The organism is Flavobacterium amylolyticum, from assembly GCF_048284335.1.
Classification (GTDB): domain Bacteria; phylum Bacteroidota; class Bacteroidia; order Flavobacteriales; family Flavobacteriaceae; genus Flavobacterium.
In genome coordinates, this window is the sequence record NZ_JBLVPG010000004.1 from 230,685 (window position 1) to 285,595 (window position 54,911).

Here is a 54,911-nt window from a genome sequence, read left to right on the forward strand (position 1 = left end):
AAGAAGAAGCACATAAATTAATCGAAGATGCTAAATTACTGGAGAGATTGGGTTGTTTCGCATTAGTATTAGAAAAAATTCCCGCTCATTTAGCAGAGAAAGTAGCTCAAAGTATTTCAATTCCAGTAATTGGCATCGGTGCAGGTGGCGGTGTTGATGGTCAAGTTTTAGTAATTCATGACATGTTAGGAATGAATAATGAATTTAGTCCGCGTTTCTTGAGAAGATACATGAATTTATACGACGAAATGACAACTGCTATTGGTCAATATGTTGCTGATGTAAAATCAAGTGATTTTCCTAATACCAGCGAACAATACTAAATTAGACTTCTTAGCTTTTTAGATTAGTAAGATTCTTAGAGCCAATACCTAAATCATTAACTAGTCTAGAAACCAAACCATCTAAAAACCAAAATGAAAATAGTTTCTACTAAAAATAACCTTCAAGTTCTTCACGAAGACAACCACATTATTGTTGTAAACAAGCGAGTAGGTGATATTGTTCAGGGGGATAAAACAGGTGATAAACCACTTTCGGATGTGGTTAAAGAATACATCAAAGATAAATACAACAAACCCGGAGAGGTGTTTTTAGGAGTAGTGCATCGTTTGGACCGTCCTACAACCGGAATAGTCGTTTTTGCTCGCACCAGTAAAGCGTTGACAAGAATGAATGAACTATTCAGCAACCGCGAAACTCAAAAAACGTATTGGGCAATTGTCAAAAATAAACCTTTGAATACTACTGATAAATTAGTTCATTTCCTTAAAAGAAACGAAAAAAACAATACTTCAAAAGCACATGTAAAAGAAGTTCCTGATAGCAAATTAGCTAGCTTAGAGTATACAATAATCAAAGAACTCAATAATTATTTTGCGTTGGAGATCAATCTTCATACCGGCAGACACCATCAGATTCGAGCACAACTTTCAGTTATTGGTTCACCCATAAAAGGCGATTTAAAATATGGTTTTGACCGAAGCAATCCGGATGGAGGGATTCATTTACATGCCCGAAAATTAGTTTTTATCCATCCTGTTTCTAAAGAAAATATAGAAATCATCGCACCTACACCAGATGATGTGATATGGAATGCGGTATAACCCAAATGTACATTTTTACAAAAAGAACATCTAAAAATATCGTTTACCCATACATTTACCCTATAAAACAGGAGAATTTTTTTCCTGTTTTTTTATTAATTTTATTTAGCACAGAAAGTTGGATTCAATAATAATTATGTAATTTTAAATTTAAAATCATCCAATGAATTATAGAACCAATATAAAGTATCGAAAAGAATCCTTAAAAAAATTATTGCACGTCATCACCAAATATGAAGAAGCAATTATTAAGGCTTTATATGATGATTTTAAAAAACCGGCTTTTGAAGCTGTTTTAACCGAAACTAATTATGTCATCAGTGATTTAAAAGAAACCATAAAAAATATCGATTCATGGGCCAAGCCAAAAAGAGTTTTTGCCTCTTTTTTAAATTTCCCGTCATCTGATTTCATTTACAGTGAACCCTATGGAAATGTATTAATACTGTCGCCTTGGAATTATCCTTTTCAACTGGCCTTATGTCCGCTTATTGCTGCTGTTGCTGCCGGCAATAAAGTAACTCTAAAGCCATCCGAGCTTACCCCAAATACTTCGAATATTATAGCTAAAATTATAAATGAAACTTTCCCTGTAAAAGATGTTGTGGTCATTACAGGAGATGCAACTATTGCCCAGGAATTATTAAAAAAACGTTGGGATTATATTTTTTTTACAGGAAGTGTTGCCGTTGGAAAAATAGTCGCTAAAGCAGCTGCTGAAAATCTAACCCCAGTTACACTAGAGTTGGGCGGAAAAAGTCCATGTATTGTTGATGAAACTGCCAATTTAGAATTAAGTGCCCGACGCATTGTATGGGGAAAAATCATAAATGCCGGACAAACCTGTGTTGCACCTGATTATATTATGGTACACTATAAAATGAAGGATACTTTCGTGAAATTTTTAATTCAGGAAATTGAAAAAGCACTTGGAATTAATCCAGAAGAATCTCCAGATTATGCCCGAATCATCAATCTTAAAAACTGGCAACGACAATTGCGCTTATTAGAAAATCAGAAAATCCTTTTTGGAGGACAATCCAATAGCGAATCACTATACCTCGCCCCTACTTTATTAGATGAACCAAATATGGATAGCTTAGTAATGAAAGAGGAAATTTTTGGACCAATTCTGCCCATACTTTCATATAAATCAAAAACGGATATTGAAAAAATAATTTCAAGCTTCGAAAAACCATTGTCCTTCTACTTATTTTCTCAAAATAAATCCTTTATTGATGAAGTGTTGCAAAAATATTCATTTGGTGGCGGTTGCATTAATGATACGGTGATCCATTTGGTCAACAATCGCCTGCCTTTTGGCGGTGTTGGAAATTCAGGAATGGGAGCATATCACGGAAAATTAAGTTTTGATATTTTTTCCCATAAAAAAGCTATCGTAAAAAAAGGGACTTGGCTTGATTTGCCTTTGCGTTATGCTCCCTATAAAAACAAATTAAAAACCATTCAAAAAATATTAAAATGGTTGTAACCAATGAAAAAACGGTAAGCGAAGCCATAAAATACAGACGTTCCGTGAGGGTTTTTAAAAATATAAATATTGAGGAACAAAAAGTTAAGGAATGTATCGAGTTAGCAACTCTGGCACCTACAAGCAGCAACATGCAACTTTGGGAATTTTATCACATCGTTTCCCATGACTTGATCAAACAAATTGCTAAAGCCAGTTTTAATCAAAATGCAGCAAAAACAGCACAACAAATTGTAGTCGTTGTAGTAAGGAAAGATTTGTGGCGTAAAAGAGTACAATCGAATATCACTTACTTAAAAACGCAATATGGTAATAAGCCAAATGCTGACTATTCGAAAAGGGAAAAATTTGCGTTGAATTATTATCAAAAAATTATTCCAGCTCTTTATTTTGATTTCTTAGGAAGTATTGGAATGCTAAAATTTCTTGTATTTCAAGTCATTGGTTTATTCAAACCCATCTATAGACAAGCCAGACAAAGCGACATGCGCATTGTTGCTCACAAAAGCGCGGGACTTGCTGCTCAGAATTTTATGATTAGTATGGCTGCCATAGAGTACGATACCTGTCCAATGGAAGGTTTTGATTCGCTGAGAATTAAAAAAATATTACATTTGCCTCCTTCTGCAGCAATAAACATGATTTTAGGTTGTGGAATTAGAGACAATACTGGTATTTATGGAGAACGATTCCGTATACCGTTTGAAGAAATTTATTTTAAAAAATAATGAACCAATTTACAAACCAATGAAAAAAAATACACAAGACCGAATTGACGAAATAAAAAAAAATGGATATATCTTAGATTTCGGCGATGTTTTCAACCATGCCTTCGAAAATTATAAAAAGATTGCACTCTATGGTGGTTTAGTGATTTTTGTGTTTTTTGTTCTACTCAGTATTTTAGCATTTGGAGTACTGATTGCAATTTTTGGAGGTCCTGCAATTTTAGATTTTTTAAAACCTGAAAATTTGAAACCTGAAAATTTCGGCTTAAATACCTTATTAATTTTCTCAGGAATATCTGTTTTAACTTCTTGTTTGTTAAGTCCTTTTCCGGCGGGACTAATAAAAATGGCGTATTGTGCTGAAAGAGATCAAGAATTTCATGTATCGACTATGTTTGAGTACTATAGGTCAACTTATTTCAAAGAACTTTTCATAGCAACCTTTATCGTTACTGTAACTAGCTCCATACTTAGTGCAATAATTAATTACACCCAAATACCCCTTATTGAATTTGTTGTTACAATAACAATCACACTATTTAGTGTTTTGATGATACCCCTAATTATTTTTGGAAATTTAAAAGCTGTTGAAGCTATAGAAACTAGTATCTTGATTGTTTCAAAACAACCGCTGGTACTTCTAGGATTAATTGTTGTGGGATCAGTTGGCACATTAGTCGGATTAATAGGATGCTGCATCGGAATATTTTTTACCTTCCCTTTTATGTATTCTTTGTATTATTCCATCTACAGTGAAATACTTGGATTTGAAAATGAGCCTGAATTTGAAGAAAACACATAAAAAAAACAATTTTTTTTAAATAAAAACCATGATAGAAATACTAATCTCTTTTGGTTTTTATTTAATTTTTTTTCCTACATTGACCCTCAAAAGATAGCATCCCAAATCTACTCTTTACAAAACCTCCTAAAAATCGACTATGGTATTATACTATAGCTTATCAGCTGTAATACTCCAGAATTTTACTTTTTCTTGGATACAAATTATTTTGATTTTAAATAAATTATTGCTGCTTAGCTCTTCCCGAATAAACATTACCTCCTCCACTTGGCTATTAGTATCCATTTTGATCGCTTTAGGTACTGTATTAGTTTATAATTTTCTTAAAATTAAAACTATTATAAACAAAAACATTACGGCTAATTACAATGAATTAGATGCTATTCAAAAAGAATACCAACTGTATATGTTATTCTTAGGAATTTTAGTACCTTTTCTTGAAATTAGTTTTGAGATTTTTAAGATCAGATCCAAAAGTTTATTGCTATTGAATTGCAGTATTGGTTTTTTAATCTGGTGTTTGTATTTTATAAGTAAAAAGATAAAATTTATATATCGAAATATTCAAAATATATTTATTGTCATATTCGTACTCTATTTTGGTGTAATCTCTCGTAATGTAATTTTATATTCCACCGATACTATACCTCTAGTAGCCTTTATATCCTATTTTTTCTTTTCTTTTAATATTATTAAACCAATCAAGTTATACTGGATTTTTGTTTCAGTACTATTTATTTTTTTGAGCATTCTTTTTATTTTTAAATTAATGCCCTTAAAATCTAATATTATTCTATTCAATTATTCTTTAATAGTTCTAATTATTAATCACATAAGACACATGTCTTTAGTAAACATTAAAGATAAAATTAGATTTGCTAATGAAATTGTAAATAAAGGAAACTCATTGATTATTGCAACAAACCCTAAGGGAGAAATTGTGTTTTGTGGCGAAAATGTTGAATCAATTTTAGGATATACCGTCCATCAGGTAATGGGATTAGGCTATTGGAAGGTAACAGAAGATACCGAGTTTTTTAGTCAAGATTATGGAACTGAATTTAAAGATGATCGAGTTTTTGTCCGTAAGCTTAAATGTAAAAATGGAACATACAAACACATTCAATGGAATGATAAGAAATTTTCAGATGATTTAATAATTGGTATTGGACAAGACGTAACCAACGAAATTAAAATACAAAATCAATATAAAAATTTAATTGAAAATGCTATAGATTTAATTTTCGAAGTCAATAGTGACGGTGATTTTATATTCGTCAATGACTTTACTATTAAATGCTTGGGCTATAAATCCGAGGAAATCATAAATCGGAATTATTCCGAATTTGTACGGGAGGATTACCTTGTCAGTATCAAAGATTTATATCAAAATTTATTGCTTAATGAAAATTATTTTCCTACCATTGAGTTTCCATTAATAAAAAAAAATGGAGAAGAATTGTGGGTTTCCCAAAAAGTGATTATCCGGAGAAATGAACTTGGAGAAGTAGTAGCCTATTCAGGTATTGCTAGAGATATCACTAAGTTTAAAGATATCGAAACTGAAAGCAAAACACGCCAAGTAAAAGTAGAAGAATATAACGAAGCTATAAAAATACTATCAACAACCAACTTTAGCAATTATAAAAATTTAGATGTTAGTGTAATGCAAATCATTGAATTAGCAGCTAAAGTATCTAAATGCAATCGAGTAAGTTATTGGAAATACACCGAAGATACAATTACCTGTGAAAATTTATATGACTTAGACCATAATACATATTCTAAAGGATACATCTTAGAAAAGAAAAATTACCCCATCTATTTTGAGTCGATAAAAAACAAAACACAGATTAGTGCTCCTGACGTTTTTAATAAATGGGAAATATCTGAATTTGTTAAAGACTATTTCTTAAAAAACGATATCAAGTCACAACTTGACATTCCCATTTTTATAAATGGAGAGTTATCCGGAACCATCAGTTTTGAAACTGCAAAAACGCAACGAAACTGGGACAATGAGGATATAATTTTTGCCAGAACCATTTCGGATATTTTATCATTGACTATGATTTCTCACAGCCGCTATGAAACTGAAAAAAAATTAGAATACAAAAGTGACCTTTTATCTGCAATGGCTATTTGTACAGAGAAATTTTTGAGCAGCAGTGACATAAACGATATTTTCTCGGATGTGCTCATTATTATGGGTAAAACCACCAAATCCCACAGGGCATATTACTACGAAAATGACAGTAATACAGGATTAATAAGCCAAAAATACAGGTGGGTAATTAACAATATTAAAATTACGGAAAACAATATTAAACTTCAAAATCTGCCACATGAATTTTTTGAAGAGTTATTGACACCGCTTTTAAATAACAAAATTTATGAAGCAATAGTTCCAAAAATTGAGAATGCTTCTGTTCGAAATAAATTAGAAAATCTTGATGTTGTCTCCATAATCCTTTTTCCAATTTTCGTGAAAAATAAGTTTCATGGTTTTTTAGGATTTGATGATACTCAAAATGAAAGATACTGGTCCGAAGATGAGGTTAATATTTTACAAACATTAGCCAGAAATATAGCCTCATCAATAGAACGTATTACAAACGAGACGGCTATATATGAAAGTGAAGAAAAATTTAGATTATTAGCCAATAATATTCCTGGAACTGTTTATTTATCAAATTATGATGAAAACAATACAAAAATTTATATTAATGATGAGATTGAAAAGCTTACCGGATATCCAAAAAATGATTTTCTAACGAATCAATTATCATTCATTGATTTAATTCATCCCGAAGATAAATTAAAAACTATAGCTACTCAAAAAAAGGCAATCGACTCTAAAATTCCGATTCATATTATTTACAGGATTATACACAAAGACAAAACGGTTGTATGGGTGGAAGAATTTGGCGACACCATATACAAAGATGGAAAAATTGCATTCCTAGAAGGTATTTTTATTGACATAACAGAAAGAAAACAGTCGGAAACCGTAGTTCAAGAAAAGGAATTAGCAGAGGCCGCCAATAAAGCCAAATCAGAATTTCTAGCAAATATGAGTCACGAAATCAGAACCCCGCTAAATGGGATTATTGGCTTTACTGATTTATTAATGAAAACTAATCTTGGTACTACTCAGGAAAAATACATGACGACCATTAGTCAATCCGCCCATTCCTTACTTGACATTATCAATGATATTCTTGATTTCTCAAAAATTGAAGCTGGAAAATTAGACTTGTATATTGAAAAATATGATATTCATGAAATGCTTAAACAAGTCATCGATTTAATTTTATATGAATCCAATCAAAAAAAATTAAATCTAGAACTAAATATTGCATCCGATATTCCAAACTATTTTTGGCTAGACAGTGTTCGATTAAAACAAATTTTGATTAATCTATTAGCGAATGCTGTAAAATTCACAGAAAAGGGTTCCATCAAATTAAATGTTTCGGTAATTAAAAAAATAAATGATTCGCATGCTATAATTCGCTTTGCTGTAATTGATACGGGAATTGGAATATTAGAAGAGAATAAAAAGAAAATATTTAGGGCTTTTTCTCAAGAAGACAGCTCAACCACAAGAAAATTTGGAGGCACAGGTCTAGGCTTAACTATTTCAAACCAATTATTAGGTTTGATGAACAGTCATTTGCAACTGGATACCACCATCGAATTAGGCAGCACTTTCTTTTTTGATTTGAAGTTAAAAACCAGCAATGAAGCTTCGATTAATGTTAATCAGGCTAAAACTGATTTTGATTCTATTGACGATCGTAAAGCTAAAATGAATATTTCTACTAAAAAAATTACGGTTTTGATTGTTGAAGATAACAAAGTAAATATGCTATTGCTCAAAACCATTATTAAACACCTACCCATACATCCAACTATTTTTGAAGTTGTAAATGGAAAGCAGGCCGTAGAACAGTTTGAAGCAATAAATCCAGATATTATTTTTATGGATATCCAAATGCCAATCATGAATGGCTATGAAGCTACTGAACTTATTCGGAATTTAAAATCTGGGCAAAATGTTCCAATAATTGCAATAACAGCAGGTACAGAAAGAGAAGAAAAAGAAAAGTGTCTTAAAGCGGGCATGAGTGATTACATTTCAAAACCCATAATTAAAGGAATTATTGAAGAAACATTTATAAAATGGATAAAATAACATCTTCAGAAAAAACAATAATTATTCTTTTAAATTATGTAATTTTATAATATTAAATTAATCTATAATCTAAAAAAATACTGATTATGAAATGGTTAGGAAGACGTCAAAGTGATAATATGGAAGACCGAAGAGGAATGTCTTCGGGAGGAAAAACTATTGTTGGAGGTGGAATTATTGGTGTGATAATCTTACTACTGAATCTTTTTGGAGGCGAAAATGCGCAAATGCTTACGCCAATACTAGAACAAATGAATCAAGGAAATAGTGCTCCCACTGAACAAAGAGCCTTAACCGCACAAGAAATTGAAGAGCAACAATTTATAAAAACCATTCTTGCAGATAATGAAGATGTCTGGTCAAAAATTTTCCAGGAAAATAATATGCAATTTCAAAATCCTAAATTAGTATTGTTTACAGGAGGTGTAGAAACCGCTTGTGGTAATGCAACGTCTGCCTCAGGACCTTTCTATTGTCCAGCTGATCAAATAGTATACATGGACTTGGCTTTCTTTGAAGAGTTGAAAACAAGATTTGGCGCTCAAGGAGGCGATTTTGCCACCGCTTATGTTATTGCACATGAAATAGGGCACCATGTGCAAACCTTATTGGGAACTTCCAATAAAATGAGACAAATGCAAGAAGGGAAAAGTCAGGCAGACGCCAATAAATTATCTGTAGCACTTGAATTACAAGCTGATTTCTATGCAGGTGTTTGGACGCATTACAATCAAAAAATGAATAACTTCTTAGAAGTAGGAGACATTGATGAGGCTTTAAGTGCTGCACATGCGGTAGGAGATGATGCTATTCAAGCTAAAATACAAGGACATATTGTTCCAGAGTCTTTTACACACGGTACTTCTGCGCAACGCAAAGCTTGGTTTATGAAAGGGTATAAAACAGGTGATATCAAACTAGGTGATACATTTGCAGAAATTAACTAAAAGTATTTCTATTCCCATTTTTCAATATAGATGCTAGTACTATTTGAGCGTTGTTATTAATACGGATTAAAATAAACTAGTCTATTTATTTGAACAAAATGAAGCAATAAAAAGCACAACGAAAAAATTAGCAGTACCTTTGCGCCCACTTAAAGAAGTACACTAAAAACAGTGCTCACTTCATAAACACCATTTATGTCATTCAACTCATTAGGCTTATCTGATGCTTTACTAAAAGCGATCAGCAAAAAAGGATATTCAACACCTTCTCCAATACAACAAAAAGCAATTCCACCCATTTTAGAAGGTAAAGATGTGTTAGCATCTGCACAAACAGGAACAGGCAAAACAGCTGGTTTTACATTACCTATTTTACAAATATTATCACAAGGTCAACACTTGCGACAACGACCTATTCGTGCCTTAATATTGACTCCAACCAGAGAATTAGCAGCACAAATATTGGCTAATATAAAAGAGTACAGTGAATTTTTAGACCTAAAAAGTACTGTTATTTTTGGGGGCGTAAACCAGAATCCGCAAGTGACGCAATTGCGTCAAGGTGTCGATATTTTAGTCGCCACTCCAGGTCGATTAATCGATTTGCAAAACCAAGGATTAATATCGCTTGCAAAAGTTGAAATTTTGGTTTTAGATGAAGCAGACCGTATGCTAGACATGGGTTTCGTACGAGACATTGAGCGCATTATAAAAGTATTACCTGTAAAAAGGCAAAATTTGATGTTTTCGGCAACCTTTTCAACAGACATCAAGAAATTGGCCATGGGCATTTTGCACCATCCCGTTCATGTAGAAGCTACTCCGGAAAATACAACCGTGGATGCTATCATTCAAAAAGTATATCCTGTTGCCAAAGAGAAAAAAACAGAATTGATTATTAAATTGATTACGGAAGGGAACTGGAAACAGATTTTGGTGTTTACCCGTACCAAACAAGGTGCCAATAAACTGACGGAAAGCATGATTAGTGCCGGAATCAAAGCAGCTGCCATTCACGGCAATAAAGGGCAGGGCGCACGTACCAAAGCCTTAGCAGGTTTCAAAGACGGAAGCTTGACTGCTTTAGTGGCTACAGATATTGCAGCGCGTGGTTTAGACATCCCGTTATTACCGCATGTGGTCAATTTTGAATTGCCAAATATTCCTGAAGATTACGTTCACCGCATTGGTAGAACTGGTAGAGCCGGAGCAAGCGGAGAAGCTATTTCGTTATTTAGTCCAGACGAAACTGTCTTTTTACGTGATATAGAAAAATTGGTGGGTTTGAATTTGCCGAAAGAAAACATTAGAGGTTTTGAACCAGATCCTAACGCTTCCAAAGAACCAATTAAACAAGGACAAGGAAGACAACAACGCGATTCAACTCCGCGAAAACCAAAAACTGACACTACAAACCGTAGCAGCAACAACAGTTTTGGTCCAAGACGTCCCAGTCAAAATAATGACCGACGTTCTAATAGATAATTAATTTTTATTGATTTTTAGGAGCAGAACGAGTTCGTTTTTTAGAACGTATTTCCCGCTATACATTACAAACCTTCTTAGGGCTGAACACCAGCTCTAAGAAGGTTTTTCATTTCTATCGGGGCTATTTAGATGGTTTTTACTTTCATAATACCATTTTGTAAATTCATATCATGAATCAACAATAGCTAGATGATTTGTAAGAAAAAATGAATATATTTGGAATAAAATAATATCGCTGTTGTCATGCTTATCTACCCTAAATTGGGTGACTTTGTATGATTTTGTCCATGCATATAAACAAGTTGTATCCAATTTAAACACCAATCAATTATTAAGACATATGGCAAATACCTTACCTTACATGGTTTCTACAGGAACCTTACCGAAAATTCTAAATAAAATATGTGACGCCTCTATTCCTGAAAATTTTAATCATGACTTTTTAGGAACGAAGTTAGGTTTTAAAGGTGGCAATCAAAAAGCATTTATTCCATGGGCAAAAAAATGTGGCTTAATTGGTGAAGATGGAACTCCAACAAACCTATACAAAGATTTTAGAAATCCACAGTTTAGAGGAATAGCAATGGCAGAAGCACTTAAAAAGGGATATTCTGAACTTTATCTTCGAAATGAATATGCTCATGATTTAAGCAAAACTGACTTCACTAAACTTGTTACAGATGCAACTGGTTTAGCTCACGACAATGCAACTGTTAGAGCTGTTGTGAATACATTTTTTAATGCTAAAGAAGTTGCAGATTTTGAAACAAAAGCTCCTGCTAAACAAGAAGATAAATCAAATGAAATTGTTCATGAAAATAAAGAATTAAAAATAACTGATGAACCTTCATCAGCAACGACAAATAGAAGAAAAACTAGTTTAGGAATAAATTATACCATAAATTTGGTTTTACCTAAAACTGACGATCCCGCTATATATAACGCTATTTTTAAATCTTTAAAAGATAATTTACTAGATGAGTAATAATGATATATTCGCAAAAATAAAATTGTTTTCTCTTGCTAATTCGCTAACAGAAAATGAATTAGATAAGGTTGAAAAAGAACTTGATATTGATTTAGGAAGAATTGAAAAAAAGGAAATTCAATACAAAAGTTTTTATTTACAATTTGGTTCAGATTATAGAAAAGAAGCTAAAGAGATGGCAAAACATTACGAAGTCTTTTATTGCCTAGAAAAATCTATCCGAAGTCTTGTTGTGGAATTGATGGAAGAAAAATATGGTATTGAATGGTGGAATAATGTAAAAGAAGAAATTAAAAAGAATGTAGAAAGTAATATGAAAAGAGAAGAGGAATCAGGTTTTACAATTAGGTCTGAAGAGAAAATTGATTATACAACATTTGGTGAGTTAAGTCAAATTGTAATAGGAAATTGGGAAGCATTTGAAAATTTATTTAAAAGAGGACAACGAGCTTTTCAAAAAATTATGACAAATTTAAATCAATTGCGCGGTCCAATTGCTCATTGTTGTCCGCTTGCAGAGGATGAAGTTGTAAGATTAGAATTGACTGTAAAAGATTGGTTTAGATTAATGGAATAAAAATTGCCTACAACAGCTGTTTTGCGCAATAGCTAGTTTAGTTTTTCTTAGCCGAAAATTACTAAGTTGAAATTTTGTTTATCTTTAGAACAAATTATTAAAAATCCCGCTACTGACGCCAAGCGGCGGAACGTTGATAAAAAATCTGAAATCTGCTCCTCTCTTTTGTTGCCAAAAATAACGATAATTTTAAGCATTACTTTACAAATTAGTATGCTATTCATAGGTATTCAAATCTAGATTAAGAATAGTACCTACTCTTCTAAACTCTTCATTAATCTTTGCATTCAAGATAAGTGGTTCATTTGTTACTGGATGATTAAAAATTAACTGATGTGCATGAAGCATCATTCCTTTCAGTTCAAAATGCTCCAACCATAATTTATTTTGTTTGTTACAACCATGTGGCCGACTTCCTAAAATGGGATGAAAAATATGTTTGAAATGTTTTCGTAATTGATGCATACGTCCCGTTTCAGGAATCGCTTCTACCAAACAATATCGTGATGTTGGTTTATTGTTAAATTCTAACTCAATTTCGGTAGTTTGCAATCGATGAAAATAGGTTATTGCATTTTGTATAATGCCATCATCATTGGTTAAATCATAATCAATCGTTAGTTCTTCGGGTGACCAACCCCGTAAAATGGCTAAATACTTTTTTTCGACTTCGCGTGTGGCAAAACGATCATTCATAATTTTCAAAACCTCCTTGTCCAACGCAAATAACAAGACACCTGATGTTTTGCGATCTAACCGATGAATAGGATAAACGTGTTGCCCTCCTATTTGATTTCTCAATTCTTGAATCGCAAAAACTTTTGCATCGCGCGCATAAAATGATTTGTGAACTAATAAGCCACTTGGTTTATTAATGGCAATAATATATTCGTCTTGGTAAAGAATTTCTAACATTTGGCAAAAATAAAAGAGATTTCTATCGAAATCTCTTTTTTGACTTATTTATTTCTATACTTTTCTTTTTTCCCCGCTCGTGAACAGTAACAAAAGTAAATCACTATAAATTTTTAATAGGCACGAGCGGAACGCTCGCGCTAGCAATCGCATTAATTTTGCAGAGGTTAAATATCTGCAATCAAAAATCATTAATCAAAAATCTGAAATCTCAACCCAACCAACCATCACGATCCAAACTTCTATATTGAATCGCTTCAGCAATATGTCCAGAAACAACCTTTGGAGCGGCATCAAGATCAGCGATTGTGCGTGCTACTTTCAAAATACGATCGTAGGCTCGAGCCGAAAGATTCAGTCGTTCCATTGCGGTTTTTAGTAATTGTTTTGAAACATCATCAAGTGCACAATATTCTCTAATATGTTTAGTATTCATTTGTGCATTGTAATGGATGTTTTCCATTTGCTCAAAGCGTTCGGTTTGGATTTCTCGCGCAGCAGTAACTCTTTTGCGAATATCGACGCTGCTTTCGGCTTTCCTGTCATCCGATAATTTTTCGAAAGGAACTGGAGTAACTTCGATATGAATGTCTATTCGGTCTAATAAAGGACCTGATATTTTACTCAAATACCGTTGCATTTCGTGTGGCGAAGAAGTTTGTGGCGAATCGGGATCATTAAAAAAACCGCTTGGACTCGGATTCATACTGGCCACCAGCATAAATGACGATGGATACGTCACCGTAAATTTAGCTCTGGAAATTGTCACTTCCCTATCTTCCAGCGGTTGACGCATCACTTCCAAAACATCCCGCTTGAATTCCGGCAACTCATCCAGAAATAAAACGCCATTATGTGCCATAGAAATTTCACCGGGCTGTGGATAACTTCCTCCTCCGACTAATGCCACATTTGAAATCGTGTGATGCGGACTTCTAAACGGACGTTGATTCATCAACCCTACTTCCTTTAATTTTCCAGCAACACTATGAATTTTAGTAGTTTCTAAGGCTTCTCGCAACGTCATGGGCGGTAAAATACTCGGTAATCGTTTCGCTAACATCGTTTTTCCGGCTCCCGGTGGACCAATCAAAATAATATTATGTCCCCCTGCAGCAGCAATTTCCATGCACCGCTTGATACTTTCTTGTCCTTTCACATCACTAAAATCAAACTCTGGAAAATCTAAGGTTTTATAAAACTCGGCCCTAGTATCAATTGTAGTTGGTTCCAGCGTTCCTTTTCCTTCAAGAAAATCAATCACTTCCTGTACATTTTCGATACCATACACATCTAAACCAGCCACAATAGCGGCTTCTTTTACATTTTGCTTTGGCAGAAAAAAACCTTTAAAACCTTCCTCTTTAGCTTTAATCGCAATAGGTAATGCACCTCTTATGGGTTGAAGGCTCCCGTCAAGAGAAAGCTCTCCCATGATAATATATTTATCAACATCCGCAGCTTTTATTTGTCCTGAAGCTACCAAAATCCCAATTGTTAACGTCAAATCATAGGCTGATCCTTCTTTTCGTAAATCGGCAGGAGCCATATTAATCGTTATTTTTTTGCCGGGCATGGCATACCCATTATTTTTAAGTGCAGCAGCAATACGATAACTGCTCTCTTTGATAGCATTATCGGGTAAACCAACTAAATGATAACCAATTCCTTTATCAATATTTACCTCTACGGTTATTGTTGTAGCTTCTACTCCAAAAACAGCACTTCCAAAAACTTTAACTAGCATGTTTGTTTATTTAAATCTAAAATTAGATAAACATTTTTAATTATTAGTATTTATCGTTCAATATTTAAAGAATGATACAAAATCTCAATAATTAGGTCAAAAGAACCCTAAACAGATTAAATTAAGTTTACAATTCAATTAATTTAGCAAAAAACATATGTTAAAATTTAAAAAACGGAAGGCTTACCATATTCATTTTTTTACTTTTAGAAAATAATTATAAACTATACTATGAAAAAAATCCTACTTCTACTCTATTTATGCGTTTTATTACCAAAAACCTACGCACAGGAATACTTTCCTAATAATGAAAGTGTTCACAATACCAACACTAATTTTACCGCTTTTACAAACGTCAAAATTTATGTTACTCCTACACAAGTTATTGAAAAAGGCACTTTACTAATCCAAAACGGAAAAGTGGTTGGTACCGGAACTAACATTGCTATTCCCAAAAACTGTACAACAATCAATCTGGAGGGAAGATCAATTTATCCCTCTTTTATAGACATCTATACCAGTTTTGGAATCGAAAAGCCGAAAGGAAGCACCGAGAGAAATCCGTTGTATGATACCAAAAGAACTGGTTTTTATTGGAATGAAAGTATTCGTTCAGAAGTAAATGCTTACGAAACTTTCAAATACGACCAAGCCAAAGCGGAAGAATTATTGAAAGCTGGATTTGGTGTAGTCGGAACTCATGTTCCTGACGGAATTGCTCGTGGATCTGGAACCTTAATCGCTTTGAATAATTTTGAAAAAAAGAATCAATTGCTATCGGATAAAGTAACTAATCACTTTGCCTTTACAAAAAGTGCCACTACTAATCAATCCTATCCAAGTTCACTAATGGGAATGATGGCATTATTACGTCAAATGTATTTCGATCTGGATTGGTACAAAAAAGGAAATTCAGCAACTAAAGATTTATCATTGGAAGCCTTAGCAAATAATGAAAAACTGATCCAAATATTTGCTTCAGAAGATAAATTAAACAGTTTAAGAGCGGCCAAAATAGGTAAAGAATTTGGGCTAAATTATGTATTAAAAGGAAACGGAAACGAATTTGAAAGATTGGAAGAAATCAAAAAAACCAATTCTAAATTTATTATTCCAATCAATTTTCCAGAAGCGTATGATGTATCCGATCCAAATCAAGCCAATCAAATGGAATTGAAAGACTTGCGTTTTTGGAATCAAGCACCTACCAATCTTAAAGTTTTGTCCGATAATGGAATTGTTTTTGCACTGACCACGGACAAATTAAAGAAAATAGAAGATTTCAGAACCAATCTTTTAAGAGCCATTAAATATGGTTTCGATCAAACAAAGGCTTTAGAAGCATTAACTACTATTCCTGCTGCTATCTTGGGGAAAAGTAACGAAATGGGAACTTTGAAAACAGGAAGTTTGGCAAATTTTGTGATTACATCCGGAGCTATTTTCGAAGAGAAAACAATTCTTTATGAAAACTGGGTTCAAGGCAATAAATATGTTGTCAATGACATAACAATTAAGGATATCCGTGGAAATTATGATTTAACCATTAATAGCGAAAACTATAAATGGAAAATTGATGGTGAAATAACTGCCCCAAAATCAGAAATAACAACTGTTGATACAAAAAAAATAAAATCCAAGCTTACCATGGCTAATAACTGGATTTCTACAGTTATAAAACCTAATGACTCTACTAAAACCAGTTTTACAAGATTAATTGGATACATCGAAGACACGCAAAACTTATCTGGCAAAGCTGTTTTGTTCAATGGAACTGAAGTAAAATGGTCCGCTGTAAAAACATCTCCTTTTGTACAAGCAGTTGATTCATCCAAAATCGAAAAAAACAACATCATTATCCCAACAACATTTCCAAATGTTGCTTTCGGTAATTTAAAGAAACCTACCCCGCAAACGATACTTTTTAAAAATGCTACCGTTTGGACTAATGAAAAAGAAGGTATTTTAGAAGAAACTGACGTATTGGTTAAAAATGGAAAAATTGTATCCATTGGAAAAAATATTTCGGACGCTTCAGCAACAGCAATTGATGCTAAAGGAAAGCATTTAACCAGCGGAATTATTGATGAACATTCACACATAGCCATATCAAACGGGGTGAATGAGGGTGGACACAACTCCAGTGCAGAGGTAACCATACAGGACGTAGTAAATTCGGAGGATATAAATATCTATAGAGACTTAGCCGGTGGGGTAACCACCTCTCAATTATTACACGGGTCCGCAAATCCTATAGGCGGTCGATCTGCGATTGTGAAATGGAAATGGGGCGCTTCTGCCGAAGAGATGCTTTATAAAGACCAACCAGAATTTATCAAGTTTGCTTTAGGCGAAAATGTAAAACAAGCCAATTGGGGAATTACAAACCCAACTCGTTTTCCACAAACCAGAATGGGTGTGGAACAAGTTTTTACGGATTATTTCCAAAGAGCTAAAGAATATGACTTAGCTTGGAAAAATTACAAGGCTAAAGGTAAAAAAAATAAAGAAAACGCACCAAGAGTAGATTTAGAATTACAAACATTAGCCGAAATATTAAATAACAAACGTTTCATTTCCTGTCACTCCTATGTGCAATCTGAAATTTTGATGTTAATGAATGTAGCCGAAAAATTTAATTTTAAAGTGAATACGTTTACCCATATTCTTGAGGGCTATAAAGTTGCTGATAAAATGAAAGAACACGGAGTTGGAGCTTCCACTTTCTCGGATTGGTGGGCTTATAAATTTGAAGTAAATGATGCCATTCCTTTTAATGGCCCAATTATGCACAATGCTGGACTTGTAGTAGCCTACAACTCTGATGATGCTGAAATGTCAAGACGATTGAACCAAGAAGCAGCTAAAGCAGTGAAATATGGAAATATTTCTGAAGAAGAAGCTTGGAAATTTGTAACACTAAATCCAGCCAAACTATTGCATATTGATGATAAAGTAGGAAGCATCAAAGTAGGTAAAGATGCCGATATGGTATTATGGACTGCCAATCCTTTATCTATTTATGCAAAAGCTGAAAAAACGTTGATTGAAGGTGTCGTTTATTTTGACAGTAAGAAAGATGAAGACAGCAGAATAGCAATTGCTAGAGAGCGAAGTGAACTTATTGGTCAATTGTTACAAGAAAAAAATAAAGGCATGATAACTCAAGAAGCAAAAAAAACGGAAAAGAAAGAAGATCATTGTGATACTCTAGAGGAATAATAAAATGATTTTATATACCTAGACCCTACCTTTAACTAAAATCAAATCAAAAAACAGGATGAATACTAAAATATATCTTCTAATACTTGTGTTTAGTTTATCACTACATACAAAAGCACAACAAACACCCGTTGCCAAGCAAACAAAGTCTGTCTTGATCCTTAATGCTACAGCGCACTTGGGTACTGGTGAAATAATTGAGAACAGCGCTATAGGCTTTGTAGACGGGAAAATCACCTTGGTTGCCGATGCCAGAACTATACGCTTAGCCGAAGGCGCGTATGATGTTACAATAGATGCCAGTGGAAAACACGTTTATCCTGGATTTATTGCACCGAATTCCACATTAGGTCTTGTAGAAATTGATGCCGTAAAATCCTCTGATGATGAAGACGAAATTGGAGCTATGAAACCCCATGTAAGAAGTATTATCGCTTACACTGCGGACTCTAAAGTAATTGAAACTGTGAGACCTAATGGAATTTTGATGGCTCAGATCACACCACGTGGTGGTACAATTTCTGGCTCGTCTTCAATTGTACAACTCGATGCATGGAATTGGAAAGATGCGCTGATTAAAGAAAATGATGGAATCCATGTTAACTTTCCAACTACTTTTAGAAGAAGTGGCTCTAGGTTTGAACCTGGAAATGTTGAGACTAATAAGGATTACTCAAAACAAATTTTAGAATTATCCGCTTTTTTATCGAGTGCAAAAGCCTATTTAGGAGATCGCTCTAAAGAAAGAAATTTAGTTCTAGAATCTACTAAAGGAATATTCGATGGAAATCAAACCTTATTTATTCATGCCAATGAAGAAAAACAAATTATTGATGCAGTACAATTTGCCAAAGAAAACGGTATTCAGAAAATGGTGCTCGTAGGCGGATATGAGGCCTATAAAACAGCTGACTTATTACAAAAAAATAATGTTGCCGTATTGCTGAGACGTGTCCACGACATGCCAGAAAATGATGATCACGATATTGATTTGCCTTATAAATCAGCCAAATTACTAACAGACAAAGGTGTACTGGTAGGCTTAGAAAATAGCGGCTCCCACGAAAGAATGAATACCAGAAACTTACCTTTTTTAGCAGGAACATGTGCTGCTTATGGACTGGACAAAGAACAGGCTTTACAACTAATTACATCAAATACGGCTAAAATATTAGGAATTGATGATCAATGTGGTACCTTAGAGCAAGGAAAAGATGCTACTCTATTTATTTCTGAAGGAGATGCATTGGATATGCGAACAAACAAACTGACTAATGCTTTTATTCAAGGTAGAATGATCAGTCTGGAAACACATCAAACAAAACTGAATGAAAGATATAAAGCCAAATACAATCAAAAATAAATTTATATAATGGGACTATTTAATGCCATTTTAGGCAATGCGTCAGAGGTTAACATTGAAAATGTTTCGAATGAATTTGAGCCCATCTTAATTGATGGGGAAATTATCGAAAAAGCATATAAACTTATCCGAGATATGTTTATTTTTACAAACAGAAGACTTATTCTAGTTGAAAAACAATTAGTGGGTACCAAAGTAGAGTACATGTCAATTCCTTATTCGAGCATCAAAAAATTTTCTAAAGAAAGTGCAGGAATATTAGATATGGATGCCGAATTAAAAATCTGGTTGAATCATGACAATAATCCAATTATAAAGCAATTCGGAAAAGGCGGGAATAATATCAATGAAGTCTATAAAATTTTAGGCCAACATACTTTAAAATAGGTACATTAACTAACAGATTATAAATAACGACACCAATTGTATTAATTACAGTTGGTGTTTTTTTTTAAACTAAACTTTAATTTTTCGTTTTGCAATTTAAATTAAGTTCCATGAAATTGATCTTTAGAAATATAAACCCACTAATGCGTTAAAATGCCACTGCAACACAATCCGAATTAACAAATTGCAATTTTTAACTTTAAATTATAGTATACCCGTAAAAAAATAGGGGTAAGATTATAAAAATGATAAAAATTAAACATTGAATAGTTTTTATAAAGGGGTTTGTAAATCAATTTTATATTTTTATCAAAATTTAAAACTAAAAACAATGCGAAAAATCATTTTAAGTGTACTATTAATCTCAATTTTGATATTAACTCTTTTTTCAAATTATTTCTTTATTGATAGCCCTGCTCCAACTAATGTTGTCAAATTTGACACCGGCGATACAGCTTGGATGATTGTGGCAACTGCACTTGTACTAATCATGACTCCGGGTTTAGGTTTTTTTTACGGAGGAATGGTAGGTAAAAAAAATGTTATCAGTACAATGTTACAAAGTTTTATGGCTATGATAATTGTTACCGTATTATGGATTGTTATCGCTTTCGGATTATCGTTTGGTCCTACAATAGGTGGTATAATAGGTAATCCTCTTCCAAATTTATTTTTTCAAGGCGTTGGTACAAATACCGCTTGGAGCCTTGCTCCTACAATCCCTTTTATGCTGTTTGCTTTGTTTCAAGCAAAATTTGCTATAATTACACCTGCATTAATAACAGGAGCTTTTGCAGAAAGAATACGTTTTTGGGCTTATTTATTATTTATGGTATTGTTCATATTATTAGTCTATACACCACTAGCACACATGACTTGGCATCCAGATGGTATTTTCTTTAAAATGGGAGTATTGGATTTTGCAGGAGGAACAGTCGTTCATATGAGTGCCGGATGGGCAGCACTAGCAGGGGCTATTTTCCTTGGCAAAAGAAAAACACAAAAAGGAAATCCTGCACGTATAACGTATGTATTATTAGGTACTGGTTTACTATGGTTCGGATGGTTTGGTTTTAATGCTGGATCAGCATTAGGATCTAATGGCTTGGCTGTACAGGCGCTCGGTACTACAACAATTGCTGCTGCTGCTGCAGGAATGGCATGGGTCTTTCTCGATAAAATTCTTGGGCACAAATTATCTGCAATGGGAGCCTGTATTGGTGTTGTAGTCGGTTTAGTAGCCATTACTCCAGCCGCAGGTTTTGTTAGCATTCCTCATTCAATGTTCATTGGTGTTTTTGCAAGTATGGTAAGCAATATTGTGGTCAGTAAATTTCCTAAAGGGAAAATTGATGATGCGTTAGATGTTTTTGCTTGTCACGGAGTAGGCGGGATGGTGGGTATGCTTTTAACAGGCGTATTTGCTTCAAAATCTATTAATCCTGTTGTTGGGGACAATCAAGGACTTATCTTTGGTGATGCAACTTTATTTATAACCCAGCTTTCTGCCATGATTATCGTTTCAATATTTGCCTTTTCAGCTTCTTATTTCCTTTTCTATATTGTAAATAAAATAACTCCGCTAAGAGTAAGTGAAGAAAAAGAAGAACTAGGCTTAGACATTTCACAACATGGTGAATTTTTATAAATCACTCTTATAAAATTAACATAAAGTGCTCTGTAACAAATCCAGAGTGCTTTATCTTAATAAAAACTGCTGTATATGATTTGTATAGAGAATCTAACATATTACAAAAAAAGCCATTTATTCTGAATAGCTTTTTTTATAAATAAATTGGTCATTATTTCTAACGCTTGTGTTTCCAACGTTTATGGGTCCAAAAATAATATTCTGGAGCTTCCAGAATTTGTTTTTCAACTTCTTTTAAATACATATCGGTGATTCCAAAATCAGGAATTGATTTGGGCTGATCTGTTATTGGAATAAAAGTAGCTTCATAAAACCCTCTTTTGACTTTGATCACTTTAACAAAAAGCACCGTTAAATCGTACTTTTTCGCGAGCATTTCAGCACCAGTGTGCACTGGAACTTCTACACCCATAAATTTATCCCAATGAAATGCACGATCCAATTTTGGAGATTGATCACTGGCTAATCCATACATACAGATAATTCCGTTTTTTTGATTTTTGGCGATCAATGGAATTACATTTTTTGTCTCTACTAATTGTGCATCATATTTAGAGCGAATATCTCGAATTAATTTATCAAAATATCTATTGGCAATTTTTTTATAAACCCCAATTCCTTTAAATTTTATTTTTTCGTTGATAGACAATAACCACTCCCAACTCGCATAATGAGAAGCCAACAAAATGGTACTTCTACCTTTACTTTCATATTCTTTTACCAATTCTATATTGGTAACTACGAATCTTCTGTTCATTTCATCAGATGAAATAGTCATCGTTTTTATCATTTCTAAAAACATATCACATAAATGGTGATACGATTTTTTTTCAATTACAAGACGTTCTTGGTCAGTAAGATGAGGCAAGGCCAGTACTAAATTCTCCTTAACTATTTTTTTACGGTACCCAATGAGATAATAAACTATTAAATAAATGAAATCAGAAAACCAATAGAAAATCCTAAAGGGTAAAATGGAAATAATCCATAAAAAAGGGAAGGTTAATATAAAAATAAGGAATTGCATGCAGTCTTTTTTCTTGCAAATATAAGTCAAAAATGTAGAGTGATATAATTTACAGGTGTTCCTGTGACTGTATTTGAGAATCACTATATTTACAATTCAAAATTAACAGATCGTATGAATATCGTTTTAATAGCAATAATTGTTTTAAATGTTTTAATTAGTTACAAGGGATTCAATGACCTTTCCTTCTTTAGAAAATACGAATTCCACGTGGGGAGCATTCGTGCTGGAGAACAACTTAGAATGTTATCCTCCGGGTTTCTTCATGTTGACATGACCCACTTGATTTTTAATATGTTGACTCTTTGGTTTTTTGCTCCTGTAGTGAGTGCCCTTTTAGGAAATTTTTCTTTTGTTCTAATCTATTTTGGGAGTTTAATCTTTGGGAGTTTGTTGACAATGGTTTTTCATAAAGAGGACTATGGATATAGAGCCGTTGGTGCATCTGGTGCCGTAACGGGAGTATTATATTCTGCTATTTTATTACAGCCGGATATGATGTTAGGCATCTTTTTTATCATCCCAATGCCTGCTTATATTTTTGGAATCCTTTATTTATTGTATTCCATTTACGGTATGAAAGCTAAAAATGATTCTATTGGCCACACCGCTCATTTTGGTGGAGCAATGGGTGGATATTTAATTACATTAATAATGCAACCCAGTTTATTCATTGACCATACTTTAATGGTAGTTTTATTAGCCATTCCAATTATTATACTTTTTGTAATGGAAAAGATGGGTAAATTATAATGGCACAACTTTTGAAAAGGAATTATTACAAATATTTAAATTAAATAAAATGAAAAAAGCACTATTATTTCTATCGGTTTTATTTATTACAATGTCCTATGGACAAGAAATGAAACAAATTCCTCAAATAACCGTAAACGGTGAAGGTAAAGTAAAAGTTATTCCTGACCAAGTTACTATAGCAGTGACCGTTGAAACAAAAGGAAATAATGCCAAAGATGTTAAAAAGCAAAATGACGAAAAAATTGAAGCTGTTTTAAAATTTATTAAGAAGATGAATTTAGCTCCGGCAGATTATAAAACGCAACGTGTTTCACTTAATCCACAGTATGATTATGAAAAAAAGAAACACAGCTATAATGCAACGCAAACCATAGAAATTCTATTGAAAGATTTATCTAAATACGATGAATTGATGGAAGGACTAGTAGATGAAGGTATTAACAGAATTGATGCCGTGACTTTTCAATCTTCAAAATTAGTACAGCACCAATCCGAAGCTAGAAAACTAGCGATGAAAGAAGCTAAATTAAAGGCTGAGGATTACGTATCGGTTTTGGGACAAAAAGTGGGACGCGCAATAACAATTTCAGATACTTCACAAACCCATTATCCACAGCCGATGTATGCAGCAATGAAAACGATGGAAATGAGTGATACCAATGCTCCTAGAGAAACTTTAGCGATAGGAGAAATTAATATTACAGCAACTGTAAGTGTGAGTTTTATTTTGGAATAGAATAATCGAATTTAGCAAAACAAATAGCTAAGTCAGCAACCTCCTAACCTAAAAAAGACTGTCCCAAAATAATTTGGACAGTCTTTTTTATTACAAAATGAATGGAGGAAAATCAAATGAAGGCTTTTAAAGGGTTTTCGCAGTTATTTTTGCTGAATCAGGATTTACTAACAGTCCTATTATTAAATATAAATTAATCTCAGACTGTCATGAAATCATTAAGCAACGTTTTCATCACTTATTTTTACCTTTAATTACCTGTAAAGTAATCATTTACGAAACCATATGTATAATGAGATCTGATTGAAAAACCTTTTACTCGATGGCAAGCCAACACAGCAATTAGAAGATTTTTTATTGACTGATACGGTTTAAGAGTTCTAGAAAACTATATTGATCACTTTTTCTTCTTCTAAGAATACATAACCGAACTCGTATTTTATTTTCATTAAAAAACGTTTATAATTTTGTAAAGTAAACCCATATATTATCATTCATTTCAACCACTTCAATTGGGATTATGCATACCCATCAAAAATAAATCACTTAGAAATGAAGCAATACTGAGAATATAGAAAACCACTACCATGAATGATTAGATCACACTAGGATGCACTTTAATTCAAAACTCTGTCCTTGTAATATACTACGAATATTGGGCTACGAGTACTTTGGCCATTTGATAAATATCTAGAGCCTCATAATTAGGTAAATCAGATAATAAATACACCGATTGTCCAGCTCTTGCAACAAAACCAGTTTGCAATCCAGCTAACATTGCACCAGTTAAATCCCATCCATGTGCAGCAATCATAACTATATTTTCAGGATCAACTTGCAATTGTTTTGAAGCCCATAGATACGCTTCTGGAGCTGGCTTGTACTTTTTTATTGCATCAATACTCAGGGTCTGTTCAAAATAATGAATTAAATTAGAATTTTTTAATTGCTGAATTAAGGTACTTTCAGGTGTGTTCGTTAAAGTAGCTAATCTAAAACCGTTCTCTTTCAATAAGTTTAGACCTACCGCAACGTCTGGATAAGTTCTTAATTCCTTAATTATACTGAGCGTTTTGTTTATTTCTTCCTCATTAAGTATTATTTTTAAAGATTGTCCCGCCATTTGCAATGTTGCCTTTGCAATAGTTGTAAAATCATGATACTGATTAGTACAATTATCAACTAGGGAATAATGCAAAAGCATCCCAAACCAAATTCGGAATCCTTGTTCATCATTAAGTAAAATATTGACCTTTTTTTTTAGCGGTGTCATATCCAGCAATGTTTCGTTTACATCGAAGAGAATGACTGGTTTGACATTTATTTGTAGCATACATTTAAAGTTTAATTATTTAATTAGAATAACTCAATCCATTCCTAATTGCTTCTATGATATAGTTCGTTTTTCATTTTGCATTAAAAAGGAAACCTACAATTAACCCTATTAATAAGATAATCCTATTTAATTTTCACAATTTAGTTTTTTTCTAATAAAAGGACCAACAATAAGTAACGAAGGTGTAGCTAAAAAGAAAGCTATTAACCAACTACGCAACCAAATAAAAACAAAACCATCAGTAAAACCAACATTTACAGCAACTAAGGTAAATGAAATATAACTGGTAACTATAAAAGTTGTAAGTAATGATGCTTTTATATGTATAACTTTCATTGATCTGTTTTTAGGCTAAGACTACTGCCAATAAAAAGACCAATAAAGAAATTAATCTTTATTGGTTTTAATAGTTGCAAAAATATAAAATTACTTTATTTATTTTTTCCAAACTCTATCTGCAAATGTTGCATCAACCTCAGCATTAGTAATGTGATTGGAGTAATTACTCATTAATTTTACTGCAATTCCTGCAATAATACCCAACACATGCACTTCGTCATATCCAGCTGCTAAAAAAGAATCTACGTCGGATTGTGCAGCGTTACCACGCGTAGAAGTAAGAATTCGTGTTAATGTAGACAATGCTGCTAATTTTGCATCCGGAACTTGTTTTCCATCACGAATAGCATCCGTTATTTCCGTTGGAACTTTTGACATTTTATCTGCAATAAAACTATGAGCTGCAACACAATACTCACAATTATTCTCGAAGGCTACTGATAAAAAAATAACTTCTTGTTCCACAGCATTAAAACCGGAATTAGCTCTAAAACTATTGTAAGCATAAATATAGGAATCCAGTAAAGCAGGATTTTGTCCCATTTTTGTATACATATTAGGAATAAAACCTAACCCTTTTTGTGTTTTAGCAAAAATTTCCTGTGAAATTGGAGAAATTGAATTATTTTCTAATTTTAAATGTGCCATTTTTTATTTGTTTAAGCTAAATAACTGTTGTGTTATCTAACATTACAAAGTTGGCTTTAATAAGTCGAAAAAACTTTTGTAATTAGTTCAACAATTTGCCTATTTGGTCCAATCTATAAGTTGAAGGAGCACAATTAAATTTATCATGAAATAGAGTGGAAAAATTAGCTAGATCATTAAAACCGCAATCAAAAGCAATATCCGTAATTCTCTCTTCAGAAATCAATAATAATTCTGCTGCTTTTTCTAACTTTTTATTTCGAATATAATTAGCGGGACTATCATTATAATTTTTTTTGAACTCTCTTTTAAAAGAGGAAAGACTAAGATTTGTCATTAGAGCAAATTCATCGGTGGTAAAATGAGAATATAAATTGTTCTCAATAACTTGTTTGAAAGAATAACTTGTAGGAGAAAAAAGTTGGGATAAAATTTGCTGAATCACAGGAGCATTTTTTGTCTGACACAATAACAAAACGATCTCTTTTAACTTTATGACCAAAATATCGTCATTTACAAGCGTTGGATTGTCAAAATAAAACAACATGCCTTCAATGTATTTTTGAATAAGAAAATCATTATTGATTTTTCCTAAATTCAAACTTAAATCTCTTTTTACAGGCTGTTGAAAAATCTTTGGTAAATCAGTATCGTAAATTTTTTTTAGGATTTCAGGGTGAAAATGAACAATAACAATCTGATGATTTTTTGATGATTCGCTATTTCTAATTTGGCTAAAATAATTACCACACTTTAACATTACAGCATCATTAACGGGTATAGTAATGCTTTCATTTTCAATTTCATACTTAATTTTGCCTTCTACCATATAGATAAAACAGGCTTCCTCCGGCATTGGATTTGGTATTTTAAAAGGGGCTTCAATAATCACTTTCTCAAAAATGATTTTTCCAAATAATTCATATCGTTTTCGAAAGAGTATCATTAATTAGTATCGATTTCAGTTTATTGACTACAAAAATTGCAATTACAAAATTAGACCTTTTTATATCAGTTAATACTCCTACTCGTTTTATAAACTTAAAATAGAATTTTATAATTCAAAGATAAGTACGCAACACATTGAATAAAAAGGCCTTATATTACTTAATAATAGAAATTTAGTTTTATAATATTATAAGTAATATAATCTGAAATAATAATATAAATACCCAGTCTTATAAAGAAAACCAGTTTTTTACTAATGCGTCTTCTACAGGTTGTGCATTTTTATTTAAAAACTCATTGATTGCAGCATTATAATCATAATCCAAAGCCCATACTTTATGATTTGCTGCCAATGCTTTGATGCCGTTACATACAAATTCAATTTCTGCATTTGAAGTTGTAGGATGAATTGACATTCTGATCCAACCCGGCTTTCTGATTAAATCGCCAAGAGTAATTTCGTCAATTAATTTATGGGATGTTTCTTGATCAACATGCAATAAAAAATGCCCGTAGGTTCCAGCACAACTGCAACCACCACGGGTTTGAATCCCGAATTTATCATTCAATAATTTCACTCCTAAGTTAAAATGTAAATCTTCTACAAAGAAAGAAATCACTCCTAACCTATCTTGATGCTGCCCTGCAAGAATTTTAATATTGGAAACAGTTCCTAATTCCGAGAAAATATAATCTACTATTTCGTGCTCTCTTTTTAAGATATTTTCAATTCCCATTTGCTCTTTCAACTGGATAGCCAATGCAGTTTTTATCACTTGAAGAAATCCAGGAGTACCGCCATCTTCCCTATCTTCAATATTATCGATGTATTTGTGCTCACCCCAAGGATTCGTCCAACTTACCGTTCCGCCACCCGGATTATCAGGAACTACATTTTGATATAATTTTTTATTAAAAACCAAAACACCACTAGTTCCGGGGCCTCCAAGGAATTTATGCGGCGAAAAGAAAATAGCATCTAAATAACTTTCAGTATCTTCGGGATGCATATCTATTTGTACATAAGGACCTGAGCAAGCAAAATCTACGAAACAAAGTCCGTTGTGTTGATGCATCATTTTGGCCACTTCATGATACGGAGTTTTGATTCCTGTAACATTCGAACAAGAGGTAATCGAAGCTATTTTAAAAGGTCGCTCTTTATATTTTTCTAATAAAACTTCCAAATTTTCAACGCTGAACAATCCATCTTCCGAAGAAGGAATAACTTCAACATCGGCAATAGTTTCTAGCCAAGACGTTTGATTCGAATGGTGTTCCATGTGCGAAATAAAAACAATTGGTTTTTTTTCGGTAGGAATAGTGATGAAATTTTTTAAGTTTTCGGGTACTTTTAAACCCAGGATTCGTTGAAATTTATTGACTACACCTGTCATCCCTGTTCCATCAGTAATCAAAACATCATCAGCAGTTGCATGCACATGGTGCTTAATAATATGTCTTGCTTGATGATACGCTTTAGTCATGGCAGTTCCAGAAACGGTAGTTTCAGTATGGGTATTGGCCACGAAAGGACCAAATTGATTCATTAATTTCTCTTCAATCGGACGATACAAACGACCACTCGCTGTCCAGTCCGTATAAATAATTTGTTTTGGTCCGTATGGAGATTCAAACGCTTGATCTATACCAATGATGTTGTCGCGAAACTGTTGAAAGTATTGCTCTAATTCTGTTGATGCTTCTTTAGTAATCATTGTTAATTAATTTGAGTTCAAAGATATTAATTTTTACTAAATAGTGTTTTTCAAATTTAGTTAATACTGTTTTTGCATCAATGAATAAACTTGATCCAAATGTAAACTAGCTGACAAACTGTAATTTTGATTCGTTTTATATTTGATTATTGATTTAAAAAAATGTTTTACCATGAAAAAAATTGTTTTTATACTACCTCTCGCCTTACTATTATTCTCCTGTGAAGTAGAAGGTAATTTAACACGTGACCCTGACTTAAGCACACCAATACCTGAAAACACCCCTTCTATAGCTACTGGAAATTTCATGCCTACTTCAGGAATTAAAGTGACTGGATCTGCTAAAATTTACCTGAATGGAAATCAAAACGAAGTCCGATTGGAAAATTTCAGTGTTTCCAGTGGCCCGGATTTGAAAGTATACCTATCAAAAAATGCCACACCCACAGATTTCGTAAATCTAGGGAATGTAACATCTGCTACGGTATACACAATTCCATCTCAAGTGAATCTTTCAACATATAAATATGTATTAATTCACTGCCAACAATACAACCATCTTTTTGCAGTAGCGCAATTATCTCAAAATTAAATCTTATTATGAAAAAAACACTGTTAATCATCGTTCTGGGGATATTTTCTAACTCCTTTGCTCAAGGCTGTAGCGATGCCGGAATTTGTTCTATCGGAAACGGTTTTCAGACAGCAGATAAAGAATTAAAAAACGGAATTGAAGTAGGAGCGATTTTTGGTGCCGGCGAAGCTGATCTAACTTATTTTTCACCGTATTTAACCTATACAAGAAGTATTAATGACCAATGGGCATTAAGTTCAAAAATCACGTACTCTGTTGCAAGTGGAAGCTTTGGTGAACGAGGCGCTTTTGGCGATGCCTACTTGATCGGGAATTACAATTGGAAACCAAAAACAAATACACAATGGAGTTCCCTTTTGGGTTTTAAAATACCGTTTACGAGTTCAAATCTTAAAATAAATGAGTTTTCTCTACCTTTAGACTATCAATCGAGTTTGGGAACTTTTGATTTGATTGCAGGATTGAATTTTAATTATAAAAAATGGGATTTTAATACGGCTGTCCAAATTCCCGTCTTCAACAACAATAAAAATTCGTATTTCAAGGAGTTTTCTAATACGAATGATTTTCCTTCCACTAATTTATTTGAAAGAAAATCAGATGCTCTGTTTCGAACAACATATACGTTTCAAACTGCTAATAAAAAATTTACTTTTAAGCCCAATGTATTATTCATTTATCATTTAGGAGAAGATCGTTTTGAAAATGCTTTTGGAAAAAGAGAAACGATAAAAAATTCTGATGGATTAACAATCAACGGAAATATAATTGGTGCGTATGCCATTAATACTAAAAACAGTATTCAATTATCTCTAGCCACACCGTTTGTAGTTCGAGAAGTTCGCCCTGACGGATTAACTCGTAAATTTACTGCAGGTATTGTTTATAAAGTATCTTTTTAGAATGTGAATTAAAATATTTTACTCTGTAAATCATATAAAAATGCCCAAGAAAACTTCTTGGGCATTTTATTTTAAAGCGGATTACGATTATAAATCGAATCCTAATGAAAATTGTAGTACTCGGTTTTGTGCCTTTCCTTCATCATATAAATCTCCTAAACCTAAATGATAACGTACTCCTAAACTAATCCCTGAATCCGTTTTAAAACCACCTCCAAAATTCACACCCCAATCAAAATTACTGGGATCATATTCTTGTGTGCCACTAAAAAGTCCATCGTATTCTTCCTTATGTGAAATTGCCAAACCAATTTGTGGACCAGCTTCCAAAAAGAAATTTTGAGATGGATATGCTTTAAGCATTAAGGGTAGATTTATGTAATCTAATTTTTGGGTAAAAGTCCCACTACTATTTGTTATTTCGTATCCTTGCTGCGAGTAAATCAATTCTGGTTGAATAGAAAAGCTTTCGCTAATAAATGACTCGCCATACACTCCTATGTGAAAACCGTGTCGTTGTTCTGTTTCGCCATCCCCGTCAAAACTTACAGCTGCTAAATTATAACCTCCTTTTATTCCTCCATTTGATTTAGGAATAGTATTGTCCTGTGCAGTCATTGATGTTATGACACCAAAGAATAAAGCTATTGTTATATACTTTACTTTCATCTTTTTTGTTTTTAATTATTCAAATTCTACTTTTATTTCCCTCCATTAGCTCTAAGGTCGGCAATACATTGCGCATCCAGTTGGGGTGCTGTTCCTCCTGAGACCATGTTCTCAATCCCACTTCCTGTTTCAGAAGACCAATACATTAAACAGGTTTTTATATTGCAATGCTTAGGATGTGCTGCATCTTCATGATTACTTTGTAAAGGAGCACCAAAATTAGTTAATCCCAGTATGTGTCCAAACTCATGGGTAATCACAGTGGTTTCTAACAAACTTCTGTTGGGTTCAAAGGGACTATCGCTTAAGCCTTGAATAGTTTGTTCAAAAATAACAAACGATGTGTTTCTATACGCCGTTCCTAAAATAACTCCTGTATCAGTATCTTTAGAAGATTTACCATCTGCAAAAAATGCCCAAACTGCTATTTGATCCGACGTATTGTATTTTGTTCTGTTTGCATCCTCAATAGCTACAATTTCCTGATCTGTGTAAGGAGAATTCCCTGGAGGGGGAATCGATCGTTTTATAACACTAATACCATTTGGTTTGTAGGTTCGTGCTTCCAGAAAAGCTACAAAATTATTGATTGCAGTATTACTTGGCTCAAAACCAACTACATAAACCACCTCAACAACCATACTTTTAAATTTTCTATCAGATAATAAATCGTTAGAAGAACTTCCAGTTTGCTGCTTATTAGTATTGGGGTTTATAGTTACGGGAGTATCAATTGGATCATCCTCTTTTGAACAGGATATAAATAGAAACAAACCTATTATCAGTGCAATACTTACTTTTTTCATTATTATCGTTTATTTATACGTTTATTTTAAAGAACAGCTACAAGAAGATTTAGTAGCTGTTCTTTGAACAAACTAACCAATTCAAACTATGCCTAAATTTGTTTCAATACTAATGTTGATGCCGCATTAGTTGAGCTTTGTAATGTGATAGTCGAAGCATTAAAACTAGTTACTTTCCAAGTATTATTCAATAAATTAAATGTTGCATTACCTGAAAAATTTAGTTTTAGAAAAACATCCAATTGTGAACTTACTGCATACGTACCATTCACAGTAGTGCTTAATAAATTTGAAGCTGTTACGGATAAATCATTTGCAAAATCTACTGAAAAATCTTTATAACTACTAGCTGAATTGACACCCGCAGTAACAAATGATTCTACTTTAAACTTTCCATTAACTAAAATTGTTTCTAGTTTTTTTGAATTTTGAACTGCTTCTGCCATCGTGGCTTCTGTTTTTAAAGAGGCATTAATAGCTGCTTGCAATTCAGCATCACTTGAAACAGTTGATTTCGTTCCATCAGCAATTGTAACTGAAATTGGGTAGTTTACTGAAAATAATTCTGTGCTACTTACATTAGACATATACGTATATAATTGTTGTTCGGATGTAATGACAACGCTTCCTGTTTGTTGTAAACTCAAATTATACGTTAAAATTGTAATTGGGAAACTAATATTTACGGAAGAAATAGCATCTTGACCAGAAGCTTCAGCTGATGAGCACGCATTAAGAATCGCATTGTATTCCGTTTGGTTATTTACAGTAGCCTCTGTATAGTTACTCAATTTAACTCTTAAAGGAAATTGCAATACCACTTTATCTTGATCGTTATTAGACTGACCAAAAATAGAGATAACTTGTTGGTAATCCAATTGACTTAAAATAGAAACCTGAATACCATTTACTTTAGCCGAAGCCGGCAATACAATAGAGGAACATGATGCTCCATCTAAGAAATCATCAAACGAACCATCATACATCGAAGTACGTTTCAGGTTAGTTGTTGTAGTTGAATTAGCTGAATTCGTATTTGGATTTTCTCCTTGTACGTCATCAATTTCACTTTGGCATGATGTTAAGCCTAAGATCGCCATCAATGCAATTCCTGTAACCAATTTAAATTTTTTCATAATTTTCAAATTTAATATATTTTTATATTCACAAGCGATGTTTTCTACGCCTTTCTGTTAGTAAGACAACTACGGTTATTTTTACCCTATAAAAAATTAAAAAAAAAATTAAAATTTTACAAATAAAATCATAAAATACTACAAATCAATAACTTAAAAATTAAAATATTTTTCAGGAAAAAGCAATTATAATTAACCCAACTGCTTTTTGAAAAAATAATTTACATTTACAACCTAAAAAAAAGAATTAATACTCAATGAGCGACGAAAAAAGTACCCTTTGCGACGAAAATCATTTTAGAGACTTTTACCTAAAGCACGTACAATCAGCAAATAATTTTGCATATTACAAATGTGGTGATAATGAAGCTGCATTAGATTTAGTACAAGATGCGTTTACTAAAATTTGGGAGAATTGTTCCAAAATCGACTTTAGTAAAGTCAAAACGTACTTGTTTACCAGCATTAATAATTTATTTCTAAATAACATAAAACATCAAAAAGTAGTATTGAAGTATGCTAAAGATGCGCCTAACTTAGACACCAATAATCAAAGTCCCGAATATCTATTCGAAGAAGACGAATTCAAACTTAAACTCACAAAAGCTATCGCATCATTAAGTGAAGCACAGCGGGAAGTATTTTTATTAAATCGAATAGACGGAAAAAAATACCGAGAAATAGCGGATTTACTCGGTGTTTCTCAAAAAACAGTAGAAAAAAGAATGTCTGGAGCGCTACAACTATTAAGAACCCAAATAGAGAATATATAATTAGTTATTTAGTTATAGGGTAATTTAAAAGTTAGTTGTCTTATAAACATAGAGATATAAAATGAAAAACGAGAAAGAGATATTAAAATGGTTAAATAATGAGCTTTCAAGCGAAGAAATTGAAGATTTGAAACAATCTGAAGATTTGAAAACACTTGAAAAGATTGCTCATTATGCATCACAATTGGAAATTCCAAAAGTAGATGCCCACGCTGCTTTAGAAGCTTTTAAGATTAGAAACCATTCTAAAAAGAAAACAAAAGTACGAATCTTAAATTTCAAAACATTTTACAAAGTAGCCGCTGTTCTAGTTATTCTATTAACCTCTTCTTATTTCTTGTTTTTTAATAACATTACCTCTTTTAAGACCCAAATTGCGCAAACAAAATCAGTAACGTTACCGGATAATTCTGAAGTGATAATAAATGCCGATTCAAAATTAAGTTTTAACGAAAAAAATTGGGCTGAAAAAAGAGCTTTAACGTTAGAAGGAGAAGCATTTTTTAAAGTGGAGAAAGGGCAAACTTTTAGTGTAAACACACCTGTGGGAGTTGTTACCGTTTTAGGGACACAATTTAACGTAAAAGAACGCAAAAACTATTTTGAAGTAAATTGTTACGAAGGTTTGGTGAGTGTAACGTATAATAACGAAACTATTACGTTACCTCCTGGAAAAACCTTCCGGGTTATAAATGGTATTATTGAAAATGTTGAAGATTTTAATACCCAAAACCCTTCGTGGATTCAACAAGAATCAAGTTTTAATAAGATTCCTTTAGATCAGGTTATTGCAGAACTGGAGCGTCAATATGATGTAAAAATTAAAGTGAAAGGTGTGGATACTGCAAAACTCTTTACGGGAAGTTTTACACATACTGACAAAGAAATAGCGCTTCAGGCGGTCACAATTCCACTTAAATTAAGTTACAGAATTGAAGGAAAAACTATTATATTTTACAACTATGGTGTTCAATAAATGGCTAATTTCACTGTTAATTTGTATTTGCAGTATTTGTCACGGACAAAATACCGCTAAAAAAATACCTTTGACTGCCATTATTATTTCCCTCGAAAAACAATTTAATATTAAGTTCTCCTACGCCGTTGAAGATGTTGCCACCATTAAAATTGACAAACCAAATGCTTCTTTTACATTACAAGAAACTATTGATTACCTAAACTCGAAAACTCTTTTAAATTTCAAAGCTTTAGACAATCGATATGTTACCGTATCGATCATAAATAAAACAATATTCATTTGCGCTATAGTTGTATCCAACGAAAAAAAATCGCGCTTAAGTGGCGCTTCCATCCTTGTAAACAATATTGGAAAAAGAGAGATAAGCGATGAAAATGGGAAATTCATTTTACAAAATATTCCTATCAATGCAACGCTAACCATATCCTATTTGGGTTTTGAATCCAGAAAGTTTTCAGCAAATGAGTTATTTTCAACACAAAATAATTGCAAAGAAATTGTTCTTTCCACAAAAAACGAAGAGTTAAATCAAGTTTTAATACCTGTTTATTTAACCTCCGGATTACAAAAATACCTTGATGGAAGCACCGTTTTAAACACTAAAAAATTCGGAATTCTTCCTGGATTAATAGAACCTGATATTTTGCAATCCATACAAGCGCTTCCCGGGATTGAAAGCACCAATGAAAGCATTGCAAATATCAACGTGCGCGGCGGAACTAATGACCAGAATTTAGTGCTTTGGGATAATATTAAAATGTATCATTCCGGTCATTTCTTCGGGTTAATATCCGCTTACAACCCCAATCTTACCAGTAAAGTTATTGTTAGTAAAAACGGAACAAGCGCAGCATATAGCGATGGGGTTTCCAGCACTATAAACATGCAAACCAAAGACGATGTTACAACTGTTTTTTCAGGTGGCGGAGGAATAAACCTAATAAGTACTGATGCTTTTTTAGAAATTCCGATAACTAAAAAATTAGAATTACATATTTCGGGACGTCGTTCCATTACTGATTTGTTTAAATCACCAACTTACACTAAATATTTTGATCGTAGTTTTCAAGATACTGAAATCAATGTGGATAGTGATCAAAATAATACGGCTTCTGATTTTTATTTTTATGATTATACGGCTAAATTACTTTTTGATTGGAGTGAAAAACATCAATTTAGAGCAAATATTATTGGTATTAATAACGCGTTGGATTATTTAGAAAGCCGCATTACAAATTCAAACCAAACCGAATCTAAAATCAGTACTTTATCCCAGAAAAACATTGGTTACGGAGGAAATTGGAGAGCCATATGGAATTCAAAATGGAGTACAGACTTTATTAGTTACTTTTCCAGATACAATATTAACGCTAGTGATTACCGGCTTGAAACGGATCAGCTTTTAACAGACGCTAATGAGGTACTGGAAACTGGAGTTAAATTAAATGCCATTTACAAAACAAACGCCCATTTAAATTTCTTGTTGGGCTACCAATTTAATGAAACGGGAATGTTAAATCAAACTACTGTTAGTACTCCACTCTATTCCAGTACGATTAAAGATGTTTTACTGAATCATGCTTTATTTTCGGAAGCCGAATACAAAAAGAACAATACGTATTTACGCGTTGGAATGCGTTTGAATTATTTTCAAAAATTTGAAAAATTTATAGTAGAACCTAGAATAAATATTAGACAGCAAATATCAAATCAATTTGCTTTAAAATTAGAAGGCGAATTCAAAAATCAAACAACTACACAAATTGTAGACTTTGAAGACGATTTTTTAGGAGTCGAAAAAAGGCGTTGGGTTTTAGTTAACGATAAAGACATTCCAATTGCAATCAGTAAACAAGGTTCTTTTGGAGTCGAATTTAATAAAAACAAACTCAATATTGAAGCTACAGGATTTTATAAAACAGTAGATGGAATAACAGCTTCTAATCAAGGTTTTTATAACAACTTTCAGTTTTCTAATGCGAATGGAAGTTACACCGCAAAAGGTTTTGAATTTTTAGCCAATAAAACAACGCGTCACTATAGCGTTTGGGTAAGTTATACGTTTAGTACAAACGACTATGAATTTGATACTTTTACACCCTCAGCTTTTCCAAATAATGTAGACATACGACATTCTGTATCAATTGGTTTTTATTACAATATCCTTAAAAATCTAAAAATAGCGGTTGGTGGTATGTGGAGAAATGGTCAGCCGTATACAAAACCAATTGATGGAAACGAAACCATACAAAGCGGCAACACTACACTGGTAAACTATGGTGCTCCAAACAGTGAAAATCTTGATAATTTCATGCGTTTAGATACTTCTTTAAATTATAATTTTAACCTTTCAGAATCTATTAAAGCTTCGATTACTGCTGGTGTAATTAATAGTACCAATCAAGATAATAGTATCAATAGGTATTACAAAGTGAATCCAAATAATACTAATGATGCTATTCAAGTAAATAACAAATCGCTGGGCTTAACGCCAAACATTAGCTTTAGAGTTAATTTTTAATTCTAAAGCTTATGTTTTTATAAAAAAACCCTTTCAAAAGGAATTTGAAAGGGTTTAGTTCTTGAAAGAAAAGAGATATTATATACCTGCCACAGCTCTTATTTCGTCTATAATTCTTAGTGCTAAAGTATCTGCTTTTTCTTGAGAAGCCGCTTCGGTGTAAATACGAATTATTGGTTCCGTATTCGATTTTCTTAGGTGAACCCAATTTTCAGCAAAATCAATTTTTACGCCGTCAACAGTGGTTATGTCTTCATTTTTATATTTCTCTGTCATGGCAACAAGAATCGCATCAACATCAATTTGTGGTGTCAATTCAATTTTATTTTTGCTCATATAATATTCAGGATACGAAGCTCGCAAAGCAGAAACTGTCATTTTTTTGTTGGCCAAATGCGTCAAAAATAAGGCTACACCTACCAAACTATCACGTCCGTAATGCAATTCTGGATAAATGATACCGCCGTTTCCTTCACCACCGATTACTGCATTATTTTTTTTCATCAATTCTACTACATTCACCTCACCTACCGCACTGGCTTCATAGCTTCCGTTATGTAAGTTGGTAACATCACGCAAGGCACGAGAAGAAGACATATTTGAAACGGTGTTTCCTGGTGTTTTACTCAAAACATAATCGGCACAAGCCACCAAGGTATATTCCTCTCCAAACATTTCACCGTCTTCACAAATGAAAGCCAAACGATCCACATCGGGATCTACCACGATACCTAAATCGGCTTTTTCTTTAACTACTAATTCTGAAATATCCGTCAAATGTTCTTTTAAAGGTTCCGGATTGTGCGGGAAATGACCGTTAGGTTCACAGTATAATTCTACTACTTCAACGCCCAGTAATTCCAGTAATCTTGGAATAATAATTCCCCCTGAAGAATTTACACCATCAACCACTACTTTGAATTTAGCTGCTTTTACTGCATCCACATCCACTAATGGTAAATTCAAGACTTCATCAATATGTATATCCATATAGGCATCGTTAATCATAATGACTCCTAAATCATCTACATCCGAAAAATGAAAAGCTTCCGCTTCTGCAATTTCAAGAATTTTAAGCCCTTCTTCTCCATTCAGGAATTCTCCTTTTTCATTCAATAATTTCAAGGCATTCCATTGTTTAGGATTGTGCGAAGCAGTAAGGATAATTCCACCCTCGGCTTTTTCTAAAGGCACTGCCACTTCAACCGTAGGTGTAGTAGACAGACCTAAATCAATCACATCAATTCCTAAACCAATTAAAGTATTCACCACCAAGTTATGAATCATTGGTCCTGAAATCCGGGCATCACGACCTACAACAACCGTAATTTTTTCTTTTCCGATATACTTTTTTAGCCAAGTTCCGTACGCTGAAGCAAATTTTACCGCGTCAACAGGCGTCAGGTTATCCCCAACTTTTCCTCCTATTGTTCCCCGAATTCCTGATATTGATTTTATTAAAGTCATTGATTCTTGTTTTAAATTTTGTATTATAAAGTATAAATTGCTTACAAATATAATAATTGACACTTTATAAAAGTCATTTAGAATTCAAAATTCATCATTTAAATACCTAAATTAGGCGAATGAATTTTCTAGCACACATCTATCTTTCCGGTGATAATGATTTAATCAAAATTGGCAATTTCATGGCTGACGGAATTCGTGGAAAACATTTTGAAAGTTACCCTTTAGAAATTCAAAAAGGAATTATCCTGCATCGCGCCATTGATACTTTTACTGATGCGCATCCCGTTTTTAGACAAAGTACCAAAAGGTTACATGAAAATTACCACCATTATGCCGGTGTAATTGTAGATGTTTTTTACGATCATTTTTTGGCTAAAAACTGGAGTATTTATTCTGATGAAAAACTAGACCATTTTGTACAACGTTTTTACCGATCTTTACAAGATAACCATATCAATTTATCCGAAAGAACTAAAGGAATGTTGCCCTATATGATTGAACACAATTGGTTAGTGAGCTATCAAACGGTAGACGGAATTAATCGAATTTTGACACAAATGGACCAACGCACTAAAAACGAATCGAAAATGCGATTTGCGACCAATGAACTTTCTGAATTTTATATAGAATTCGAAAAAGAGTTTACTAATTTCTTCCAAGAATTAATCCAATTTTCGAATACTAAAATAATGACTTTATGAAAAAAATACTTTTTCTACTTGCCTTTGCCGTTTTGGGTTGCAAATCGAATGAAAAAACTGTTGAACCAACTGGTTTAGTAACTTCAAAAGCCATGGTCGTTTCGGCGAGAGAAGAAGCTTCACAAATTGGAGTTGAAATCATGAAAAAAGGCGGAAACGCTTTTGATGCTATGGTAGCGACTGAACTAGCTTTGGCGGTTTCACATCCACAGGCGGGAAATATTGGCGGAGGTGGTTTCATGGTTTTTAGAAAAGCAAATGGTGAAACCGGTGCAATTGACTATAGAGAAAAAGCACCTTTGGCAGCGTCAAAAGATATGTTTCTGGACGAAAAAGGAAATGTAATCGAGGGAAAAAGCAGAGAAACCGCTTTGGCATCCGGAATTCCGGGTACTGTTGCAGGAATTTTCGAAGTACACAAAAAATACGGTTCTTTACCGATAAGTGAAATCCTAAAACCCGTAATTGCCTTGGCTGAAAGAGGCGTTGTTGTCACTAAATTTCAAGCCGAAAGCTTGGCATATTATAGAGCTTCCTTTATAAAAAGCAATGGTAAAAACAGTTTATTTTCTAAAGTATATAAAGAAAATGACACTATAAAATACGTCGCTTTAGCGGCAACATTAAAAAGAATTGCCAAAAACGGTCGGGATGAATTTTACAAAGGGGAAAGTGCTCAAAGGTTAGTAGCTTTTCTCGTTAAAAAGGGCGGAAATGCTACGTTAGAGGATTTAAATAGTTATGATGCCAAATGGAGAACTCCAATTACTTTTCAGTATAAAAATTTAAAAATCACCTCGATGTCGCCACCCAGTAGTGGCGGAATTTGTTTGAATCAAATCATGAAAATGATTGAGCCTTTCAACCTTTCACAAATGGGCCACAACAGCCTAAAAACGATTCAGGTAATTACAGAAGCAGAACGAAGAGCCTATGCCGACAGGAATTATTTTTTGGGTGATCCAGATTTTGTAAAACTTCCTATAAAAGAATTACTAAGTCCATCCTATTTAGAACAAAGAATGAGTAATTTTTCATTCGATAAAGCTTCTAGATCCTCGGATATTGCCCATGGAGAAATTAAAGGTTACGAAAGCAAACAAACCACACATTATTCTATTGTAGATTCAAAAGGTAATGCAGTATCAGTAACTACTACTTTGAATGATAATTATGGTTCTAAAATATATTGCGACGAATTGGGGTTCTTTTTGAATAATCAAATGGATGATTTCAGTGCCAAACCAGGAGTGCCGAACTTATATGGATTGACAGGAAGTACCGCTAACAGTATTATACCGGGAAAAAGAATGTTGAGTTCCATGACACCAACCATTGTCGAAAAAAATGATAAACTGTTCATGGTTTTGGGTACTCCAGGAGGTTCAACCATAATCACATCGGTTTTACAGACAATATTAAATGTATATGAATTTAATATGAGCATGCAAGAAGCAGTAAATGCTCCACGTTTTCACCATCAATGGTTACCCGATGAAATTACGTTTGAACCCAATTCCTTCTCTAAGGATGTATTGGAAAACTTAAAGAAAAAAGGATATTTCATCAATGAAAAAAACAAAGAAATTATTGGTGAAGTTGATGCAATATTAGTTTTACAGGATGGCAAACTCGAAGGTGGTGCTGATAAAAGAGGAGATAACAAAGCCGTTGGTTTTTAAATTTATAATATTCGAATGAAAAAAATTATTATTCTATTGAGTGTTCTTTCTATTGGTTGTAAAACCCAAAACGTTATGGTTAAGCCCACAGGATTGGTTGCCGATAAAGCCATGGTAGTTTCGGCACGTGAAGAAGCTTCAAAAATTGGAGTTGAAATTATGAGAAAAGGAGGCAATGCTTTTGATGCGATGGTGGCAACCGAATTGGCTCTTGCAGTAGCGTACCCTTTTGCTGGAAATCTTGGCGGTGGCGGTTTTATGGTGTATCGAAAAGCTAACGGAGAAATTGGGTCATTAGATTACCGAGAAAAAGCACCATTGGCAGCTACAAAAGATATGTTTCTTGACGAAAAAGGAAACGTCATAAAAGGAAAAAGTACTGAATCTCCCCTAGCTATAGGAGTTCCCGGAACCATAGCCGGCGTTTTTGCTGTTCATGAAAAACTAGGTTCATTGCCTATTGAAGAAATCCTCAAACCGGTGATTGCATTAGCCGAAAGAGGTGTTGTTGTTACCAAAAAACAAGAAGATCGATTGGCTACTTATCGAGATAAAATTATAAAAGTAAATGGTGACAAAACGCTATTTGCAACTGCTTTTAAAGAAAATGATGTTATACAATATCCTGCGCTGGCTGCTACATTGAAAAGGATTTCAAAAAATGGCAGAGCTGAATTTTACAAAGGGGAAACCGCTAAAACATTAGTTAAATACCTGCAAAAAAAAGGAGCCATAATCACTTTGGAAGATTTGGCTCAATACGAAGCCAAATGGAGAACGCCACTCACTTTTGATTATAAAGATCTAAAGGTGATTTCTATGCCTCCACCTAGCAGTGGCGGAATATGTCTGGCTGAAATATTCAAAATGATAGCACCTTATGATTTGGCTAAAATAGGACATAATTCAACAGAAGCCATTCAAGTTATTGTAGAAGCGGAAAGAAGAGCCTATGCAGACCGAAGTTATTATCTGGGTGATCCTGATTTTGTAAAAATTCCTTTGAAAGCATTAATGGCAGATGATTATTTAAAACAAAGAATGTCGGATTTTAGTTTTGACAAAGCCACTTTATCGTCGGATATAAAAGAAGGAAAAGTTACTTATAATGAAAGTACAGAGACTACTCATTACTCGATTATCGATCAGTTTGGTAATGCAGTTTCGTCAACTACAACATTAAATGATGGGTACGGGTCCAAATATTATTGTGATGAATTGGGATTTTTTCTCAACAATGAAATGGATGATTTCAGTGCCAAACCAGGTGAACCCAATATGTTTGGATTGGTCGGAAATGAAGCCAATAGTATTGCACCTCAAAAACGAATGTTGAGTTCCATGACGCCGACTATTGTGGAGAAAAACGGAAAATTATTTATGGTTGTGGGTTCGCCGGGCGGTTCAACCATTATCACATCAGTATTGCAAACCATATTAAATGTTTATGAGCATCGTTTCAGCATGCAACAAGCAGTAAATGCACCTCGTTTTCACCACCAATGGCTACCGGATTTAATTACTTTTGAACCCAATACATTTGATACTACAACCTTAGAAACCTTAAAAGCAAAAGGATATCTCATTAATGAAAAAACGACACCTGTTATAGGAAAAGTAGATGCAATATTAGTTTTACCAAATCAAAAACTGGAAGGTGGTGCTGATTTTAGAGGAGATGATAAAGCGATGGGTTTTTAAAAGAATTGAAATTAAAATTTATGAATTTTATTACAGCATTAGAAAACGCTTTTAAACAAAATAAGAATCCGGAAAATGCTTTTGCCATGGCAAAATACATGAAGAATAATTTTTCTTTTTTTGGAATAAAAACGGAAGAACGAAGACGTCTTTTTATAGCAATTTGGAAAGAGAACAAACCAGAGGTTGCAACAAATACGGCAGAAATTGCAGTAGCTTTATATTCAAAAAACGAACGGGAATTTCATTATTGTGCCATTGAAATTTTGATAAAAGAACGCAAAGGAAATTATAAGAAAGAAGATATTCAACTGATAGAAAAACTGATAGTGAAAAATTCATGGTGGGACAGTGTGGATACCATTGCGAAATACATTTTAGGAGAGTATTTATTGGAATTTCCATTGGAGACAAAAAACGTAATGGAACGATTTTCAAATTCAGAGAATATGTGGTTGAACCGAAGTGCTATTTTATTTCAATTAGGGTATAAACAAAAAACAGATGGTGCTCTTCTCTTTTATGCATGCTTAAAACAAGCACATTCGAAAGAATTTTTTATCCAAAAAGCAATTGGCTGGGCATTACGGGAATATGCAAAAACCAATCCTGAAGTTGTGAAACTATTTGTTTTCAGAAATAATTTAAAACCATTAAGCACAAAAGAAGCTTTAAAAAACATTTGTTAGGACTAAAATAATAGTAGTTTTGCACCCCTTTTAAAAAATTATAATGTTCAAAAAATATATATCCAAATTAGAAGTAATAATCGCCGTAGCGCAATCCTTATTAACTCCAAAACAGTTTATATTTTTATCCGCCGTTTTAGTTGGTATTTCATCTGCATTTGCCGTAATCGTTTTAAAGACTTTTGCCCATTGGGTTTTTTCTTTTGCTACTTACATAAGTAGTATTTTGAAATTAGGTTTCATCAATAGTATCTTACCAATAATAGGAATTTTACTTACCGTTTTTGTTATCAAAAGAGTTTTGGGTGGCACGATACAAAAAGGAACTTCACAGATTTTATATGCCGTAGCCAAAAAAGCGAGTATTATTCCGAAAAAGCAAATGTATGCCCAGATCATCACAAGCTCACTAACTGTTGGTTTGGGAGGTTCAGCAGGTTTAGAAAGTCCTATTGTTATTACTGGTGCCGCATTTGGATCTAATTATGCCCAAAAATATAAATTGAGTTACAAAGACCGAACTTTACTGATAGGTTGTGGAGTGGCAGCAGGAATTGCCGCTGCTTTTAATGCACCAATTGCAGGAGTATTGTTTGCTATAGAAGTGTTATTGGTTGATGTAAGTATTGCTGCCTTTACACCCATTATGATTGCAGCAGCAACCGGTGCTTTAGTTTCTGTCATTGCATTGGATGAAGCAATTCTTTTATCCTTTAAACAACAGCAAAATTTTGATTATCACAATATTATTTTCTATATCGTATTAGGTCTGCTCACTGGATTCATTTCAGTTTATTATTCCCGTAATTTTCAAAGAGTAGAACATTTTTTTGCCCGACTTAAGCTCTCTCCCTATAAAAAAGCGTTATTTGGTTCTTCAATTTTAGCCATCCTTATTTTTATTTTTCCAACACTTTTTGGGGAAGGATATGAAAGTATTAAAACATTATCTGATAATGATCCGGGCCAATTATTGGAGAATACATTATTCAGCAGTTTTAGAAATAACAGTTGGGCCCTTTTACTTTTTGTGGGTTGCACAATGATGATAAAGGTTTTTGCGACAGGAATTACATTAGGCAGTGGCGGTAATGGTGGTAATTTTGCTCCTTCGCTTTTTCTGGGTTCGTATGTTGGTTTTTTCTTTTCTAAACTTTTAAATCTAACGGGGCTTACAAAATTACCCGTAAGTAATTTTACATTGGTAGGGATGGCAGGGATTTTAAGTGGATTGTTTCATGCGCCTTTAACAGCGATTTTTCTTATTGCTGAAATTACGGGCGGCTATAACTTAATGATTCCCCTTATGATTGTTTCTTCAATCAGTTTTGCTATTTCTAAACGTTTTGAGAAACATTCAATGGATGTAAAAAATCTGGCACAAAAAGGACATGCATTCACCAGTAATAAAGATACCAATGTCCTCTCTACATTAGAGACAAATTCCATCATTCAAACTGATTTTTTGACTATTGCCCCCGATGAGAATTTAGAAAAATTAGTAGATTTAATTTCCCATTCCTATCAAGTCATATTTGCAGTTGTCGATGACGAAAATAAACTTCTAGGAATTGTACATTTTAATACCATTCGGGAAATAATATTTAACACTTATAGGGTTAAATACACTCTGGTAAAAGAAATTATGATGAAGCCTATCGAAATTGTCACTCCAGATGACAGTATGGAAACCGTCATGGATAAGTTTGAAAAATCCAAAGTTGCATTTCTTCCGGTACTCAAAAATGATACGTATTATGGGTTTATATCCAAATCTATTGCACTTGAAGCGTATCGATCGAAACTTAAATCAATGACAATAGATTAATTTTAATATTTTAAAAATTAGCCTTTTATTCCAATAAAATTTGATTTGGATTTAAATAAAAAAATGCAGACCTATAAGCCGGATTCTGTCTCCAATAAATTAGAGCCTCATCATTTATCTAGATCCCGCATTACTGCGAGACTCAAGCTATCTACCCTTCAACAACGGACGAGAAGCCCTTAAATGCTGATATACTTGATATTTCACCGCATAGAGTTTACCTGGTTTCACTACAGCATTACCTGTACATACTTTCTGTTGCACTTGTCCTAATCCCGATAAATCGGTACCGACGGGTATTACCCGCTATGCTTCCCTTTGGTGTCCGGACTTTCCTCCTTTTTGATTACTCAAAACGGCGATAAGGCGGTCTGCGCTGCGAAATTACACTATTTTTTTGTGTAACACTATTTAAGGCTATTTAGTTTAACGACCTTTTTATAATGACTTAATAATAAATTAGTTACCTTTATATAGAACAATTAATCTATCGTTTTTTATGAAACCAACTTATCATTACACCACCGTTTTGGAAGCTTTAGAGGATTTAAAAGAAAAAGGTTTTACCTATGATTTTAATATTCATCAAGAAGACATTAAAACAAATCCACACAATTATGAAGTAAATCATGTATACCGCTATGAAGGTGATACTGATCCAGCAGAAGAATCTGTGGTCTATGGAATAACTTCAAATGCAGGTATAAAAGGGGTTTTTGTAGCGGGATTTTCAGCTAATTCAGATAATGATGCAGCACTTTTTTTAGAAAAATTATGTATCGATGGAGCAGGACAATGCAAACTTTAATGTATACAACATCAATTCTTTAAGCATAAATTTATTTTGAATTCTTATAAATTATTTTAGCGCGATGCACTTATCCGAAATAATAATACAGCGAATCAAAAAAGAAGGACCACTGTCTTTTAAAAATTTTATGGAAATGGCATTGTATTATCCAGAATTAGGCTATTACAGTGCCCCACAAAATAAAATTGGAGCCGATGGAGATTTTTACACGAGCCCATATATTTCAGCTGATTTTGGAGCCATGATCGGGCGCCAAATTGAAGAGATGTGGAATAATTTAGGTAAAGGACCATTTAAGATTATTGAATATGGTGCTGGTACCGGTTTGTTGTGTCATGATATTTTAGATTATCTCAAAAATAATAATGCTTTATATAATTCATTAAGCTATTGTATTATTGAAAAAAGTGTTAGCATGCGCGAAATTGAAAAGCGACATTTGAAAGAAAAAGTCAGTTGGTACAACTCTATTCAAGATATTCCTACAATTAACGGCTGTATTTTATCAAATGAATTAATTGATAATTTTTCTGTGCATCAGGTTATTATGGAAGAAGAACTTAAAGAAATATTTGTAGATTATAAAGAAGATTTTGTTGAAGTTTTAAAACCTGCCAGTAAAGAACTAATTGATTATTTTGAAACATTAAAGGTAGAATTACCTAAAGGTTTTCGGGCAGAAGTCAATTTACAAGCCGTATCTTGGATAAAAGAAGTTTCTCGTTGCTTACAAAAAGGATACATTATTACCATCGATTATGGATCTCTATCCTCTGAATTATACACTAGTCGTCGAAGTTGCGGTACATTATTGTGTTATCACAAACATCAAAAAAACGACAATCCCTATCAATTTATTGGACAACAAGACATAACTACACATGTCAATTTTTCTGCTTTATCCCAATGGGGTTTAGAATATGGAATTGAGTGTTGCGGAATAGTAGATCAAGCACAATTTTTATTAGGTTTAGGCATCAAAGAGTATCAAAATATTACTTTAATGAAACATCAAAATAATTTACAGTTAGCAGCACATGAAGCACTTATGAATTACAGATTATTGGTTGATATGGGGATAAAATTTAAAGTTTTGATTCAACAAAAAAAAGTACAGAAACACACTTTATCTGGATTGAAGTTTTTAAATTCATCAACAACCCTCTACAATTGAGAATGATGAAATAAACATTCTCACAGCGCATAATTAATTATGACAAAACCAAAAAATAAAACTAAAAAATTTTACAATACTTACCTATAATTATGTAAATATTTATACCTAATCTCACTTTATCTTTAATTAAATAAAATAAACTCCTAAAAAAAATATCATGGACAAGCGAATGTATCATTATGCGACTGTTTCTAAAGCATTAGAAGAATTAAAAGAAAAGGGATTTACAATCGATTTTAACGTTCAAGAAAAAAGGATAATTGACAGTCCAGATGATTTTGAAATTGTGCATCTGTATCGGTATGAAGGAGAAAGTGATCCTGGAGATGAAGCTACCGTTTTTGGCATAAAATCCAGTACTGGAGAAAAAGGTGTTTTTGTAGCAGGACTGTCTTCATTTGCTGATAATAGTGCCGCAATGGTTTTAAATGAACTGACAATTAAAGGAAGAGAAAATCGTCCTGAATAATAGTACAATAGTACAATGAACCGCTTACAATCTAAGCTAGAAAAAATAGGAAGGGATCCCATAATTACAGCAAAAGCAGTAAGCCTGCGCTATTGTGTAAATTATAGTAAGGGGTATTTTAGAATTAAAAATAAAAATACCTATCATTATATTGATCAAAATAAAAATTCAATTAATGATCCTGAAATCTTAACCCGAATTTCAAAATTAGTACTTCCGCCCGCATGGGAAAACGTATGGATTTCACCTTATGAAAACGGCCATTTACAAGCTACAGGCATTGACTCTAAAGGAAGAAAACAGTATCGGTATCATAACCAATGGAACAAAATTAGAAATCAGTCTAAATTTTATCGCATTCAAAGTTTTGCTGTAGCCTTACCTTTGATTCGGAAACAGGTGGAACAAGATTTAAAAAATAAAAATTTAACTTACGAAAAGGTTATTGCGCTGGTAATAAAATTAATAGAGATTACTAATATTCGTATTGGAAATGAAACATACAAAAAATTATACGGGTCCTTTGGACTAACTACTTTACAAGACAGACATGTCGGCTTTCAAAATTCAAAAATTAGATTTGAATTTACAGGCAAAAAAGGTGTCAAGCACAAAATCAATTTAATAAGTAAAAAATTAGCAACATTAGTCCAAAAATGTAAAGATATTCCCGGACAAGATTTATTCCAATACTATGACCTGCAAGGAAAGCATCATACAATTGGTTCGGCAGATGTAAATAACTACTTAAAAAGTATCACAAACCAAGATTTTACGGCCAAAGATTTTCGAGTTTGGTCCGGAAGCGTTAACGCATTAAGTGCGTTCCAACAATTAAAACCACCTGTAAATCAAATAGAATCTAAACGCAAAATAATCGAAGTAATTGATGAAGTTGCATTAAAACTGGGCAATACAAGATCGGTTTGTAAAAAATATTATGTTCATCCAACAGTTATTGCTGCATTCGAAAAAGGATCTATTTGGCAATACAAATCCAAAAAAATTAATGTTAAATTCCTACCCGAAGAATACGCGCTACTCAAACTACTTGATAAAGAAATAATTGCGTAAGTCTAAGATTAATTTTTATAAAATCTATTTTTAATTTTTGATGTTCAATCATTTAATTCTGGTTACATTTTTTGTTATTGGGAACTTGTTATTTGACTTACCAAAACCTATATTTGTGGTCGAATTAATTTCTATGGAACAATTTGTTGTATCGGCACGTAAATATCGACCTCAAACATTTAAAGATGTTGTAGGACAAAAAGCCATTACTAATACTCTGCTAAATGCCATAGAAAGCAACCATCTTGCTTCTGCACTTTTATTCACAGGACCACGTGGTGTTGGCAAAACAACTTGTGCCCGTATTTTAGCGCGAAAAATCAATCAACCGGGTTATGATGATCCGAATGAAGATTTTGCCTTTAATGTTTTCGAATTAGATGCTGCCTCCAACAACTCTGTTGATGACATCCGAAATCTAATTGATCAGGTTCGTATTCCGCCACAAACAGGACAATACAAAGTATATATTATTGATGAGGTTCACATGTTGTCCTCTGCAGCTTTCAATGCATTTTTGAAAACATTAGAGGAGCCTCCAAAACATGCCATTTTTATTTTGGCTACGACCGAAAAACATAAAATCATTCCAACAATACTTTCTCGTTGTCAGATATTTGATTTTAAAAGAATTACGGTAAAAGATGCGAAAGAACATCTTGCCGAAGTAGCTACCAGTCAAGGTGTAAATTTTGAAGATGATGCTTTACACATCATTGCTCAAAAAGCAGATGGCGCCATGCGTGATGCTTTGTCTATTTTTGACCGAGTAGTTTCATTTTGTGGTAAAGACCTAACACGCCAGGCCGTTACGGAAAACTTGAATGTGTTAGATTATGAAACCTATATTAATATTACTGATTTAGTTCTGGAAAACAAAATTCCGGAATTATTGATGGCTTTCAACGATATTCTTGCCAAAGGTTTTGATGCGCATCATTTTGTATCTGGATTGGCATCGCATTTTAGAGACTTACTGGTTTCTAAAACCCCTGCTACTTTATCGTTATTAGAAGTGGGAGAACAAGCACAACACATGTACGGTGTTCAAGCACAAAAATGCAGTCAGGACTTTTTATTAAAAGGTATCGAAATAGCAAATGACTGTGATTTAAAATACAAACTGAGCCAAAATCAACGTCTTCTAGTTGAATTATGTTTAATGCAACTTGCCTCTATCACTTTTGATGGAGAAAAAAAAAAGTTGACCAATTTATAATTCCGCCTACTTATTTTAGAAAAAACGATTACTCTATTGTGGAGAGTCCAAAGGCTAAGGTAGAAAGTAACATCAAGATTTCAGTTACAGAAAAAGAGTCTACAATTCCAATTATTGTACCTACTATTGAAGTTTTAATTCCTTTAGTAAAAATTGATCTTCCGTTTTCAAATGAACCCAAGGTATCTGCATTTTCGCTGTCAAGTATTCGTGCCAAAAAAGCATTAGAAGAAAGCAATAAAGGAATTGTAAAAGAAGTGCTGCATTTGCCTACTGAATCTTTTACAGAGACGGAAATGTTATTACAATGGAACAAATATGCGCAACGTTTAGGAGACAAGGGTTATAAAATTATGGAATCGTTATTACTCATCAACGACCCTAAATTAAATGGAAATGCCATCACAATTGAATTACCTAATGAAGGTTCAAAATTAGATTTTGAAAAAGAATTAAATGGACTATTAGGATATTTAAAAGGACATTTACACAATCATGATATAACTATTAAGGTTATTGTAAATGAAAGTTATGAAAACAAACGAAGCTTCAACGACCAAGACAGATACAACAGGCTACATGAAATAAATCCAAATATTGAACTATTACGAACAACATTTGGATTAGATTTAGACGCATAATCTAATACATTAAAAAATTAAATTTTATTATAATACATCGCTTTTACAATACCATCTGATAGCCCAATTTTTGGCACGTAAATATTTCGTGCTCCACTCCACTTCATGGCGTTCAGATAAATTCTAATCGCGGGAACAATAACATCGGCACGATCAGGATTTAACCCTAGTTCAGATATTCTTTGCTCGTAAGAAAGAGAATTCAAGAAAGCATATTGAGAATTCATGTATATGTAAGACAAGGGTTTTTCTTGTATTTTGCCTGACATCTTAAATAACTTATTAATATTTCCTCCAGATCCTATCAAAGTAACATCATCGTATTCTTGTGTATTTACTTTAATCCATTTTTCTATTTCATCCCAGACTACATCGCAAACCATATTGTTTAATAGCCGTACTGTTCCTGCTTTAAAGGATCTAGAATTTATCATTCTTCCGTTAGCAAAAAGGGTAAACTCAGTACTACCGCCTCCTACATCTACAAATAGGTATGTTTCATCAGTTTTTAACAAATGATGCAAATCAGTTGAAGCTATTATGGCTGCTTCTTTTTTTCCATCGATAATCTCTATTTTTATATCTGCTTTTTTCTTAATTATTGCTACAACTTCTTTTCCATTATATGCTTCTCGCATGGCTGAAGTAGCAAATGCCATATACCGTTCCACCTTATGAACTTTCATTAAAAGATTAAAAGCTTTCATAGCATCACACATCCTTTCAATATTCTCTTCTGAAATTTCCCCAACTGTAAAAGCATCCTGACCAAGACGAATGGGAACACGAACCAAGGAACTTTTATTAAACTGAGGTTCTTTTCCCTCCTGCTCCACAATATTAGCAATCAGTAAACGCATGGCATTAGAACCTATATCAATTGCAGCATATCTTTTTATTTTAATCATCTTCGTTTCAATTCGTTTATTTCTTTACTAATTATTTTATTCAATCATTAACTATAAAATTAATAAAACACATTACACTCCATTTTGAATAAATAATTATACATCTTCTTCTTTTTGCAATACTACTGTCAGCTTATTTTGATAGTACTTATATGTTTCTAATTGTGCTCTAAAAACAGAATTATGATTTCTAGGACGGTATTTATTATCTAATTTATACGAATGAAAACGGGCTTTTACATTTCCTTTCCAACCGATATCAAAATTATCAATAAGCTCATTTTTTATTTCCTGATCATAAATTGGACAGGTAACTTCAACCCTTCCATCGAGATTTCTAGTCATGAAATCAGCCGATGAAATGTAAACCTCCGTTTGCCCTGCATTTCCAAAAATATAAATCCTGGAATGCTCTAAATAATTATCTACAATACTTATTGCCTCTATATTTTCGCTCATTCCAGGGATTCCAGGAATCAAAGAGCATATTCCTCTCACTTCAAGTTGGACTTTTACACCTGCACTACTGGCTTCATATAATTTATCTATCATTGCAAAGTCAGACAAACTATTCATCTTTAACTTTATATGCGTCTTTCTTCCTGCTAGTGCATGGGTAATTTCTCTATCAATTAACTTTACAAATCGCAATCTGGTATAATGTGGCGAAACAATGAGATGTTTATAGCGATGCACCCTGTAATTAATATCAAAAAACTCAAATATCCTCATAATGTCTTTCAAAATCTGCTGATGACTTGTAAAAAGAGTAACATCAGTATATACTTTAGCGGTAGATTCATTGAAGTTACCGGTTGAAATAAACCCATATCGTTTTATTTTATCATTTTCATTTCTTTCTATGACACATATTTTACTGTGCACTTTAAGGCCCTTTATTCCAAAAATAAGTTCAATTCCTTCTAATTGCATTTGTTCCGCATAAGAAATGTTTGAAGCTTCATCAAAACGAGCTTGTAATTCGATTTGGACAGTTACTTTTTTTCCATTCTTAGCAGCATTTATGAGGGAACTGATGATTTGAGAATTTTTTGCCAATCGATACAATGTAATTTTTATAGAAATTACTTTAGGATCCAAGGCCGCTTCGCGCAAAAACTTGGTGAGATACGAGAAGGATTGATAAGGAGCGTTTAATAAATAATCCTTTTTACTTATTTTCTCCAGCATGCTCCCTTCTAGACTTAGTCCTGGAATTGGCAGTGGATCATTCGTTTGATATAATAAATCATATCTTCCAAGATTTGGAAAATTCATATAATCCCTTCTGTTATGGTATCGTCCACCAGGAATAATACTATCTGTTGAAACAATTTTCATTTTGTCTAGAAAAAATTGTAATGTATCTTCTTCAATTAACTGGTCGTAAATAAAACGCACCGGTTCACCAATTCTTCTGTCTTTTACACTTAATGATATTTTTTCAATCATACTTTTACTTAAATCACTATCAATGTCAAGTTGAGCATCTCTGGTGATTTTTATCATGTGAGCCGAAACACTCTGATAATCAAAAATATTAAAAATATTGCTCAAGTTATGCCTGATTACATCATCCAAAAGGATGATATATTGTTTTTCATTATTGGACGGTAAAACAACAAAGCGGTTGATCGTTTTAGGAATTTCAATTACAGCATATCGTACTTCTGAATTTTTATTCATAACCAATTTGATCGCTAAATATCCAGAAGTATCTTTTAATACTGGAAACTCTGCCAAATCATTTAAGATAATGGTTACTAATTCCGGGCTTACTTTTTGAATAAAAAAATCTTTTAGAAAAATTTCTTGCTCAATAGTAATATCGGTTTCCGTTATAATGAAGATATTTTTAGTCTCTAACTCACTTTCAATAATATTTAAGATTCGTAAACTTTCTGATTGTTGCTGAATAACGATCTCTGTAATATCTTTGACTAATTGTTGAGCTGATATACCACCTAGATATTTTTCCCCTGTTATACCAGTCAAACTTAATCGTCTAATGGCCGCAAAACGAACTCTAAAAAACTCGTCTAAGTTATTTGAAAAAATACCTAAAAAACGCAATCTGTCTAGCAATGGGACTGAGTGATCACCAGCTTCTTGAAGAACTCTAGCGTTGAAAGCCAACCAACTTTTTTCTCTGTCAATATATTTATATTCTAATACTTTATTCATCTTAAATCTTTGGGGAATATTATTTTTTTAATCTTACCTTTCTTTAAATCTTTCCAATTATCAATATCAAATTTTAATGAAACAAAACCAGCTGTAGGAACATTTTCAATATAAATATCTCCAAATTTATTAACAAAATCTGTAATTGCTGCGTTATGACCGAAAATAATAACACTTTCAAAAACATTATTACATGATTTGATAACTTTCTCTAGTTCATTTTCATCAAAAGTATAAAGATCGTCTTTGTAAACGATATTTTCAATGGGATATAAAATATTTTGAGCAAAAATTAAAGCTGTATTGGCTGCTCTTATGGCAGAACTACTCCAAATTATGTATGTTTTAGGAATTAAATCTTTTACATGAGTAGAAACAAGATTAGCATCCTTTACGCCTTGACAAGTCAGCCCCCGTTCCTTATCATGCATTGGAGCTTCCCAACTTGATTTTGCATGGCGAACCAATAGTAAGTTTTTCATTTATGAAAATAATTTTGTGATTAATTAGCAAAAATAATTAGTAACCATTTACAAAACAAAAACGCATATTACCTCTATAAATGTAATCATTACCCTTTTTTGATAAAATCTATTATTGATCTTGATAACTTTCCTGCAAGAAATTCTCCCATGATAATAGAATTGAATATTCTAAAAGGGAATTAATTTTAAATCAGTCGATTATTTAAAATAAAAGAGTACCAAAATATTTTGCTGTTGTTTTTTTTTAAATTTACGCAATTAAATTACAGGAATATTAGTTACTTTTTTTAAAATTTATATTGGTTCCTATTATTAATCAACTGATATAAAATAAAAATCTGCATTTTAAAAAATCATACAGATAATTATCTA

The 54,911-nt window shown here is 33.0% G+C and carries 48 protein-coding genes and 1 other RNA gene (1 of these 49 only partly in view); 32 read left to right on the forward strand and 17 right to left on the reverse strand.

Going from position 1 to position 54,911, the window contains the following annotated elements:
* The 5 genes from panB to ACNQF9_RS14080 form a co-directional block, all read left to right on the forward strand.
* Window positions 1–323 carry the 3' end of a 3-methyl-2-oxobutanoate hydroxymethyltransferase gene (panB, locus tag ACNQF9_RS14060; protein ID WP_417961621.1) on the forward strand. The gene continues 496 nt to the left of window position 1, outside the view, so 323 of the gene's 819 nt are visible here — the last part of the coding sequence; its start codon lies beyond the left edge, outside the window; it ends in the stop codon at window positions 321–323.
* Window positions 324–416: 93 nt separating this feature from the next.
* Window positions 417–1,106, forward strand: a complete 690-nt coding sequence (locus ACNQF9_RS14065) for an RluA family pseudouridine synthase (RefSeq protein ID WP_417961622.1) — start codon at window positions 417–419, stop codon at window positions 1,104–1,106.
* Between the two features lie 163 nt (window positions 1,107–1,269).
* Entirely contained in the window at window positions 1,270–2,598 is a 1,329-nt protein-coding gene (locus ACNQF9_RS14070; protein ID WP_417961624.1) for an aldehyde dehydrogenase, read from the forward strand.
* Window positions 2,589–3,326, forward strand: a complete 738-nt coding sequence (locus ACNQF9_RS14075) for a nitroreductase family protein (protein WP_417990459.1) — start codon at window positions 2,589–2,591, stop codon at window positions 3,324–3,326. Before ACNQF9_RS14070 ends, ACNQF9_RS14075 begins: the two co-directional genes overlap by 10 nt.
* 19 nt (window positions 3,327–3,345) lie before the next feature.
* A complete protein-coding gene (locus ACNQF9_RS14080; protein ID WP_417990460.1) occupies window positions 3,346–4,128 on the forward strand; it encodes a DUF2189 domain-containing protein in 783 nt (260 codons plus the stop codon).
* A 150-nt stretch (window positions 4,129–4,278) separates the two neighbouring features.
* Here the strand turns inward: ACNQF9_RS14080 and ACNQF9_RS14085 are convergent, their stop codons facing one another.
* Complete coding sequence (locus ACNQF9_RS14085; protein WP_417990461.1) at window positions 4,279–4,413, reverse strand: hypothetical protein; 135 nt, start codon at window positions 4,411–4,413, stop codon at window positions 4,279–4,281.
* 556 nt (window positions 4,414–4,969) lie between these two features.
* On the opposite strand from ACNQF9_RS14085, the gene ACNQF9_RS14090 reads away from it, so the two are divergent.
* The 5 genes from ACNQF9_RS14090 (at window position 4,970) to ACNQF9_RS14110 (ending at window position 12,326) form a co-directional block, all read left to right on the forward strand.
* Complete coding sequence (locus tag ACNQF9_RS14090; RefSeq protein ID WP_417990462.1) at window positions 4,970–8,326, forward strand: PAS domain S-box protein; 3,357 nt, start codon at window positions 4,970–4,972, stop codon at window positions 8,324–8,326.
* 86 nt (window positions 8,327–8,412) lie between these two features.
* Entirely contained in the window at window positions 8,413–9,273 is an 861-nt protein-coding gene (gene ypfJ, locus ACNQF9_RS14095) for a KPN_02809 family neutral zinc metallopeptidase (RefSeq protein WP_417990463.1), read from the forward strand.
* Window positions 9,274–9,468: 195 nt separating this feature from the next.
* Window positions 9,469–10,758: a DEAD/DEAH box helicase gene (locus tag ACNQF9_RS14100; protein ID WP_417961634.1), complete on the forward strand. Its 1,290-nt coding sequence runs from the start codon at window positions 9,469–9,471 to the stop codon at window positions 10,756–10,758.
* A gap of 343 nt (window positions 10,759–11,101) precedes the next feature.
* Window positions 11,102–11,746: a DUF5343 domain-containing protein gene (locus tag ACNQF9_RS14105; RefSeq protein ID WP_417990464.1), complete on the forward strand. Its 645-nt coding sequence runs from the start codon at window positions 11,102–11,104 to the stop codon at window positions 11,744–11,746.
* A complete protein-coding gene (locus ACNQF9_RS14110; RefSeq protein WP_417961638.1) occupies window positions 11,739–12,326 on the forward strand; it encodes a Swt1 family HEPN domain-containing protein in 588 nt (195 codons plus the stop codon). The genes ACNQF9_RS14105 and ACNQF9_RS14110 overlap by 8 nt, the downstream gene beginning before the upstream one ends.
* Before the next feature lie 216 nt (window positions 12,327–12,542).
* On the opposite strand, the gene ACNQF9_RS14115 is transcribed toward ACNQF9_RS14110, so the two are convergent.
* Together ACNQF9_RS14115 and ACNQF9_RS14120 are read right to left on the reverse strand one after the other, a co-directional pair.
* The gene (locus tag ACNQF9_RS14115; RefSeq protein WP_417961640.1) at window positions 12,543–13,241 is read right to left on the reverse strand and encodes a pseudouridine synthase; all 699 of its coding nucleotides are present in this window, start codon (window positions 13,239–13,241) and stop codon (window positions 12,543–12,545) included.
* Window positions 13,242–13,452: 211 nt separating this feature from the next.
* A complete protein-coding gene (locus ACNQF9_RS14120; RefSeq protein WP_417961642.1) occupies window positions 13,453–14,988 on the reverse strand; it encodes a YifB family Mg chelatase-like AAA ATPase in 1,536 nt (511 codons plus the stop codon).
* A gap of 231 nt (window positions 14,989–15,219) precedes the next feature.
* Between ACNQF9_RS14120 and ACNQF9_RS14125 the strand changes: the two genes are divergently transcribed.
* The 4 genes from ACNQF9_RS14125 to ACNQF9_RS14140 all read left to right on the forward strand — a co-directional run bounded on the left by ACNQF9_RS14125 (window position 15,220) and on the right by ACNQF9_RS14140 (window position 21,608).
* Complete coding sequence (locus ACNQF9_RS14125; RefSeq protein ID WP_417961644.1) at window positions 15,220–18,210, forward strand: amidohydrolase family protein; 2,991 nt, start codon at window positions 15,220–15,222, stop codon at window positions 18,208–18,210.
* A gap of 58 nt (window positions 18,211–18,268) precedes the next feature.
* Window positions 18,269–19,573, forward strand: coding sequence for an amidohydrolase family protein (locus tag ACNQF9_RS14130; protein ID WP_417961646.1), 1,305 nt, complete (start codon window positions 18,269–18,271; stop codon window positions 19,571–19,573).
* A gap of 9 nt (window positions 19,574–19,582) precedes the next feature.
* Window positions 19,583–19,960: a PH domain-containing protein gene (locus ACNQF9_RS14135; protein WP_417961648.1), complete on the forward strand. Its 378-nt coding sequence runs from the start codon at window positions 19,583–19,585 to the stop codon at window positions 19,958–19,960.
* A 331-nt stretch (window positions 19,961–20,291) separates the two neighbouring features.
* Window positions 20,292–21,608, forward strand: coding sequence for an ammonium transporter (locus ACNQF9_RS14140; protein ID WP_417990465.1), 1,317 nt, complete (start codon window positions 20,292–20,294; stop codon window positions 21,606–21,608).
* A gap of 160 nt (window positions 21,609–21,768) precedes the next feature.
* On the opposite strand, the gene ACNQF9_RS14145 is transcribed toward ACNQF9_RS14140, so the two are convergent.
* Window positions 21,769–22,638 carry a lysophospholipid acyltransferase family protein gene (locus ACNQF9_RS14145; RefSeq protein WP_417961652.1) on the reverse strand — a complete coding sequence of 290 codons (870 nt, stop codon included), beginning with the start codon at window positions 22,636–22,638 and terminating at the stop codon, window positions 21,769–21,771.
* A gap of 114 nt (window positions 22,639–22,752) precedes the next feature.
* Here ACNQF9_RS14145 and ACNQF9_RS14150 point away from each other — a divergent pair, with 114 nt between their 5' ends.
* Together ACNQF9_RS14150 and ACNQF9_RS14155 are read left to right on the forward strand one after the other, a co-directional pair.
* Window positions 22,753–23,391 (forward strand): rhomboid family intramembrane serine protease, encoded by a 639-nt coding sequence (locus ACNQF9_RS14150; protein WP_417961654.1) that lies wholly within the window; start codon window positions 22,753–22,755, stop codon window positions 23,389–23,391.
* Between the two features lie 49 nt (window positions 23,392–23,440).
* On the forward strand, window positions 23,441–24,130 hold the full coding sequence (locus ACNQF9_RS14155; protein WP_417961656.1) for an SIMPL domain-containing protein: 690 nt from the start codon (window positions 23,441–23,443) through the stop codon (window positions 24,128–24,130).
* Window positions 24,131–24,776: 646 nt separating this feature from the next.
* Here the strand turns inward: ACNQF9_RS14155 and ACNQF9_RS14160 are convergent.
* From ACNQF9_RS14160 to ACNQF9_RS14180, 5 genes are all read right to left on the reverse strand, one after another.
* On the reverse strand, window positions 24,777–25,463 hold the full coding sequence (locus tag ACNQF9_RS14160; RefSeq protein WP_417961658.1) for a haloacid dehalogenase type II: 687 nt from the start codon (window positions 25,461–25,463) through the stop codon (window positions 24,777–24,779).
* 129 nt (window positions 25,464–25,592) lie between these two features.
* Window positions 25,593–25,802: a DUF2798 domain-containing protein gene (locus ACNQF9_RS14165; RefSeq protein ID WP_417961660.1), complete on the reverse strand. Its 210-nt coding sequence runs from the start codon at window positions 25,800–25,802 to the stop codon at window positions 25,593–25,595.
* Between the two features lie 99 nt (window positions 25,803–25,901).
* Window positions 25,902–26,453, reverse strand: a complete 552-nt coding sequence (locus tag ACNQF9_RS14170) for a carboxymuconolactone decarboxylase family protein (protein ID WP_417961662.1) — start codon at window positions 26,451–26,453, stop codon at window positions 25,902–25,904.
* Window positions 26,454–26,535: 82 nt separating this feature from the next.
* The gene (locus ACNQF9_RS14175; protein ID WP_417961664.1) at window positions 26,536–27,399 is read right to left on the reverse strand and encodes a helix-turn-helix domain-containing protein; all 864 of its coding nucleotides are present in this window, start codon (window positions 27,397–27,399) and stop codon (window positions 26,536–26,538) included.
* Between the two features lie 232 nt (window positions 27,400–27,631).
* Window positions 27,632–29,119 carry an aminotransferase class V-fold PLP-dependent enzyme gene (locus ACNQF9_RS14180; RefSeq protein WP_417961666.1) on the reverse strand — a complete coding sequence of 496 codons (1,488 nt, stop codon included), beginning with the start codon at window positions 29,117–29,119 and terminating at the stop codon, window positions 27,632–27,634.
* 172 nt (window positions 29,120–29,291) lie between these two features.
* Between ACNQF9_RS14180 and ACNQF9_RS14185 the strand changes: the two genes are divergently transcribed.
* Entirely contained in the window at window positions 29,292–29,711 is a 420-nt protein-coding gene (locus ACNQF9_RS14185) for a DM13 domain-containing protein (RefSeq protein WP_417961668.1), read from the forward strand.
* A gap of 8 nt (window positions 29,712–29,719) precedes the next feature.
* Window positions 29,720–30,616, forward strand: coding sequence for a hypothetical protein (locus tag ACNQF9_RS14190; protein WP_417961670.1), 897 nt, complete (start codon window positions 29,720–29,722; stop codon window positions 30,614–30,616).
* 87 nt (window positions 30,617–30,703) lie between these two features.
* Here ACNQF9_RS14190 and ACNQF9_RS14195 read toward each other — a convergent pair whose 3' ends face one another.
* The 3 genes from ACNQF9_RS14195 to ACNQF9_RS14205 all read right to left on the reverse strand — a co-directional run bounded on the left by ACNQF9_RS14195 (window position 30,704) and on the right by ACNQF9_RS14205 (window position 33,227).
* Window positions 30,704–31,285, reverse strand: a complete 582-nt coding sequence (locus ACNQF9_RS14195; RefSeq protein ID WP_417961672.1) for a porin family protein — start codon at window positions 31,283–31,285, stop codon at window positions 30,704–30,706.
* Window positions 31,286–31,317: 32 nt separating this feature from the next.
* On the reverse strand, window positions 31,318–32,091 hold the full coding sequence (locus ACNQF9_RS14200; RefSeq protein ID WP_417961673.1) for a zinc metalloprotease: 774 nt from the start codon (window positions 32,089–32,091) through the stop codon (window positions 31,318–31,320).
* A gap of 92 nt (window positions 32,092–32,183) precedes the next feature.
* The gene (locus ACNQF9_RS14205) at window positions 32,184–33,227 is read right to left on the reverse strand and encodes a hypothetical protein (protein ID WP_417961675.1); all 1,044 of its coding nucleotides are present in this window, start codon (window positions 33,225–33,227) and stop codon (window positions 32,184–32,186) included.
* Window positions 33,228–33,484: 257 nt separating this feature from the next.
* Here ACNQF9_RS14205 and ACNQF9_RS14210 point away from each other — a divergent pair, with 257 nt between their 5' ends.
* From ACNQF9_RS14210 to ACNQF9_RS14220, 3 genes are all read left to right on the forward strand, one after another.
* Window positions 33,485–34,000 carry an RNA polymerase sigma factor gene (locus ACNQF9_RS14210; protein WP_417961677.1) on the forward strand — a complete coding sequence of 172 codons (516 nt, stop codon included), beginning with the start codon at window positions 33,485–33,487 and terminating at the stop codon, window positions 33,998–34,000.
* Window positions 34,001–34,061: 61 nt separating this feature from the next.
* Entirely contained in the window at window positions 34,062–34,976 is a 915-nt protein-coding gene (locus ACNQF9_RS14215; RefSeq protein ID WP_417961679.1) for a FecR family protein, read from the forward strand.
* The gene (locus tag ACNQF9_RS14220; RefSeq protein ID WP_417990466.1) at window positions 34,963–37,500 is read left to right on the forward strand and encodes a TonB-dependent receptor; all 2,538 of its coding nucleotides are present in this window, start codon (window positions 34,963–34,965) and stop codon (window positions 37,498–37,500) included. Before ACNQF9_RS14215 ends, ACNQF9_RS14220 begins: the two co-directional genes overlap by 14 nt.
* Window positions 37,501–37,578: 78 nt before the next feature.
* Here ACNQF9_RS14220 and glmM read toward each other — a convergent pair whose 3' ends face one another.
* A complete protein-coding gene (gene glmM, locus ACNQF9_RS14225) occupies window positions 37,579–38,967 on the reverse strand; it encodes a phosphoglucosamine mutase (protein ID WP_417990467.1) in 1,389 nt (462 codons plus the stop codon).
* A 119-nt stretch (window positions 38,968–39,086) separates the two neighbouring features.
* On the opposite strand from glmM, the gene ACNQF9_RS14230 reads away from it, so the two are divergent.
* From ACNQF9_RS14230 to ACNQF9_RS14250, 5 genes are read left to right on the forward strand one after another with little or no spacing between them, the layout of a single operon-like run.
* Complete coding sequence (locus ACNQF9_RS14230) at window positions 39,087–39,671, forward strand: acyl carrier protein phosphodiesterase (RefSeq protein WP_417961685.1); 585 nt, start codon at window positions 39,087–39,089, stop codon at window positions 39,669–39,671.
* Window positions 39,668–41,353, forward strand: a complete 1,686-nt coding sequence (gene ggt / locus ACNQF9_RS14235) for a gamma-glutamyltransferase (protein WP_417990468.1) — start codon at window positions 39,668–39,670, stop codon at window positions 41,351–41,353. The genes ACNQF9_RS14230 and ggt (ACNQF9_RS14235) overlap by 4 nt, the downstream gene beginning before the upstream one ends.
* Window positions 41,354–41,368: 15 nt before the next feature.
* Window positions 41,369–43,054: a gamma-glutamyltransferase gene (gene ggt, locus ACNQF9_RS14240; RefSeq protein ID WP_417990469.1), complete on the forward strand. Its 1,686-nt coding sequence runs from the start codon at window positions 41,369–41,371 to the stop codon at window positions 43,052–43,054.
* A 20-nt stretch (window positions 43,055–43,074) separates the two neighbouring features.
* Window positions 43,075–43,743 carry a DNA alkylation repair protein gene (locus tag ACNQF9_RS14245; protein ID WP_417961691.1) on the forward strand — a complete coding sequence of 223 codons (669 nt, stop codon included), beginning with the start codon at window positions 43,075–43,077 and terminating at the stop codon, window positions 43,741–43,743.
* Between the two features lie 43 nt (window positions 43,744–43,786).
* Window positions 43,787–45,571, forward strand: a complete 1,785-nt coding sequence (locus ACNQF9_RS14250) for a chloride channel protein (protein WP_417961693.1) — start codon at window positions 43,787–43,789, stop codon at window positions 45,569–45,571.
* A 58-nt stretch (window positions 45,572–45,629) separates the two neighbouring features.
* Here the strand turns inward: ACNQF9_RS14250 and rnpB are convergent.
* An RNA gene (rnpB, locus tag ACNQF9_RS14255) (RNase P RNA component class A) lies at window positions 45,630–45,949 on the reverse strand.
* Between the two features lie 121 nt (window positions 45,950–46,070).
* On the opposite strand from rnpB, the gene ACNQF9_RS14260 reads away from it, so the two are divergent.
* From ACNQF9_RS14260 to ACNQF9_RS14285, 6 genes are all read left to right on the forward strand, one after another.
* A complete protein-coding gene (locus ACNQF9_RS14260) occupies window positions 46,071–46,379 on the forward strand; it encodes a hypothetical protein (protein ID WP_417990470.1) in 309 nt (102 codons plus the stop codon).
* Between the two features lie 64 nt (window positions 46,380–46,443).
* Window positions 46,444–47,556, forward strand: a complete 1,113-nt coding sequence (locus ACNQF9_RS14265; RefSeq protein ID WP_417961697.1) for a class I SAM-dependent methyltransferase — start codon at window positions 46,444–46,446, stop codon at window positions 47,554–47,556.
* A 160-nt stretch (window positions 47,557–47,716) separates the two neighbouring features.
* Window positions 47,717–48,028 (forward strand): hypothetical protein, encoded by a 312-nt coding sequence (locus ACNQF9_RS14270; RefSeq protein ID WP_417961699.1) that lies wholly within the window; start codon window positions 47,717–47,719, stop codon window positions 48,026–48,028.
* 15 nt (window positions 48,029–48,043) lie between these two features.
* On the forward strand, window positions 48,044–49,102 hold the full coding sequence (locus ACNQF9_RS14275) for a DNA topoisomerase IB (RefSeq protein WP_417961701.1): 1,059 nt from the start codon (window positions 48,044–48,046) through the stop codon (window positions 49,100–49,102).
* A 133-nt stretch (window positions 49,103–49,235) separates the two neighbouring features.
* Window positions 49,236–50,321, forward strand: a complete 1,086-nt coding sequence (gene dnaX / locus ACNQF9_RS14280) for a DNA polymerase III subunit gamma/tau (RefSeq protein ID WP_417961703.1) — start codon at window positions 49,236–49,238, stop codon at window positions 50,319–50,321.
* Between the two features lie 38 nt (window positions 50,322–50,359).
* Entirely contained in the window at window positions 50,360–50,962 is a 603-nt protein-coding gene (locus ACNQF9_RS14285; RefSeq protein WP_417961705.1) for a DNA polymerase III subunit gamma/tau, read from the forward strand.
* 17 nt (window positions 50,963–50,979) lie between these two features.
* Here ACNQF9_RS14285 and ACNQF9_RS14290 read toward each other — a convergent pair whose 3' ends face one another.
* From ACNQF9_RS14290 to ACNQF9_RS14300, 3 genes are all read right to left on the reverse strand, one after another.
* Complete coding sequence (locus tag ACNQF9_RS14290; protein ID WP_417961707.1) at window positions 50,980–51,870, reverse strand: Ppx/GppA phosphatase family protein; 891 nt, start codon at window positions 51,868–51,870, stop codon at window positions 50,980–50,982.
* 96 nt (window positions 51,871–51,966) lie between these two features.
* On the reverse strand, window positions 51,967–54,054 hold the full coding sequence (ppk1, locus tag ACNQF9_RS14295) for a polyphosphate kinase 1 (RefSeq protein ID WP_417961709.1): 2,088 nt from the start codon (window positions 54,052–54,054) through the stop codon (window positions 51,967–51,969).
* Window positions 54,051–54,536 carry a SixA phosphatase family protein gene (locus ACNQF9_RS14300; RefSeq protein ID WP_417961711.1) on the reverse strand — a complete coding sequence of 162 codons (486 nt, stop codon included), beginning with the start codon at window positions 54,534–54,536 and terminating at the stop codon, window positions 54,051–54,053. The genes ppk1 and ACNQF9_RS14300 overlap by 4 nt, the downstream gene beginning before the upstream one ends.
* Window positions 54,537–54,911: the final 375 nt, after the last annotated feature.

Excerpts from the sequence above, each read along its gene's own strand:
- ACNQF9_RS14135 (WP_417961648.1), top strand. The coding sequence starts at position 19,583 with ATGGGACTATTTAATGCCATTTTAGGCAATGCGTCAGAGGTTAACATT.
- ACNQF9_RS14085 (WP_417990461.1), bottom strand. The coding sequence starts at position 4,413 with ATGGATACTAATAGCCAAGTGGAGGAGGTAATGTTTATTCGGGAAGAG.
- ACNQF9_RS14300 (WP_417961711.1), bottom strand. The coding sequence starts at position 54,536 with ATGAAAAACTTACTATTGGTTCGCCATGCAAAATCAAGTTGGGAAGCT.
- ACNQF9_RS14185 (WP_417961668.1), top strand. The coding sequence starts at position 29,292 with ATGAAAAAAATTGTTTTTATACTACCTCTCGCCTTACTATTATTCTCC.
- ggt (WP_417990468.1), top strand. The coding sequence starts at position 39,668 with ATGAAAAAAATACTTTTTCTACTTGCCTTTGCCGTTTTGGGTTGCAAA.
- ACNQF9_RS14260 (WP_417990470.1), top strand. The coding sequence starts at position 46,071 with ATGAAACCAACTTATCATTACACCACCGTTTTGGAAGCTTTAGAGGAT.
- ACNQF9_RS14200 (WP_417961673.1), bottom strand. The coding sequence starts at position 32,091 with ATGAAAAAAGTAAGTATTGCACTGATAATAGGTTTGTTTCTATTTATA.
- ACNQF9_RS14070 (WP_417961624.1), top strand. The coding sequence starts at position 1,270 with ATGAATTATAGAACCAATATAAAGTATCGAAAAGAATCCTTAAAAAAA.
- ACNQF9_RS14075 (WP_417990459.1), top strand. The coding sequence starts at position 2,589 with ATGGTTGTAACCAATGAAAAAACGGTAAGCGAAGCCATAAAATACAGA.
- ACNQF9_RS14245 (WP_417961691.1), top strand. The coding sequence starts at position 43,075 with ATGAATTTTATTACAGCATTAGAAAACGCTTTTAAACAAAATAAGAAT.
- ACNQF9_RS14275 (WP_417961701.1), top strand. The coding sequence starts at position 48,044 with ATGAACCGCTTACAATCTAAGCTAGAAAAAATAGGAAGGGATCCCATA.
- ypfJ (WP_417990463.1), top strand. The coding sequence starts at position 8,413 with ATGAAATGGTTAGGAAGACGTCAAAGTGATAATATGGAAGACCGAAGA.
- ACNQF9_RS14290 (WP_417961707.1), bottom strand. The coding sequence starts at position 51,870 with ATGATTAAAATAAAAAGATATGCTGCAATTGATATAGGTTCTAATGCC.
- ACNQF9_RS14080 (WP_417990460.1), top strand. The coding sequence starts at position 3,346 with ATGAAAAAAAATACACAAGACCGAATTGACGAAATAAAAAAAAATGGA.
- ppk1 (WP_417961709.1), bottom strand. The coding sequence starts at position 54,054 with ATGAATAAAGTATTAGAATATAAATATATTGACAGAGAAAAAAGTTGG.
- ACNQF9_RS14125 (WP_417961644.1), top strand. The coding sequence starts at position 15,220 with ATGAAAAAAATCCTACTTCTACTCTATTTATGCGTTTTATTACCAAAA.
- ACNQF9_RS14090 (WP_417990462.1), top strand. The coding sequence starts at position 4,970 with ATGTCTTTAGTAAACATTAAAGATAAAATTAGATTTGCTAATGAAATT.
- ACNQF9_RS14160 (WP_417961658.1), bottom strand. The coding sequence starts at position 25,463 with ATGCTACAAATAAATGTCAAACCAGTCATTCTCTTCGATGTAAACGAA.
- ACNQF9_RS14105 (WP_417990464.1), top strand. The coding sequence starts at position 11,102 with ATGGCAAATACCTTACCTTACATGGTTTCTACAGGAACCTTACCGAAA.
- ACNQF9_RS14145 (WP_417961652.1), bottom strand. The coding sequence starts at position 22,638 with ATGCAATTCCTTATTTTTATATTAACCTTCCCTTTTTTATGGATTATT.
- ACNQF9_RS14230 (WP_417961685.1), top strand. The coding sequence starts at position 39,087 with ATGAATTTTCTAGCACACATCTATCTTTCCGGTGATAATGATTTAATC.
- ACNQF9_RS14180 (WP_417961666.1), bottom strand. The coding sequence starts at position 29,119 with ATGATTACTAAAGAAGCATCAACAGAATTAGAGCAATACTTTCAACAG.
- ACNQF9_RS14170 (WP_417961662.1), bottom strand. The coding sequence starts at position 26,453 with ATGGCACATTTAAAATTAGAAAATAATTCAATTTCTCCAATTTCACAG.
- ACNQF9_RS14115 (WP_417961640.1), bottom strand. The coding sequence starts at position 13,241 with ATGTTAGAAATTCTTTACCAAGACGAATATATTATTGCCATTAATAAA.
- ACNQF9_RS14270 (WP_417961699.1), top strand. The coding sequence starts at position 47,717 with ATGGACAAGCGAATGTATCATTATGCGACTGTTTCTAAAGCATTAGAA.
- ACNQF9_RS14195 (WP_417961672.1), bottom strand. The coding sequence starts at position 31,285 with ATGAAAGTAAAGTATATAACAATAGCTTTATTCTTTGGTGTCATAACA.
- ACNQF9_RS14265 (WP_417961697.1), top strand. The coding sequence starts at position 46,444 with ATGCACTTATCCGAAATAATAATACAGCGAATCAAAAAAGAAGGACCA.
- ACNQF9_RS14065 (WP_417961622.1), top strand. The coding sequence starts at position 417 with ATGAAAATAGTTTCTACTAAAAATAACCTTCAAGTTCTTCACGAAGAC.
- ACNQF9_RS14100 (WP_417961634.1), top strand. The coding sequence starts at position 9,469 with ATGTCATTCAACTCATTAGGCTTATCTGATGCTTTACTAAAAGCGATC.
- ACNQF9_RS14190 (WP_417961670.1), top strand. The coding sequence starts at position 29,720 with ATGAAAAAAACACTGTTAATCATCGTTCTGGGGATATTTTCTAACTCC.
- ACNQF9_RS14220 (WP_417990466.1), top strand. The coding sequence starts at position 34,963 with ATGGTGTTCAATAAATGGCTAATTTCACTGTTAATTTGTATTTGCAGT.
- glmM (WP_417990467.1), bottom strand. The coding sequence starts at position 38,967 with ATGACTTTAATAAAATCAATATCAGGAATTCGGGGAACAATAGGAGGA.
- ggt (WP_417990469.1), top strand. The coding sequence starts at position 41,369 with ATGAAAAAAATTATTATTCTATTGAGTGTTCTTTCTATTGGTTGTAAA.
- ACNQF9_RS14110 (WP_417961638.1), top strand. The coding sequence starts at position 11,739 with ATGAGTAATAATGATATATTCGCAAAAATAAAATTGTTTTCTCTTGCT.
- ACNQF9_RS14165 (WP_417961660.1), bottom strand. The coding sequence starts at position 25,802 with ATGAAAGTTATACATATAAAAGCATCATTACTTACAACTTTTATAGTT.
- ACNQF9_RS14140 (WP_417990465.1), top strand. The coding sequence starts at position 20,292 with ATGCGAAAAATCATTTTAAGTGTACTATTAATCTCAATTTTGATATTA.
- ACNQF9_RS14205 (WP_417961675.1), bottom strand. The coding sequence starts at position 33,227 with ATGAAAAAATTTAAATTGGTTACAGGAATTGCATTGATGGCGATCTTA.
- ACNQF9_RS14130 (WP_417961646.1), top strand. The coding sequence starts at position 18,269 with ATGAATACTAAAATATATCTTCTAATACTTGTGTTTAGTTTATCACTA.
- ACNQF9_RS14150 (WP_417961654.1), top strand. The coding sequence starts at position 22,753 with ATGAATATCGTTTTAATAGCAATAATTGTTTTAAATGTTTTAATTAGT.
- dnaX (WP_417961703.1), top strand. The coding sequence starts at position 49,236 with ATGGAACAATTTGTTGTATCGGCACGTAAATATCGACCTCAAACATTT.
- ACNQF9_RS14250 (WP_417961693.1), top strand. The coding sequence starts at position 43,787 with ATGTTCAAAAAATATATATCCAAATTAGAAGTAATAATCGCCGTAGCG.
- ACNQF9_RS14215 (WP_417961679.1), top strand. The coding sequence starts at position 34,062 with ATGAAAAACGAGAAAGAGATATTAAAATGGTTAAATAATGAGCTTTCA.
- ACNQF9_RS14175 (WP_417961664.1), bottom strand. The coding sequence starts at position 27,399 with ATGATACTCTTTCGAAAACGATATGAATTATTTGGAAAAATCATTTTT.
- ACNQF9_RS14120 (WP_417961642.1), bottom strand. The coding sequence starts at position 14,988 with ATGCTAGTTAAAGTTTTTGGAAGTGCTGTTTTTGGAGTAGAAGCTACA.
- ACNQF9_RS14155 (WP_417961656.1), top strand. The coding sequence starts at position 23,441 with ATGAAAAAAGCACTATTATTTCTATCGGTTTTATTTATTACAATGTCC.
- ACNQF9_RS14210 (WP_417961677.1), top strand. The coding sequence starts at position 33,485 with ATGAGCGACGAAAAAAGTACCCTTTGCGACGAAAATCATTTTAGAGAC.